This window comes from Saccharopolyspora sp. NPDC002578 (assembly GCF_053592695.1).
The window spans coordinates 56,292-99,332 of the sequence record NZ_JBSFWJ010000019.1 but is presented as its reverse complement, the minus strand read 5'-3'; the positions used below and the strand labels follow the sequence as shown (position 1 = coordinate 99,332).

Below are 43,041 nucleotides of genomic sequence, written 5' to 3'. Positions count from 1 at the left end.
CAACGACTTCCCCAAGCCATTACCCTGCGTGTCCGGGTCGACTCCGACGACGTAGACCTCGCCCTCGCCGCCGGGATGCACCTTCGTCCAGTGGACTCGGGAAAAAGATCCCGCAGCGAGAAGACGACTGAGGTTCCGCCACCCCGCCCCTGCTCAGGCCAAGAACAAGCAGGGCGTCACCCGATCAAAACAGAGCTGACTGCGGACTGGAGGCGGGCGTGGAGGCTGCGGGTCTGCGACCTGTCGGCCTGGATCTCCACGACGCGCAGCCCCGGTGGCCCGTGCAGGGCGGCCGGGAAGTCCGAGCGCTGCCGCACCCGCACGTGCTCCACGCCGTGCGCCGCGCACAGCTGGGCGAGGTCGGTGCCGTGCGGGGTGCCGAAGACCCGCTCGAACGAGCCGCGGTGTTCGGGGCCGCCCTGTTCCAGCAGCGAGAAGATGCCGCCGCCGTCGTCGTTGAGCACCACGATCGTCAGGTCCGGGCGCTGCTCCTGCGGCCCGAGCAGCAACCCGTTCCCGTCGTGCAGGAACGTGAGGTCTCCGAGCAGCGCGTACGTCGGCCCGTCGTGCGCCAGCGCGGCCCCGATCGCCGTCGAGACGGTCCCGTCGATCCCGGCCACGCCTCGGTTGCGGTGCACCGCGACGTCCGGGCGGTGCCGTGCCGCCAGCGCCACGTCCCGGCTCGGGTTCGACGAGCCCAGCACCAGCAGCGAGCGGGCCGGCAGCTCGTCGACCAGGTCCCTGGCGAGCACCGGCCCGTTCGGCCAGCGCTCCAGGTCGAGCGCGGCGTGCAGCGCGGCGGCGACCTTCTGGTCCGCCTGCTGCCAGGCGGTGAGCCATTCCGGGTCGGCCGAGCGGGTCGGCCCGGCCTCGAAGGTGTGCGCGACCTCCCGCACCGCGTGGCCGGGCGACGGCCAGTCCGCGTCGCCGCCGTGCGCCAGCAGCACCTCCACCCCGGCATCGGTGAGCAGCGACTGCACCTGGCGGAACACCGTCGGCCTGCCCACGCACAGCACCTGTTCCGGGCGGTGTTCGCGGACGAACTCGGGCTGGTTCAGCAGCCACATCCCGGTGCTGATCGCCGCGCCGCCGGGGAGCCCGACGCCGCCGGTCTCCGACAGCACCGGCCAGCCGTGCCGTTCGCCCCAGGCTCCGGCCGCGTCGGCGCTCCCGTCCGCGGCGAGCACCAGCCCGCGCCGCGCCGTCGGCCCGCGCAGGCTGCTGGGGCCGCCGCCGTCGACGGCGGCTTCGGTCCACGGCCCGCCGTCGGCGCGGCCGTCCAAGGGCTCGCACCACTCGAGATCGCCGGTCGGCACCAGCGGCTCCCGGAACGGCAGATTCAGGTGCACCGGGCCGGATCGCGCCGTGCCCAGCGCCGCCTGCCGGGCGCGGCAGACCTGGCTGCGCCAGTAGGCCTGCTGCCCGGGGCGGTTCTCGGCGACGCCCAGCTCGTCGAACATCCGGACCTGCGGACCGAACATGCGGTGCTGGTCGATCGTCTGGTTGGCCCCGGCCGCGCGCAGCTCCGGCGGGCGGTCCGCGGTGAGCACGATCAGCGGAATCCCCGCCTGGGTCGCTTCGCTGACCGCGGGGTGCAGGTTCGCCGCGGCGGTGCCCGACGTGCCCGCCACCACCACCGGCCATCCGCTGCGCGCCGCCAGCCCCAAGGCCAGGAACCCGGCGCTGCGCTCGTCGATGCGGACGTGCAGCCGGACCCGGCCCTCCTGCGACGCCCGGTGCAGGGCGAACGAGAGCGGCGCGTTGCGCGAACCCGGAGAGAGCACGACGTGCCGAACCCGGTTGCGGATCAGCTCATCGACGATGACCTCGGCCTGTGCCGTGGACGGATTCAACCCATCACCCCGGACTCCCTCGCACGCTGCCTGACCGCTCCCAGTGTCGCCGGGGCCGCCGGGCCGCTTCGACCCGGTGTCATCCCGGCCGAGCGACGTGCCACCGCTCACACTGGCCGGCGCCCTCCTGGTGTTCAGCACGCCGAGACGGGACCTATTGTCCCAGGCGTGCTGAACTCGCGTGTCTCTGAGCTGTTCGACCCGGCCGTGTGGGAACCCGTCAGCGGGTTCGACTTCACCGACATCACCTATCACCGCTGCGTCGAGGACGGTCCCGGCCGCGGCACCGTGCGCATCGCGTTCGACCGGCCCGAGGTCCGCAACGCCTTCCGGCCGCACACCGTGGACGAGCTGTTCCGCGCGCTCGACCACGCGCGGATGTGCAGCGACGTCGGGGCCGTGCTGCTGACCGGGAACGGGCCGTCGCCCAAGGACGCGGGCTGGGCGTTCTGCTCCGGCGGTGATCAGCGAATCCGCGGCCGGTCCGGTTACCAGTACGCCGCGGGCGAGACCGCCGACACCGTCGATCCGGCGCGGGCCGGGCGGCTGCACATCCTGGAGGTGCAGCGGCTGATCCGGTTCATGCCGAAGCTGGTCATCGCGGTGGTCCCCGGCTGGGCCGCGGGGGGCGGGCACAGCCTGCACGTCGTGTGCGATCTCACCCTCGCCAGCGCCGAGCACGCCCGCTTCAAGCAGACCGACGCCGACGTCGGGAGCTTCGACGGCGGTTTCGGCAGCGCCTACCTGGCCCGGCAGGTCGGGCAGAAGTTCGCCCGCGAGATCTTCGCCCTCGGCCGCCCCTACGACGCCGAGCAGGCGCACCGGATGGGGATGGTCAACGAGGTCGTGCCGCACGCCGAACTGGAGGCGACCGCCCTGCAGTGGGCACGGGAGATCAACGGCAAGTCGCCGACGGCGCAGCGCATGCTGAAGTACTCGTTCAACGCGATCGACGACGGCCTGGTCGGACAGCAGCTGTTCGCCGGGGAGACGACGCGGCTGGCGTACATGACCGACGAGGCGGTCGAGGGCCGGGACGCGTTCCTCCAGCGCCGGGAGCCCGACTGGACGCCGTTCCCCTGGTACTACTGACCGGTTCCGCACGGGAGTGCCCGGCAGGGCCGTCCGCCCGGTGATCGGGTGACCGCAGGAGTTCATCGTCCGCACCGCCTTCGCTCGCAGGTCGCTCTGACATGACCATCGACCGGCCGAGTCGAACAGTTGAGCGATATCATCCGAACTGGTGATCGAAGGCCGGTGATCGAGCGCACGGTGACCGCCCACCGCCGCACCGGCCGCACCGGCGGTGGGCGCAAGATGGCGGGCATGCCAGCCCGCGAACTCCGGCCGCTGCCCGTCCCGGCGGGCCCCCAGGCGACGACGGTGCTGCCCGCGCTGCGCCGCGCGCTCGACGGCGACGGCCCGGCGCTGCTCCCGGTCGCCCCGGACGGCGACGCCGCGATCGTCGAAGCGATGGGCGCGGACGTCCCGCTGCGACCCGGCGAGGACGATCCGTCGAACCCGACCGCCCTGGTCATCGCCACCTCCGGCTCGACGGGGACGCCCAAGGGCGTGCTGCTGCCCGCCGCCGCGCTGCGCGCCTCGGCCGAGGCCACCCACCGGCGCCTCGGCGGTCCGGGGCACTGGCTGCTGGCGATGCCCGCGCACCACGTCGCCGGGATCCAGGTGCTGGTGCGGGCGCTGCTCGCGGGCACGCCGCTGGAAGCGGTGGACGCCGCGGCGGGCTTCCGCCCGGACCGGTTCGCCACGGCCGCCCGCCGGAGCCTCGCCGCGCCGGGCAGGCACTACACGGCGCTGGTGCCGACCCAGCTGCGCAGGCTGCTGGACGACGCCGCGGGCGTGGCCGCGCTGCGGGAGTTCGACGCCGTCCTGCTCGGCGGCGCCGCCACCCCGCCCGTGCTGCGCGAGCAGGCCGCGGCGGCCGGGGTGCGGGTGGTGACGACCTACGGCATGAGCGAGACCGCGGGCGGCTGCGTCTACGACGGCGTCCCGCTGGACGGCGTGCGCCTGCACGTCGAGGCGGCCGAGGACGGTTCCGGGCCGGTGGCACTGGCCGGGCCCACCCTGGCCCGCGGGTACCGGGCTCAGGAGGCGGCGAGCGCGTTCCGCGACGGCTGGTTCCACACCGGCGACCTGGGCCGCGTCGACGGCGGCAGGTTGGAGATCCTCGGCCGGGCCGACGACGTGATCATCACGGGCGGCGTGAACGTCGCCCCCGTCCTGGTGGAGCGCGTCCTCACCGAGCACCCCGGCGTCCGCGAGGCGTGCGTGCTGGGCATCGACGATCCGGAGTGGGGCCAGGCCGTGGTCGCGGTCGTCGTGCCCGCCGACCCGTCGGCGCCACCGCCGGTGGCGGAACTGCGCACGTCGGTGCGGGACCGCGCGGGTGCGGCGAGCACGCCGAAGCGCATCGAGTTCGTGGCCGAGCTGCCGTTGCGCGGCCCCGGCAAGCCGGACCGGCGCTCGTTGCGCGCGACTCTCACCCGGTGACGAGGAGTGATGCGCGAAGATGATTCACATGGCGACCGTGAAGCAGTGGATTGAGGGCGCACGCCTGCGGACGTGGCCGAACGCGATCGCGCCGGTCCTGGTCGGCACCGGGGCGGCGACCGGGGTGGACCAGTGGAGCGTGCCGATCGCGCTGCTCGCGCTGGCGGTGTCGCTGCTGCTGATCACCGGGGTGAACTTCGCGAACGACTACTCGGACGGCATCCGGGGCACCGACGCCGATCGGGTCGGCCCGTTCCGGCTGGTCGGTTCGGGTGCGGCCGACCCGGTGGCGGTGCGCAACGCGGCGTTCGGCTGCTTCGGCCTGGGCGCGCTCGCGGGCATCGGCGTGGTCGTGCTGAGCGGGCAGTGGTGGATGCTGCTGCTCGGCGCGCTGTGCATCGCGGGAGCCTGGTACTACACCGGCGGCAAGCGGCCGTACGGCTACGCGGGGCTCGGCGAGATCGCCGTGTTCGTGTTCTTCGGCTTGATCGCGGTGCTCGGCACGATGTTCGTGCAGGCGGGCACGATCAGCGGTTTCGGCGTCGGTGGCGCGGTGGCCATCGGCTCGTTCTCCAGCGCCGTGCTGGTGGCGAACAACCTGCGCGACATCCCGACGGACCGGGTCACCGGCAAGCGCACCTTGGCGGTCCTGCTGGGCGACCGCGACACCCGCACCCTGTACGTGACGCTGGCGCTGATCCCGTTCCTGATCACCGTGCTGATCGGCCTGCGCAACTCCTGGGCGCTGCTGGGCTTCCTGGCCCTGCCCCTGCTGATCAATTCGGTGCTGGCCGTGACCAGGGGCGGCACCGGGCGCAAGCTCATCCCCGCCCTCCGCGACACGGGCTTGGCCATGCTCGTCTGGGCCCTCGCCACCGCCCTGGCCCTCGCATTCGGCTGACCGACGAGCACCCACCCCCACCCGGCGCAGCGAAGCGAACCCGCACCGCGCGGCGAAGCTCACCTGCCTCACTTCGCGGCGAAGCCGTGCCTTGGGCCGCGAAGCGAAGCCTGCTCTGCGGCCGAAAGGCCGTGCCTAGCGGCGAAGCCGTGCTCTGGGCTGCGAAGCAAGCCTGCTTAGCGGCCGAAAGGCCGTGCATGGCGGCGAAGCCGTGCCTTGGGCTGCGAAGCAAGCCTGCCTTGCGGCGAAGCCGTGCCTGTATTCGCGAAGCGAATAGCCCACGTCAAAAAGCCGACCACCCGCGGGTTCTCAGTGAGCCTCTCGCGAGGACAGCTTTTTCCCTCGTGGCGGAGCCACTTGGGAAAAAGATCCCGCAGCGAGAGGCTCACTGAGGTTCCGCCACCCGACCACCAAAGCAAAACGACCGGGAAAGCATCACCGCACGGCGGCGAGGACGTACTGGGTTATTCCCTGGGCTGCTTCGCACTCGTCGGAATCGGCTTCGGCGGCCTTCGCCGTGACCTGGAGGGTCGCGTCTCCCGCGGCGGCGAACACGGTGCAGTCGTTGGCGCGCAACGTTTCCGTGCCGGGCAGCTCGCCGAGGCGCACCTCGTCCTCCCCGAGATCCGAGTAGCCCTCGGGCTGGGAGGCGATCAGGATCGAGCGCACGCCGCTGTCGGCTTGGAACTGGCAGCCGCGCACCGGCGGTTCGAATCCGATCTCGCGCGGGACTCCGGGCCGCACGGTGTAGCCGAACTGCGCGAGTTCGTCCACGGTGATCAGCCCGCACAGCTGCGGCGCGGAGGCGCCCGCGAGGCTCCGGCGTTGCTGCGGCGGCACTTCGCGGGTGATCGACGGCGTCACCGATTCCGGTTCGGTCTGGTCGCTGCCGCTCGTGGCCGGTGCGCTGCTCGGCGCGGGCGGCGTCCCGCCCGAGGTGCAGGCGGCGAGCACGACGGCGAGCGCGGCCGTGGGTACCAGCACCGCGGCTGAGTTCGTCGGCCGGCGCATGCCCCTCCTCGGACTAGTGGCTTGATCGCAGACTACGTGCCGCTCGCCGCTCACCCGGAGAGCGGCCAGGTCCCGCTGCGGTGGAACTCGGCGAGAGTGCCGAGCGGGCCGCTGAGGTCGAAGCCGTGACCTGCCACCCACTGGTCGTCGTAGTAGGTCTCGGCGTAGCGCTCACCGCCGTCGCAGAGCAGCGTGACGATGCTGCCGGTCCTGCCGTCGCGCACCATCTCCGCGACGAGGCCGAACACTCCCCACAGGTTGGTGCCGGTGGAGCCGCCGACGCGGCGGCCCAGCACGTCCTCGGCCCAGCGGATGGTGGCGATGGAGGCGGCGTCCGGGACCTTGATCATGCGGTCGATGGCCTGGCCGATGAAGGACGGTTCGACCCGCGGCCTGCCGATGCCCTCGATGAGCGATCCGCGCTCGCCGGTCCGGCCGGGATCTCCGTGGCACCACGCGTCGTAGAACACGGAGTGCTCCGGGTCGACCACGGCGAGCCGGGTGTCGTGCCTGCGGTAGCGGATGTAGCGGCCGAGCGTCGCGCTGGTGCCGCCGGTGCCCGCTCCGGTGACGATCCACTCCGGGATCGGGTGCCGTTCCAGCGCCAGCTGGTCGAAGATCGATTCGGCGATGTTGTTGTTGCCGCGCCAGTCCGTGGCGCGTTCGGCGTGGGTGAACTGGTCCATGAAGTGCCCGCCGAGTTCGGCGGCGAGCCTGCGGGACTCGTCGTAGATCGCGCCGGGCTGGTCCACGTAGTGGCAGGTGCCGCCGTGGCGCTCGATCAACGCCACCTTCTCGGGGCTGGTGGAGCGCGGCATGACCGCGATGAACGGAAGTCCCAGCAGCTGCGCGAAATGCGCCTCGGAGACCGCGGTGGAGCCCGACGACGCCTCGATCACCGGAGTGTTCTCCGTCACCCACCCGTTGCAGAGGGCGTAGAGGAACAGCGATCGGGCCAGCCGGTGCTTGAGCGAACCGGTCGGATGAGTTGACTCGTCCTTGAGGTAGAGGTCGATGCCCCAGGCCGACGGCAGCGGGAACCGCAGCAGGTGCGTGTCGGCGCTGCGGTTCGCGTCGGCTTCGATCACGCGGACCGCTTCGCCCGCCCAGGAGCGGGTGCGGTCGCAGGAGCGGTCGGTCACCGCGCCGGAGCCGCGGGGATCAGTCCTGGTCATCGGACTGCCCTCGCTCGCCGCGGAGTTCGGCGCGCAGTTGTTCGCGACGCCGGGCGCGGTGCACCATGCCGGTGGCGACGCGGCGGCGCAGCCCGCCGAAGACCACCATGGACAGCGGCATGACGACCACCACGGACACCGCGGCGGCGACCAGCAGCGGCACCCCGCAGAGCGCCAGCACGGCCACGACCGCGAGCAGCATGGCCAGCCTGACCACGGTGTACAGCGCGATGTCCCGCGCCAAGTTGGTCGGCGGGGCCGACTCCGTTACCGATGCGGTTCGCTGTTCCTGCACGTCAGCCAGGGTAGAGCACGGGCAGATCGGGAAGTTCTCCCCCATCTCGCCCGAAGCGCCGCTTTCGTCCCTTACCTTCCCTTTACCTGGACTCGAATGTTCGAGTACCTGACCATCGAGGTGCCAGGATGCGACCGGAATGCCCGAAAAACCGTCCGCATTGTGGAGGTCCCCTGTGACCGCGACGACTCCCCAGTCTCGCCAGAACGGTCAGGAACAGCTGCTCACCCCCGGTGAGGTCGCCTCGTTGTTCCGGGTCGACCCGAAGACGGTGACGAGATGGGCGACGGCAGGCCGGATCGGTTCCATTCGCACTCCCGGCGGCCACCGCCGGTTCCGCGAATCGGAAGTGCGCACGCTGTTGGCCGAACTCACCAACGACGTCCGCTCCGCCTGAGTCGCTCGACGATCGGCACGCGCCCGGTCCGCCTCCGCGGCTAGCACCGCCCGAGGCGGGCCGGGCACGGCCCATCGCCGCGCCGCCGACGAATTCCGCCGCACCGTTGGATGTTCCCTGATCGGCGCACCCCACCACCCGCCGTTCTCCGGCTAACCTCGGGGGTGAGCAGTGGAGGTGTCCTGATGATCTACGTCCTGGCAGCGATCGGCGCGCTCACCGTGGCCGCTCTGATGTGGCGCGCGTTCGGCCCCGTGCGCGACACCGCGAACGAGGGTGCGAGCACGCCGCGTCGCGCAGCGCCGCTGGCGCCGGATGACGACCCGGAGTTCCTGCGTCGTCTCGACGAGCAACAGCGCAACAAGAACGACCGCGACCAGGACTGACTTCCCGCGCCCGCGAACGGGCGCGCCGGAGTTTCAAGTCGGCTTTGCACAGCGAACGGCCCGCCCCACCGGATTCGAGGTGGGGCGGGCCGTTGCTAAGCGGGGTCAGGCTTGGCGCTGGCGCCCGAAAGCCTGCGGGAAGTCGTCCGCGACGATCGCCGCGAGTTCCAGCAGGGCGAGCCGGGTCGGGGCGGCGAGCTGGTCCAGCTCGACCTCCGCGCCCTCTTCCAAGTGCGGGTCGAACGGGATCCGGGACACCGCGCGGCAGCGCGAACCGAAGTGCGCGCTGAGCTTGTCGACGTCGACCTTGCCGGACCCCGGCCGCACCGAGTTGATCACCGCGACCGAGCGGGACACGAGCTGGCCGTAGCCGTGCGCGTCGAGCCAGTCCAACGTCGCCGACGCGCTGCGCGCCCCGTCGATGGAGCTGGACGAGACGATCACCAGCGAGTCCGCGACGTCGAGCACGCCCTTCATCGCCGAGTGCATCAGTCCGGTGCCGCAGTCGGTCAGCACGATGTTGTAGAAGTGCTCCAGCAGCGTCACCGTGCGCTGGTAGTCGTCCTCGCTGAACGCCTCGGAGACCGCCGGGTCCTGCTCGCTGGCGAGGATCTCCAACCGGCTCGGGCCCTGCGAGGTGTAGGACCGCACGTCGCTGTACTTGCGGATGCGCTGCGCGTCCCGCAGCAGGTGGCGCACGGTGGCCGTGGTCTCCAGCGGGATCTTCTGGCTCAGCGTGCCGCGGTCGGGGTTGGCGTCCACCGCGATGACCCGGTCACCGCGCAGCGAGGAGAACGTGGAGCCCAGCGTCGCGGTCGTGGTCGTCTTGCCGACGCCGCCCTTCAGGCTCAGCATCGCGATCTTGTAGCAGCCCTGCAGCGGCTGGTTGATCCGGCCGATCAGCTCGCGGCGGCGCAGGTCGGACGCGCTCTCCCCGAGGTTGATCGAACGGCCGCTGGCCACGTACAGCGCCTTGCGCCAACCCGATTGCGGGGCGCGCTTGGTCTGGCGCAGCAGCTGCGAGGACGCGAGGTCCTTGCCGAACGGCACTCCTGCCTGCTGACCGGCCGGCTGCTGCCCGGCCGGCTGCTGGCCCTGCGGCTGCCCGCCCTGCGGCGCGGGGCCATGCGGCGGCTGCTGCGGATAGCCCTGCTGCTGCGGGAACGGTCCGGCGACCGGCGCGTAGGGGTTCGGCTGGCCGCCCACCTGGTAGGGGCCGGACTGCCCGCCGGGCACCTGGTACGGACCCGAGTTGCCCGCGACCTGGTACGGACCGGACTGCCCGCCCGGCGCCGGGTAGGGACCCGACTGGCCACCGGGGACCTGGTGCGGCCCGGACGGCCCGCCGGGCACCGGGTACGGACCGGACTGGTTCGGCTGGGGCTGGTTCGGCTGCTGCTGGTTCGGCTGCGGGCCGGACGGCGTCTGCTCGGTGTACTGCGGGTACTGCGGACCGGCGTCAGGGACGGACTGTCCACTCTGGACGTTCGGGTTGCCGCCCGGGTAGTACGGCTGCGGCCCGCCGGCGTTCCCCGCGCCCTGCAGGGGAGTGTTCGGCGTGGTCCCCGGTTCCGCGTACGGCTGCGGCGCCGCGGGCACCGCACCGTCGCCGTAATCCGGCGTCGCGTGATCCGTCGCGCCGTTCGCCTGCTGCGCCGAGTCCGCACCGGGCGAGGCCGAACCCGCATCGCGTTGCGTTTCGGGCTCTTCGTACCGTCCGGTCACCGTTCCCGTACCTCCCACACATCGGTTCGATCTTTACCGGGACGAGTGACGGCCACCCGATTCCGCGGAGGAACGGGTGGCCGGCGGTCGTGCTCCGGATCGGATCATGAACTCATAGCCCAGCGTACGAGTGCAGTCCGGAGACGACGATGTTGATGAAGAAAAGATTGAAGATCATGACAGCCAGGCCGACGATGTTGATCCACGCGGCCTTGACTCCCCGCCACCCCGCGGTCGCACGCGCATGCAGGTACGCAGCGTAGACGACCCACGCGATGAAGGAACAGGTCTCCTTGGGGTCCCAGCCCCAGAACCGGCCCCACGCCGCCTCGGCCCAGATCGCACCGGCGACGATCGCGAACGTCCACACCGGGAAGATGATCACGGTGGCGCGGTAGGCCATCCGGTCCAGCACCTGCGTGGTGGGCAACCGGGAACCGAACCGGGCCAGCTTGAGCGGGTTGTTCTCGTGCCGCGCGCGCAGCATGAACAGCACGCTGGCGACACCGGCGAACAGCAGCGCACCGCTGGACACGATCGCCGCGCTGACGTGGATCACGATCCAGTAGGACTGCAGCGCGGGCTGCAACGGCGCGGCGCGGGCGTAGAGCACCGTGCCCGACAGGAACAGCAGCAGCACCACCGGCAGCAGCAGGAACCCGCCGAGCCCGCGCAGCTGCGCGGGCGAGGACTCGCGGCGTTCCGCGCGCATCTGCCGGAACAGCACGATCGTCCACGCGATCACCGCGGCCAAGCAGATCGCCGAGCCGAACTCGTACATGTTGCCCCACGGCGCGCGGCCGGTGGCCACGCCGCGGAACACCAGCGACGCCGCGTGTACCAAGGCACCGAGCACCGTCATCGACACGGCCATGCCGCCGAACCGCTCCGACAGCGGGCGCTTGCTCGGAGTGTCGATCCGGCCGATCCGCTCACCGGTCGCCGAGTCGGACTCCGCGCCGCCCGCGGTGACCAGGTGCTCCTCGCGAGCGCGGGCGGGCTGCTTGCGCCCGCCGTAGGCGAACTCCGCGAAGTACAGCAGCATGGCGGCGATGTAGACGACGACCGAAGTCGCGAACGCCATGTCGCTGTAGTTGGACAACATCTGGTTGACCATCAGCTCTTCCTTCCGCGTGCGGATTCGGCCCCCGGAGGCTCCGCATCGGAGCCGTCCGTTCCGAGCAGGTCCTTGGCCAGCCGGGTGAACTCCTCGCCGTAGCCTGCCTGGTCGGTGCGGGCCAGTCCGCCGACCTCGACAACGGTACGCGCGGGATCGTCCGCACCGGTCCCGGGGGCGGGGGCCACCCGGACCCAGATCCGGCGGCGCTTGATGCTCAACGAGGCGCTGATCCCGAAGATCAGGGCCACCGCGAAGCCGAGGACGTACGGCTGGAACGGGTCGTGCGAGATCTGCAGGTTCGCCCAGCGCTCCACGCCGTCGAACCGGACGGTGGTGCCGTCGTCGAGCCGGATCTCCTCGCCGACCCGCACGTTCTCCCGCGCGACCTTCTTCAACCGCCCGGACTCCACCATCTTCTGGTCCACGCCGAAGATCGACTGCCCGCGCCCCGAATCCAGGCCGAGGTCGCCGCGCAGCACGTCCACCGCGGCCGTCGGGTCGAGCAGGTCCGGGAACTGCGAGCTCAGCACCTTGCCCTGGTAGGCGGCCGTCGGCGCGAACAAGCCGGTCACCGCGAGCTGCGTCTGCCGCCGCCGCACGTCGTCGGTGACACCGGGCTGGTCGAACTTCGTGGCGCCCTGCGACAACATGGTCGTCGGGTCCATCGGCTGCCACTGGGTCAGCTGGGTGCGCTTCGCGCCGTCCGGGAACGTGACGGTGAAGCGGGGCGCATAACCGTTGCCGGTCAAGTAGATCCGGTCACCCGCGATCCGCAGCGGGTGGTTCACCTGCAGGTCGTAGGGCTGCCAGTTCCCGGCGTCCAAGTCCGCGCCGGACTGGTACTCCATGCCCACCCGGTAGCTCGCGACCTGGCCGGTGTGCTGGTACTTCGCGTCGAAGTCGTTGACCCGCAGGCAGAACGGGCTCAACTGGGTGCCGTCCACGCTGAGGCCGGCGCGGAACGAGTCGTAGTTGTAGGTACCGGAGTTGCAGAACTCGGACCCGTCGGCGAGCACGATCACCTGGCCCTCGTAGCCGAGGATCTTGCCGCCAGCCACGGTCACCAGCATCCCGACGAGGGCGAAGTGGAACACCAGGTTCCCCGCCTCCCGCAGGTAGCCGCGTTCCGCGCTGATCGAGCGGGTGCCGTCGTCGTCCTCGCGCTCGTCCTTGCGCCAGCCGCGCAGCCTGCGCCGCGCCGCCGCCAACGCCTCCTCCGGAGTCCCGTCCACCGTGGCCGAAGCGTGGTGCGGCATCCGGGCCAGGTTCCGCGGCGTGCGCACCGGCCTGCCGCGCAGCTGCTTGTAGTACTCCAGGCAGCGCGGCAGCAGGCAGCCGATCAGCGAGATGAACAGCAGCACGTAGATCGAGGCGAACCACACCGAGCTGAACACCTCGAACACGCCCAGCTTGTCCAGCACCGGGGCGAGATCCGGGTACTCGGTGAAGTACTTGTCCACCTCGGACGGGTTCAGCGAGCGCTGCGGGATCAGCGCGCCCGGCAACGCGGCCATCGCCAGCAGGAACAACAGCACCAGCGCGGTGCGCATCGACGTCAGCCCGCGCCAGGTGTTGCGCAGGAACGCCAGCAGGGAGCGGAAGTGCGACATCAGATCGGCGTCTCGAATCCGGCGACGGGTTCGCGCAGCACAGCGATCAGTTCTCCCCACAGCCCGGTGACGAGCAGCACGCCCACCACGACCAGCAGCGCACCACCCGCGATCTGGATGGCACGGCCCCGGCGGCGCAGCCAGTCCGTGCTGCGCACCGCCCACCGCGCGCCCAACGCGAGCAGCACGAACGGCAACCCGAGCCCGACGCAGTACGCCGCCACGAGCAGGACACCGCGCATCGCGGTGCCGACGCCGGCCTCGGTCCCGATGGCCAGCGACATCACCCCGGTCAACGTCGGACCGAGGCACGGAGTCCAGCCGAGGCCGAACACGGCGCCCAGCAGCGGAGCGCCCCACAACCCGGCGCGCGGCACCCGGTGCAACCGGACGTCCCGCTGCAGCGCCGGGATCATGCCGAGGAACACCAAGCCCATCGCGACCGTCACGACACCACCGATGCGCTGCAGCAGCAGTTCGTTCGCGAGCAGCGCGTCCGACAGGCCCAGCAGCAACAACGTGCCCGCGCCGAACACGACGCTGAACCCGGCCACGAACAGCAGCGCCGCGCCCGCCACCCGCCACCGGCCGCGGCGGGCCTGCTGGGCTTCGGCGGAATCCACCGGTGGAGCCTCGGCGCCCACCACGCCCGCCAAGTACGCCAGGTAACCCGGCACCAGCGGCACGACGCACGGCGAAGCGAAGCTGACGGCCCCGGCGAGCACCGCGATCACGGCCGCGAACAGCAGCGGTCCGGAAGCGGCGAGCTCGGTCGGATTCACGCTCCCGAGGGTAAGGACTCCTCTAGCCTGCCTACGCACCGGGCCGCCCGGGGGCGACGGGGTGATCTGCGAGGTGGGGCGGGTGGCGGAACCTCAGCTTCCTTCTCGCTGCGGGATCTTTTTCCCAAGTGGCTCCGCCACGAGGGAAAAAGCCGTCCTCGCGAGAAGGAAGCTGAGAACCCGCCGGTGGTCAGCTTCTTGACGTGGGCTATTCGCTTCGCGAATCCAGGCACGGCTACGCCGCAAGGCAGGCGTGACTTCGTCCGCCCAAGGCACGGCTTCGCCGCAAAGGCACTCGGCCTTCGGCCGCGAGGTGCGGATTCGCCGCGGGGGCGAAGCCCTGCGGTGGCAGGTCAAAGGCACGTCGTGGTGTTCGTCACCGGTGGGGGGTCAGGGTACGGAGGAAGGTCGTCCAGAGTTCGGGGGTGAAGGCGAGGGTGGCGGAGCGGGGGGCTTTCGAGTCGCGGACCGCGACGATGCCGGGGGCTCTGGCGACCTCCACGCAGTTGCTCTCCTCGCCGCTGTGACTGGACTTACGCCAATGCACCGTCGCGCTCACATTCCCGTTCCATGCCGGCCGCGACATCCGTGATCAGCAGTGCCGACTCCGCTTGGTCGAGGGCGACCGAGGGCAATCGGGCGGCGGCTTCGAGGAACGGGGCGGTGTCCGCGGGCACTTCCAGGAACGCGCCGCGGCGACGCTGCTCCAGGTGGACCACGGGACGCTGCCGGGCGAACTCCAGGATCAGCTGGCTGCCGTTGAGCTCGGCGTACGCGCCGGCCGCGAACGGGATCACCCGCACCGACACGTTCTGCCGCCGCCCCATCCGCACCAGGTGCCGCAGCTGGTCCGCCATCACGCGGTGCCCGCCGACCGGCCGGTGCACCACCGATTCGTCGAGGTAGGCGTGCAGCTGCGCCGGTTCCTCCCGGGTGAGCACGCCCTGCCTGCCGAGGCGCAGCGCGACTCGCGACTCCAGGTCCGCGGCCCGGACGCCGCCGGCGCTGAGCACCGCGCGCGTGTAATCCGGGGTCTGCAGCAGTCCCGGCACCAGCGCCAGCGCCACATCGGTGATCCTGGTCGCCAGCCGCTCGAAGTCGATCAGCGCGGTGAGCGCGCTCGGCATCCCGGCGTACCCGGCCTCCCACCAGCGGGCTTCGGTGGCCGCGTTGACGAGCTCGAACAAGCGGGCGCGCTCCGAGCCGGACACGGCGAGCGTGTCCAGCAGTGCGGCGAGTTCGACCTCGCTCGGCACCCGCTCACCCGATTCGATCCGCCCGAGGGTCGCCCGCGACCACCCGCACCGATGCGCGAGATGTTCCAATCGCAATCCGGCGGACTTGCGGAGTTCTCGTATCTCAGCGCCCAGTCCCCGCGCTCGAACACTGGTCATAGCAGGAACCTATTTCCTCCGCCGAAGTCGTGCCATCGCTCGATTCGGTGAAGTGCATTGCCATTCGAGTGTTGAGGAGGTCTCATTCCCAGGCAGGACGAACGCCCTAGGGAATGGAGTCGACGCGATGCCCCCGCAGCAGGGCCTGACCTACGTGTGGCGGCCGATCCCCGCGGGACGCCACGCTTTCGCGGCCGGTGCGCTGGAAGCCGACCCGAACTGCCCCGTCACCTCGTACTGCGGGGTCGAAGCGAGCGCGACCGAACTGCACGGGCGCACCGAATACGAGTGGGTGCGCCGGGGCACGTGCATGGACTGCTGGCGGGAACTGACCGGCTCCCGGCCCGCCCGGTCGTCCTGATCCCGGTGGCGATCAGCCCGCGCGGCGGCATCCGCGCTCCGGCGAACGACCGCGGCGGAGCACCGTTCGGCCCAACCGGTGGGCCGAACGACGTACCCGCGCCCGGTCCGGCATCACGAACGGTCCGGCATCACGAACCCGGTGAGCGGCGGGATTCGGCGAACCCGCGGCCGAGAAGCCGCGGAACCCGCCGAATTCGACGCCCGGAACCCGTCATGCCGCGGGTTCCGCCGCGACCTTCTGCACTTCCGGAAGCAGTTCGCTCTCGAGCATTTCCGTGAGGAAAACAGCGGCCACCCGATGTTGCCGATCCAGAATGATGGTGGACGGCACCGCGCTTCGCGGATAGTTCTTCAGCGCCAGCAGCGAACGACCCGACGGGTCGAAAATCGACGGGTACGTCAAACCGCGATCCCGATGGAAATCCGTCGCCGCCGAGCGGCTGTCGCGCACATCGATGCCCAGCACTTGAACGCCCTGCGGGCCCGTCTTGTCCTGGACGGCCTGCAGATCGTCGGCTTCCGCGCGGCACGGACCGCACCAGGAGCCCCAGAGGTTCACGACCACGACCTGGCCCTGGAAGTCCTCCAGGCCGATCCGCTCGCCCTCCTTCAGCAGGCTGTCGCCGTGCAGCCCGGTCAGGCGCTGCCGCTCGCCCTCCGGGTAGAAGATGCGGGTCTGCCCGCCCGGTGAGACGAACGTGAACTCGCTGCCCTGCTCCACGGCGTCCGTGCCCGCGGTGGCGCAGCCACCGATCAGGCTCAGCGCGGCCACCGACAGCGCGGCCCTGGTCAGCAGCCGTCTCATGCCCCGGTCACCCGCGGATCGGTCTCACCGGCCGGTTCGACGTAGGCGACGCGCACCAGCTGCTCGTCCCGGAAGACCAGGCTGGTCAGCGAGGCCAGCGAGCACTGCCTGCTGCGCGGGTCGTGCCACATCCGCTTGCCCTCGACGAACCGGCGCAACGTCCAGATCGGCAGCTGGTGGGACACGCACACCGCTTCGTGGCCCTCCGCCGCCGCACGCGCGCGCTGCGCGGCGGCGAACATGCGGTGCGCGATCTCCACGTACGGCTCGCCCCAGGACGGCAGGAACGGGTTGCGCAGCTTCGACCAGTGCTGCGGCGAGCGCAGCGCCCCGTCGCCCACCGACACCCGCAGGCCCTCGAACTTGTTCGCCGACTCGATCAGCCGGTCGTCGGTGGCCACGTCCAGTCCGAAGGTGCCGCCGATCGGCGCGGCGGTCTCCTGGGCCCGCTGCAGCGGGGAGGCCACCACGTGGCGCACGTCCCGGCCCGCCAGGAACTCGGCGACCAGCTTCGCCTGCGCCGCGCCCTGGTCCGAGAGCCGGTAACCGGGCAGCCGCCCGTAGAGGATTCCGTCCGGGTTGAACACCTCGCCGTGGCGCAGGAAGTGCACGACCGTCTTCGTGCCGCTCATGCCGTGGGCTCCTCAGCCGCCGCGGCGGCCCGCGCCGCGTGCGGCGCCGCCTCCGCGATCCGTTCGAAGGCGGCGTCGTCCATCGCCGCGTTGACGAACCAGGACTCGAACGCGCTCGGCGGCGGGTAGACGCCGCGGTCCAGGAAGGCGTTGAAGAACGCCGGGAAGCGCCACGCCTGCTGGGCCTGGGCCTGGGCGAAGTTCGTCACCGGGGACTCGGTGAAGAAGACGCTGATCAGGTTGCCCGCGAACGCCACCTGGTGCGGCACGCCGGCCTCGGTCAGCGCGGCGCCGAGCAGGTCGCCGAGGCGGGCCGCGTTGCGGTCCAGCGCCGCGTACGCGTCCGCGTCCGCCGCGCGCAGGTTCGCGAGCCCGGCGGCGACCGCGACGGGGTTCCCGGCCAAGGTGCCCGCCTGGTACACCGGCCCGGAGGGCGCGAGCAGCTCCATCACGTCGGCGCGACCGCCGAACGCGGCGGCGGGCAGGCCGCCGGACATGACCTTGCCGAAGGTGTAGAGGTCCCCGGCGACGCCGTCGAGGCCGAACCAGCCCGCGGCGGAGACGCGGAACCCGGTCATCACCTCGTCCATGATCAGCAGCGATCCGGCGGAGCGGGTGATCTCGCGCAGCGCGGCGTTGAAACCGGGCTGCGGGGCGACCGCGCCCATGTTGCCCGCCGCCGCTTCGGTGATCACGCAGGCGATCTCGTCGCCGAACTCGGCGAAGGCCGCGCGGACCGCGTCGATGTCGTTGTAGGGCAGCACCACGGTGTCCGCGGCCTGCGCGCCGGTCACCCCGGGGCTCGTCGGCAGGCCCAGCGTGACCACGCCGGATCCGGCGCCGGCCAGCAGCGAATCGACGTGCCCGTGGTAGCAGCCGGCGAACTTGACGATCTTCGTGCGACCGGTGAAGGCGCGGGCGAGGCGCACCGCGCTCATCGTCGCCTCGGTGCCCGAGTTGACCAGCCGGACCTGCTGCACCGGCTCCACCCGGCGGATGATCTCCGCCGCGAGGTCGATCTCACCGATACCCGGCGTCCCGAAGGACAGGCCGTCGACGGCCGCCTCCCGCACGGCCCGCACCACGTCCGGGTGCGCGTGGCCGTTGACCATCGGGCCCCAGGACGAGACGAGGTCCACGTACTCGGTGCCGTCGGCGTCCCACAGGTAGGCGCCCTCGGCGCGCACCATGAACCGCGGCGTGCCGCCGACGGATTTGAATGCCCGCACCGGGGAGTTGACGCCGCCCGGCGTCACGGCGAGCGCTCGGTCGAACAGCTCCGCCGACCGAGCAGTGGCGTTCGGACTCGTGTTGCCAGGAGTTTCGGCTGTCACGCCACCAGTCTGACAGGCCGTCCGCAGTGACCGGTCCCACCCTCGCCGGGGCGGCGCGGTGCGTCGCGCACCCGTCAGGCTGCGGAATCCCGGCGCGGGGGGCGGCGGACCGCCCAGGCGAGCATCAGCTGGCGGACGGCGTCCACGAACAGCACGGCCGCCAAGGTCGGGGCCGCGATGCCGAGCGCGGCCCAGTCGCCGAAGATCCGCGTCGAGCGCACCGGGACGCCGGTCGCGCCGGACACCTCCACTGCGAGCTGCGCGCGGCCCCAGCACCACCAGGCCAGCACGACCAGGGCCGCGACGAGCACGAGTTCGGCCGCCGCCACCGCCGCCCGCCACGGCTGGGCGAGTCCGGCGCGGGGTTCGGCCGCGTCCGCGGTGTTCTCGCTGAGCATCGGCCCGTCAGCGGACCACGGTTCCGGGAACGTCACCGGAGCAGCGTCTCACGCATCCCGCCCGCACCGGTCGCACGGCCACCCGGAACGATCAGCTCTCCGGCAGCAGGGGGCGGAGCCGGTCGATCAGCGTCGCCGGGTCCTTCGCCCAGGCCAGCACGACCTTGTCGTCGGATAACCGCAGCGGGATCTCGCCGGTGCCCTTCGGCGTGGTGAAGCCGCCGCCGAGCACCCGCGCCCCCAGCGGCGCCCCGACGTCGGTGATCGACGCGATCCGGGCCAGCTCGACGTCCTCGCGGCCCACGGTCAGCACCGACGGCGTCAGCCGCACCGCCAGCGCCCGCCGCCGGGCGTGGACCCACAGCACCGCCGCCCCGGCGAGCACGCCCGCCAGCAGGACCCACACCGCCAGGTTCACGCCGCCCGCGGGCGTGACCAGCTCGACGATCAACCCGACCAGCGCGAAACCGGGCCCCCACAGCACCGGCCACCAGGTCGAGCCGGGCTCGGCGTAGAGCACCGGTCCGGTCTCGGCTTCATCCATGCTCGCCGGTCACCCATTTCGTACTGGACGTCGTCCAACTGAACCAGGCCGCGGCGCCGCCGAGGGCCAGCACGATCAGGTTGGCCGCGGAGAACGAGAATCCGCCGAGCACGATCACGAGCTGGACCGCGAACAACGCGCAGACCCCGATCCTGGCCCACGGCCTGCGCTTGCGGAGCAGCACCCCCGCCGCGACGTAACCGGCGGCGAAGACCACGGCCAGGGCGGTGTTGAGCAGCAGCCGGTCCAGCGTCACGGCCCCCGCCTGGTCGGGGGCGGCGACGTGGTGGGCGACGAGCTGGCGCTCCAGCTCCTCGCGGTCCGCCCAGGAGAACACCGTCTGCACGAGCAGGAACGCGGCCAGCGCGGCCCACAACCCGATCGCCGCCTGCAACGAGCGGGGCGGTTCGGTCGATTCGATCAACGCGGGAACCTCGACGCCTGGAAGTACCGGTTCGACGCGGGCAGGTGCACGAGCACCAGGAACGCCGCCATCGCCAGCAGGCCCACGGCGCTCTGCGCGTAGCCGAGAGCGACGATGCCCGCAGGGGTCGGGGTGTCCGCGGCGAGCGCGCCGGTCAGCCCCGGCTCACCGGTGATCAGCCCGCCCACCGAGTACAGCGCCCAGAACGCGGCGAACACGGTGAGCACCACCCGCGCCCAGGTGCGCCCGGCCCGCAGCTTGAACCCGAACGTGATCCACAGCGCGGTCAGCACGACCTCGAACACGACGACGAACAGGAAGACCGCGAAGGAGATGCCCGCCATCAGGCCGACGACCTCCTGGTTCAGCGCCGGATCTCCGCTGTCCGAGCCGACCGTGCCGGTCAGGAAGCTCTGCGTGAGCATCGAGTTCACCGCGTAGAGCACGGTGACCAGCAGCGGAACCACGATCGCGATCCAGAACGCGCATTCGACCGCGACCGGCCGCGCGGGCTCCGCGAAGTCGTATCCGGACTGCGGGAACCCGCCGGGCGCAGGCCCGTAGGGCGTCGCGCCGGGTGGCGGGGCCGACGGGTACGGCGGCGGAGGTCCGGCCTGCTGCCAGGGGTCGTGCGGTGACGTCACCCCAGAACAGTAGAAATCCGGCAAGTCCGCTGTCCACCGGCTCCGGGAAAACGAACCCCTCCGCGAGGCGCGGCACTCATCCGTGGCCGCTGAAGTGGTCCCGGGTGGAGGCCACGTGCATGCACACCATCGTCGCCACCAGGGCCACGGCCTGCACGACCTCCAGCGAGGTCAGCAGCTGGCCGGGCGATCGGGTGCCCACCAGCGACAGCAGCGTCGACACCGCCCACACGAACGCGACGGTCGTCAGCGCCACCCGCGCCCAGCTCCGGCCGCGCCCCATGAACAGCACCAGCAGGCCCCACACCGCCGCCAGCAGCGCGTAGAGCGCGATCAGCCCGGTGGTCACGCCGTAGTACACGCCGCTGATGTCGCCGTCGTTCGGCAGGAACGCGTCGGCCTCCCCCATCGCTTGCACGATCAGGTCGTCGGTGGTGGCCAGCCGGGCGCCGAGCATCACGAACGCGATCACCACGTCGGCGACGCCGAGCGCGCAGGCGATGGTCACCGCGCGGGGCCGCCCCGCCGGTGACGGCTCGACCCACACCTGCCCGGGAGAACCGGTGAACGCGACCGGCCCCGTCTCGGGCGGCGGGGCGGCGGCCCGCGGGGCGGCGCTCTCCGGAGCGCGCGGCGAGCGCGGAGCACCGGTGAGCCTGCCACCGGAGACCTGCGCGTCCGGAAGCCGGTACTCGCCGTCGCGGGAACCGTGCGGCTCCCCCGCGGCGGAACCGGGTTGCGGCGAGCGGATTTCCGGATCTTGCGAGGCTGTCACACCATCGAGGTTAGATCACGCGGTGCCACCGCCGCCGCCACGAACGGTCCGGACGCGGGGAAACAGCCGATTCAGCGGAGGAAGGATCCGCCCGGCGCCCCGGCGGACCGCGGCGGCCGGGGCCGCTTGGCTTCGCTGAAGAACCGGTTCGACTCCGGCAGGAACATCAGCACCAGGGCCGCCACTTCGACCGCCGTCACCAGCACGCCGAAGACCAGGTCCGAGGGCTCGACGCGCACCTGGGTCAGCCGCATCAGCTCCGCCTGCCCCAGCTGCGACATCAGCACGAGCGAGCCCAGCGTCCCGAACGCGCCGAAGCCACCGAACACGGTCAGCACGACCCGCGCCCAGTTCCGGCCCTGCGTCATCCGCGTGGACAGCGACACGTACAGCGCCAGCAACGCCAGCAGGTACAGCAGGTTGAACGTGATCAGCCCGTTGATCTCGTCGTCGAGCTGCGTCTGCGACAGGTCCGGCAGCGCCGCCCGCAGGTCGGTCGACAACTGCCGCCGGTCGCTGAGCTGCACGTAGGCCCGGACCAGGCCGAGCAGCGCGGCGGCGATCCACAGCCACCGCGCCACGTTGAGCAGGCGCGGCAACGGCGGCCGGTCCGCCGCCGGGTCGGAACCCGGACCGCCGACGCGGTCGGGGTGCTGCGGCGCCGTCACCTGATCCCCAAGCTCTCCCGGTACCACTGGGCGGCCTCGGTCGCCCAGTAGGTCAGCACGATGTCCGCGCCGGCCCGGCGGATCGACGTCAACGTCTCCTGCACGGTGCGGCGGCGGTCCAGCCAGCCGCGCGCCACGGCGGCCTCGATCATCGAGTACTCGCCGGACACCTGGTAGGCGGCGACGGGCACGTCGGACAGGCTCGCCACGTCCCGCAGCACGTCCAGGTAGGACATCGCGGGCTTCACCATCACCATGTCCGCGCCTTCGGCGAGGTCCAGGTCCGCTTCGCGCAGGCCTTCCCGGCCGTTGCCCGGATCCTGCTGGTAGGTGTTGCGGTCCCCGGTCAGCTGCGAGTCGACGGCCTCCCGGAACGGGCCGAAGAACGCGGAGGCGTACTTCGCGGAGTAGGCGAGGATCGAGGTGTCCTCGAACCCGGTCACGTCCAGCGATTCCCGGATCACGCCGACCTGGCCGTCCATCATCCCGCTCGGCGAGATCACGTGGGCGCCCGCGTCGGCCTGCGCCACCGCCATCTCGGCGTAGACCTGCAGGGTGCGGTCGTTGTCCACGGCGCCGTCCTCGTCGAGCACGCCGCAGTGGCCGTGGTCGGTGAACTCGTCGAGGCAGGTGTCGGCCATCAGCACCGTCGCGTCCCCGACCTCGGCTGCCACGTCGCGCAGGCCCGCGTTGAGGATGCCGTCGGGGTCCACGGCGCCCGATCCCGTCGCATCGTGCTCGGCGGGCACGCCGAACAGCATCAGCCCGCCGACGCCCGCGGCGACCGCTTCGGAGGCGGCGCGGCGCAGCGAGTCGCGGCTGTGGTGGAACACGCCCGGCATGGAGGTGATCTCGACCGGTTCGGTCAGGCCCTCCCGCACGAACATCGGCAGCACCAGGTGCCGCGGCTCCAGGCTCGTTTCGGAGACCAGCCTGCGCACGGCGGCGGTGCGGCGCAGCCTGCGCGGGCGGTGCGACGGGTACATCGGCGAGCTCCCTCGCGGCGATGAGCGGCGACCGCGGGCGGCCACCCGCTCGGATTGATCTTCGTTCGGGCACCCGCGCAGGGTGTCCGTTTCCTCCCCCTCGGTGAGCCTGCCAGGGCGGAGGACGACGGTGGCCCGGACCCCGTCGTGAACGAGATCCGGGCCACTCGGCTCAGCTGCGGCGCGCCCGCTTCGCCTTCTTCGGCGGCGGCAGCGCGCCCTCGGCGCGGAGCCGGGCCGCGTGCTCGGCCAGCGCGTCGACCAGCGCGGGGACCTGCGCCAGTTCCGGCTGCACGTCCACCCGCAGGCCGAACTCCTTGGCCGTCTCGGCCGTGTTCGGGCCGATGCAGGCGACCAGGGTCCGCGCGTGCGGCTTGCCCGCGATGCCGACCAGGTTCCGCACGGTCGACGAGGAGGTGAAGCACACCGCGTCGAACCCGCCGGTCTTGATCATCTCGCGGGTCTCGGCCGGCGGCGGCGCGGCCCGGACGGTCCGGTAGGCCGTGACGTCGTCGATCTCCCAGCCGCGTTCCCGCAGTCCGGCGGCCAGCGTCTCGGTGGCGATGTCCGCCCGCGGCAGCAGCACCCGGTCCACCGGGTCCAGGATGTCGTCGTGCGGCGGGAAGTCCTGCAGCAGGCCCTCGCTGGACTGGTCGCCCGAGGGCAGCAGCTCCGGCGTGATGCCGAACGAGCGCACCTTCTCCGCGGTGGACTCGCCGACGCAGGCGATCTTCACACCGGAGAACGCGCGGGCGTCCAGCCCGAACTCGCGGAACTTCTCCCACACGGCGCGCACCGCGTTGGTCGAGGTGAACACGACCCACTGGTAGCGGCCGTCGACCAGGCCCTTGACCGCGCGCTCCATCTGCGCGGGGCTGCGCGGCGGCTCCACCGAGATCGTCGGCACCTCGTGCGAGACGGCGCCGTGCGACCAGAGCCGCTCGCTCATCGAACCGGCCTGCTCCTTGGTGCGCGGCACCAGGATCTTCCAGCCGTACAGCGCGCGGGACTCCCACCAGGACAGCCCGGACCGCTCCGCGGTGACCGAACCGATCGTCACCACCAGCTGGCCCTGCAGCTCGCCCGCGTCGGCGGGCAGCGAGGCCAGCGTCGTGTCGATCGTGCGCTGCGAGACGGTGGTGCCCGAGGAGGTCACGGCGACCGGCGTCTGCGCGGTCAGCCCGTGCTCCATCAGCGCCGAAGCGGCCTCGGCGAGGTGGCTGCCGGTCGTGTGCAGCACCAGCGAACCCGGTGCGGTCGCCAGCGCCGCCCAGTTCACCTCGCCGCGCACGTCGACCTCGGTGTGACCGGCGCCGAGCGCGACGCCCGCGTAGGCGGGCACCGCGCTGCCCGGCGAGACACCGGGCACCACGTCGAACGCCGCACCGGTCTGGGCGACCTCGCGGACCTCCCGGACCACGGCGTCCACCGTCAGCGGGTCACCGGCGACGAGCCGGACCACCGAACGGCCGGTACCGGCCTCGTCGGCCAGGTTCTGCGCGACCTCCGCGGGTTCCCCCACGGCGGGCCGCACCTCGGCACCGTCGGCGGCCAGCGCGACGACGTCGGCGGGCACATCTGGATCGGTCACCACCAGCGAAGCTGCGGTGAGCAAGTATCTCGCCCGAACGGTGAGCAGTCCCGCATCACCGGGGCCGGAGCCCACGAATGCGATCCGTCCTGGGCTCTTGCGTGTCATCAGGGCACTCCCCATCAACTACTACCGGGACCGCTGAGCAAAGCGTCCCTGGCATCGAGCAGCTCGGCGGCCAAGGCCAGGCCCAACTGCTCTGCGGCGGTCGTCTCACCAGTGGCGGAGGCGCGCACCAAACGATTCTCGTCGGTCGCCATGACCCCGCGAACGGACAGCCGCTGTGCCACGCTGCCGTCCTCGTCGAGGTCCTCCACCACCTCGGCCAGCGCGCCGATCGGCGCACTGCAGCCTGCCTCCAGCGCTGCCAACATGGCGCGCTCGGCGGCCACCGCGACGCGGCTGGCCTGGTCATCCAGAACGGACTGGAGCAGGTGCTCGGTGTCCACGTCGTCGACGCGGCATTCCACAGCCAGCGCACCCTGAGCGGGCGCGGGCAGCATCTGGAGTGGATCGAGCGATTCCGTGATCACCGCGAGCCGGCCGACTCTGGCCAGCCCGGCGCGTGCGAGCACGACGGCGTCCAACTCACCGTCGGTCACCTTGCGCAGGCGGGTGTCCACGTTGCCGCGGATGCCGCGCACTTCCAGACCGAGGCCCAAGGCCTCCAGCTGGCTGGCGCGACGCGGCGAACCGGTTCCCACGAGGGATCCCGGAGGCAGTTCACCGAGCGTCAGACCGTCCCGCGCCACCAGCGCGTCCCGCGGGTCCTCCCGGACCGGGACGGCGGCCAGCGAGAGCCGGGGGTCTTGTTCGGTCGGCAGATCTTTGTAGGAGTGCACGGCGACGTCCACCTCGCCGTCGGCGAGGGCTTCGCGCAGCGCGGAGGTGAAGACGCCGACACCGATCTCGGCGATCGGCGCCATCGAGCGGTCGCCCGGCGTCGACACCTCGACGAGTTGGGTCGGGTAGCCCGCCGCCTCCAGCTGCTCGGCGACCATGCCGCTCTGGGCCATCGCGAGCGCGCTACCGCGGGTGCCGATGCGCAGCGTCTTGTTCACCGGTCCTCACCATCCTGTTCAGCAGGCTCTTGGCCGTGCGCGTCCCGCAGCAACGCCTGCGCGGACCGCGCGCCGGTCACCGGCACGTCCTCCGCGGAGCGGGGCGTGCGGATCGCGGTCGGCGCCTGCGGGTCCAATTCGAAGAGTTCCCGCAGCGCCTCGGCGTAACCGGAGCCGCCGGGAACGGCGGCCAGTTCCTTCACCCGCACCGTCGGGGAGTGCAGCAGCTTGTCCACCACGCGGCGCACCGTGCGGGAGAGCTCGTCGCGCACCGCGCCGTCGAGCTCGGGCAGCCGGGAGTCCAGCCGCAGGAGTTCGGAGTCGACGACCTCGGCGGCGCGCTTGCGCAGCGCCGTGACCGTCGGGGTGACCTCGGCGGAGCGCTGCGAAGCCAGGTATCCGCGCAGCTCGTCGGCGACGATCGCCGCGGCGCGCTCGGATTCGCTGCCACCGCGCTGCGCGGTCAGGCGGGCCTGCAACGTCTCCAGGTCGACCACGGCCACGCCGGGCAGCTCCGCCACCTCGGGCGCGGTGTCGCGCGGCAGGCCGAGGTCGCAGAACAGCAGCGGCTGCCCGGTGTCCGGCCGGTCCCGCAGGGCCTCGGCGACGACGTCCCGGGTGACGACGGCTCCGACCGCTCCGGTGCAGGTCACGACGAGGTCGGCGGCGGCGATCGCGGAGCTCAGCCCGGTCAGCTCGACGGTGCTCGACTCGATCCCCTCGGCGCGCAGCGACTCGGCGAGCCGGGCGCCGTTGGCGGCGGTGCGGTTCGCGATCGCGACGGAACCGATCCCGGCACGGCGCAGCTGGGCGGCCGCTAATCCGCCCATGGAGCCCGCCCCGACCAGCAGCGCGCGCCGACCGGCCACGCCGCCCAGCACCGCTTCGGCGTCGGACAGCGCCTCCGACACGACGGAGGCACCGGCGGCGTCGATCTCGGTCTCGGCGTGCACCCGCTTGCCGACGCGCAACGCCTGCTGCGCCAGCTCGTGCAGGGTGCGCCCCACGGTCCCGGCCTGGTCGGCGACGCCGTAGGCCTGCCGCAGCTGCCCGAGGATCTGCGCCTCGCCCACGACCATCGAGTCCAGCCCCGCCGCGACGGAGAACAGGTGCTCGACGGCCGCACCGGCGTAGTGCACGTAGAAGTGGTCGGCGAGCTCCGCCACCTCGGCACCGGCCTGCCTGGCCAGCACCTCGGTCACGTCGCCCAGCCCGCCGTGGAAGGTCTCGGCGACCGCGTACACCTCGACGCGGTTGCAGGTGGAGACCAGGAAGACCTCGCTGATGTGCGGGCGGTCGAGCAGCTCGCCGAGGATCTTGTCGACGTCGTCCGCGCCGATCGCGACCCTCTCCAGCACCCGTACCGGGGCACTCCGGTGGGAGAGCCCGACGGTGAGCAGGTTCACGGCCGAACCACCATCCCGTCCACATCACCGCGCTCCAGCGCGGACTTCGAGTTCCCGTTGCCGTTCACCCGGTCGCCCGGCGGGCCGGCGTCGGTGCCCCCGGCGATGCCGGGCACCACCGCCGCCTCCTGATTGCGGCGGGCGACGTGGAACGACAAGATCTGCATCTCGACCGCCAGGTCGACCTTGCGGACCTCGACGTGCTCGGGGACCCGCAGGACGACCGGGGCGAAGTTCAGGATGCACACGACGCCGCCTTCGACGAGGCGGTCGCAGACCTCCTGCGCCCCTTCGGCCGGGGTCGCGATGACGCCGATGGTCACTTCCCGATCGCGGCAGACGTCGACGATGTCGTCGACGGCGCTGACCGGGATGCCGCCGACCGGCACGTCCAGCAGGTCCGGGTCGAGGTCGAACAGCGCGGCCACCGGGAAGCCGCGGTTGAGGAAGCCGCCGTAGTTGGCGAGCGCGTGCCCCAGGTTGCCGATGCCGACGACGGCGACGCGGTGCTTCTTGGTCAGCCCCAGCGTCCGCTCGATCTGCCCGATCAGCACCGAGACCTCGTAGCCCACGCCGCGCGTGCCGTAGGAGCCGATGTAGGACAGGTCCTTGCGCAGCTTCGCGGAGTTCACCCCGGCGAAGGCGGCGAGTTCCTCGCTGGACACGGTGGTGGTGCCGCGCTCGTCGAGGCCGGACAGCACCCGCAGGTACACCGCCAGGCGGGCGACGGCCGCCTCTGGAATGGCCCGCGCCCGCTCGCGTGCGGCGGGGACCGCGATCGATTCGGGTGACCCGGACGGGACGTTCGCCGGCTGCCCGGCCGCGTCCCGCTCGCCCTCTCCGTGGGCCGTCACTGGCTCTCCCTTGACCTGCCTTGGTGATGCTCGTCCGCCGCGCTCGCTGATCGAGCGGCGCACCGGCGTGAACCAGGGTGCGAACCGCTGACCTCGATGACACGGCTCAGAGACCACCGTAGCCATTTGTGAAGACAGGCACAAAGTCCGTGCGCGACCGCCTCAGCGACCGCACGACCACCCTGCACCATGATGTCGGATGCGCCCCTCGCGAACCAAAACGACTGGTCAGAGGGACGCCTTGGCAGGCATCCGGCTCCGGTTGACGATCAGCGCGAGGCTGGCGGTGATCGTGCGGCCGACGGCTCGGTGCGAAACGACACACCCGGCGCGACGCCCCGCGCTCCAGGCGTTTCGCGGCCGAGCACCCCGGCCGGGCCGCGAAACGCGCGCCGCCAGGGCCGAACGGGCGAAACGGGCTCGGCGGTCTTCGGCCGTCCTGCCGCCGCCTGACGCGGTCAGCGGGTCAGCGCCGCGCGGAGGCGGTCGGGCTCGACCTTCCAGTACCCGTGCTCGACACCGTCGACGAGGATCACCGGCACCCGGTCGCCGTACTCCGCGCGCTGCTCGGGGTCGGCGTCCACGTCCTCGGTCGACCAGGGCACGCCCAGCTCGCCGCACACCTCGCGCACCTCTGCGAGCGCCACGTCGCACAGGTGGCACCGCTCGCGCACCAGCAACGTGACCGCGCGCCCCGTTCCCGCGGACTCCGGCACTTCCGACCTCCTCGACCAGACCTCACCTCAAGGTACCGACCTCCCGGGGCCGGGATTCCCGGCCGGGAACCAGGCTGACCCCGGAGCCTGTCTTTGATCTTGTCGTTCCGGGTGCGCGGGGTTGCTGGTCGTGTCCTGCCAGCGAGGAAGCCGCTGAGGTTCCGCCGAGCGACCCACAGCTCAAGCCGAGATCAAAGACAGGAGCTCACGGCGCGGGCGAGCGGAGGGTCCGGCGGGCGATCTTCCCGGTGGGCGAGTGCGGCAGCGCGCTCGCGAACACGACCTCGCCGGGGACCTTGAACTTCGCCAGCCGGGCGGCGCAGTGCGCGCGCACCTGCTCCGGAGTCGGCTCGGCACCGGGTTCGGCGACCACGACGGCCTTGATCGCCTCGCCCTGCGCCTCGTCCGGCACGCCGACCACCGCCGACTCGCGCACCCCGGCGAGCTCGGCCAGCACCACCTCGACCTCCCTCGGGTACACGTTGAACCCGTTCACGATGATCAGGTCGGTGGCCCGGTCCACCAGGTGCAGATCGCCGTCGGCGTCGAAGTAGCCGACGTCGCCGGTGCGGAACCAGCCCTCGTCGTCCGGCCCGTGCGCGGCGTCCGGCCAGTAGCCGCGGAACAGGTTCTCGCCGCGCACCGCGACCCGGCCGGTGTCCCCGTCGGCCTCGTCCATCGGCGAACCGTCGGCGTCGACCAGCCGCACCTGCACGCCCGGCAGCGCGCGACCCACCGATCCGGGCTTGGCCCGCTCACCGGCGAGCGTCGTGGTCACCACCGGCCCGGTCTCGGTGAGCCCGTAGCCCTCGAACACGTCCAGCCCCGTCGCCGAGCGCACCGCCGCGGCCACGTCGGCGCCCAGCGGGGCGGCGCCGGAGGTCAGCAGCCGAACCGTGGACATGCCCTCGCGCAGCCGGTCCGGCGGCGTGCGCAACCACGCCCGGTACATCGGCGGCACCCCCACGACGCAGGTCACCCGGTGCCGCGCGATCGTCGCCAGCGACTCGTCGGCATCGAAGTGCGGCAGCAGCACGGCGGTGGCTCCCACGGCCGCGACCTGCAACATGCCGGGCCCGAGGCCGAACGCGTGGTACATCGGCAGCGCCAGCAGCACCCGGTCGGCGGCGTTGACCGGCATCGGGCGCAGCCGCGCGCACTGGCGCACGTTCGCCAGCAGCGCGGAGTGCGGCAGCATCGCGCCGCGCGCGGGTCCCGAGGTGCCGGAGGTGTAGCAGAGCACGGCGAGGTCGGCGGTGACCTGCGGCAGCGCGAGATCGGTCCGCTCGGTTCCCGTCGGCGGATCCAGCCTGGCGACGCCGAAGTCCTCCTCCGGGGCCGAGTCGTCACCGCGCACGGTGATCAGCAGCCGGGCTCCGCTGTCGTCGATCACCCGGCGCAGTTCCGGGCCGGGAGCGGTCGGCGGCAGCGGGACGGCGGTCGCACCGATCCGGAACACCGCGAACAGCGCGACGCAGAACTCGAACCCCGTCGACAGCGCCAGCGCCACCCGGTCACCGGGCCGCACGCCCTCGTCCAGCAACCGCCGGCCGAAACCGGTGACGGCGGCGTCGAGTTCGGACCAGTTCATCTCGTGACCGGCGATGTCGATGAGCGCGGGGTGGTCGGGCCCGCGCTCGGCGGCGGCCCGCACGAGATCCGCCAGGTTCACATCGGGGTTCGCGGCACCGGACCCGCCGGTGACCTGGGGTGGGCACGCATCGGTCGACATGGGCGTACCTCCATCGCCGTGCCTGCGGAGCCGTTCGCGGCGCCCCCGCAGTGTCGCAAAGGGTGTTCGACATCACCCAACCGTGCGGTGGGGCGCTGAGGCAACCGCGATGAATCCGAGACCCCGAAGCACTACCTACTTATGAGTAACAACACGTATGCTCCGGCGACGCAGACCGAATCATCACGTTGCACCAGACCAGCACGCCCCCGGTGACCCGCAGGCCACAGCGCCACCACAGCCGGGTCACCACCACGGCAGGAGGTCGGTCGAGACAATGCTCACCAGCACGTTGCCCGCCCCGGTCCACTCGGCCCACCACCGGCACGCGCACCTCCCGGACCGCCCGCCCGGCCGGGCCGCCCAGCAGCACCAGCAGGCACCGCGGCGGCACCCCGAACCCGCCGAGCGGCGGCCGGAGGCCGAACCCGCGACGCCGCAGCCCGCGGCCGAACCCGCGCCGGGCGAGAACTGGCGGCACGTCAGCGCCGCCCAGAACGGCGACGCCGACGCCTTCGGCAAGCTCTACGACGAGTACGCGCACGTGGTCTACCGCTACGTGCTGTTCCGCGTCAGCGACCACTGCCTCGCCGAGGACATCACCAGCGAGACCTTCCTGCGCGCGCTGCGCCGGATCGCGACCGTCAGCTACCAGGGCCGCGACGTCGCCGCCTGGTTCATCACCATCGCCAAGAACCTCGTCCTGGACCACGTGAAGTCCAGCCGCGCCCGCCTCGAAGTGCCCATCCCCGAGCTCACCGACGCCCAGCACCGGCCGCAGGCCCAGTGCGGCCCGGAACAGCACGTGCTCGACGCCGCCACCCAGCAGGAACTGCTGCGCTGCGTCCGGCAGCTCAACCCCGACCAGCGCGAATGCATCAAGCTGCGGTTCATGCAGGGCCTGTCGGTGACCGAGACGGCGCAGCGCATGCACCGCGGCGAAGGCGCCATCAAAGCCCTGCAGCACCGCGCCGTGCGGCGGCTGGCCCAGCTGCTGCCCGACGATGTGCGCTGAGCCCCGCGATCACGATCATGTTCCGTCCCGGCCCGTCGGCGTGGACCGCGCCAACGCGCCGAGAGGGAGCCTCTAAGCTGGAAGCCTGCTGAACCGGGTCGGCACCACTGGAAACGGCCCGCTCAGCGCCCTGGGGATCCAGGACCGACCCGAGCAAGGACTCATCCAGCCGGAGCAAGACCGGGAGGCGCGGCGGTGCCGACAAGCAGGGACCCAGGCCACGACGGCCCAGAGCACCACGTCCCTGAACACGACGTGCCCGGCACCCCGGCCGAACCGGACCCGGCGGACGCGTCGTTCGACAGCGCGAAGGTGGCCGGCCGGGCCTCCGCCGAGGCGGCCGTGGCCGGCGCCGAACCCGGCGGCTCGCTCACCGCACCGCCCGACCTGACAGCGGCGGCCTTCTTCGACGTGGACAACACGATGATGATGGGCGCCTCGCTGTTCCACTTCGCCCGCGGCATGGCGGCGCGCAAGTTCTTCACCGCCTCCGACCTGGCCGGATTCGCCTGGCAGCAGCTAAAGTTCCGCGTCGGCGGCCGGGAGAACGCCGACGACGTGCAGGCCAGCCGCGAGCAGGCGCTGTCGTTCGTGGCCGGGCGCAAGGTCGCCGAACTCGTCGAGCTCAGCGAGGAGATCTACGACGAGCTGATGTCCGACCGGATCTGGGCGGGCACCCGCGCGCTCGCGCAGATGCACCTCGACGCCGGGCAGCGGGTGTGGCTGGTGACCGCCACCCCCGTGGAACTGGCGCAGATCATCGCCCGCAGGCTCGGCCTGACCGGGGCGCTGGGCACCGTCGCCGGGCACGCCGACGGCCTCTACACCGGCAGGCTCGTCGGCGAGATGCTGCACGGCCGGGCGAAGGCGCACGCCGTGCGCGCGCTCGCCGCCAGCGAAGGCCTCGACCTGCGCCGCTGCACGGCCTACTCGGACTCGGCCAACGACGTGCCGATGCTCTCGGCCGTGGGCACGGCGGTGGCGGTGAACCCGGACCAGCGGCTGCGCGACATCGCGCGCTCCCGGGGCTGGGAGATCCGCGACTTCCGCACCGGCCGCAAAGCCGCCCGCATCGGCGCCCAGTCCATGCTCGGCGCGAGCGCCGTCGCGGGTGCGATCGCCGCGGGCCTCGCCTACCGCCGCCGCGACCGCTCCTGAGCTCCTAGCCGAGGAAGACGTTCTGCCGCTGGGACAGCAGCCGGTAGAGGGTCTGCTGGATGATCTCGCGGACCTGGTCGCTGAGGCTGAACACGACCATGGGGTCGTCCGCGGCGCCCTCGTCGAAGTGCGCCGTCTCGACCGGCTCGCCGAACTCGATGTACCACTTCGACGGCAGCGGAACCATGCCCAGCGGCCCGAAGTGCGGGAACAGCGGGGTCACCGGGAAGTACGGCACGCCCAGCAGCCTGGCCAGCGGACGGATGTCGGCGAGCTTCGGGTAGATCTCCTCCGCGCCGACGATCGAGCAGGGAACGATCGGCGCGCTGGTGCGCATCGCGGCCGAGACGAACCCGCCGCGGCCGAACCGCTGCAGCTTGTACCGGTCCCGGTAGGGCTTGCCGATGCCCTTGAAGCCCTCCGGCCACACGCCCACCAGTTCACCGGCCCGCAGCAGCCGTTCCGCGTCGGGATTGCAGGCGAGGGTGTGCCCGGCCTTGCGCGCGATGGAGCTGACCATCGGCAGCCGGAACACGAGGTCCGCGCCGAGCATCCGCAGGTGCCTGCCCGGATCGTGGTGGTCGCGCAGCGCCACCGTCGTCATCAGCGCGTCCAGCGGCAACGTCCCGGAGTGGTTCGCGACCACCAGCGCCCCCGACTCGGGGACGTTCTCCAAGCCGGTGGCCTCCACCCGGAACCACTTCTCGTACAGCGGTCGCAGCGGCGGCACCACGAGGTGGTCGGTGAGGTCCTCGTCGAAGCCGAACTCGTCGACCTTGTAGTCGCCGAGCAGCCTGCGGCGGGCGAAGGCCAGCGCGTCGGCCACCGCGTCCTCCCAGCCCCCGGCACCGTCCTCCGGCGCGGGGACGGACTCCGGCATCGGTGCCGCGCCGCGCCGCGCGCCACCTCCGGTCCGCTGATCCGCCGGGTGCAGCGGGATCACTCGGGCGTCCGCCATCTGGCCTCCCATCACCGCAGTCGGGCGAGCAGGTCACCGACGCCGCGTTCCCACGCCGTGACGCGGTCGGGGTCGATCACCGGGTGCAGGTCGCGTCCGCGCACGAAGTCGTCGAACGCTTGCTGCGTGGTCCAGCGCGGGGTGAACCCGAAGCGCTCGCGCAGCTTCGTGGTGTCCACGACCCGGCCGAAGTTCAGGAACCGCATCTGCTCCGGGGAGAAGTCGACGAGCCGCGCGCCCCGGAAGAACCGGCTCATCGCGGGCACGCCGAGCCGCGGCACGGGGACGGCCACCCGCCCGGCGCGCCGGATCGCCTGGGACAGCATCAGCACGCCGTCGCCGCCCGCGTTGAACACGCCGGGCAGGGCGTGGGTCGTCGCCTTCTCCAGCACGGCCAGCGCGTCCTCGGAGTGCAGCAGCTGCATCCGGGCGTCGTAGCCGAGCACCGTCGGCACCAGCGGCAGCGCGAAGTAGCGGGTGAGGTCCGCGTCGATGCGCGGCCCGATGAGGTGGGTGAAGCGCAGCGTCGTGATGTCCACGTCCGGGCGCCGCCTGCCGAACCCGCGCACGTAGCCCTCGATCTCCCCGGCGTCCTTGGCGTAGCCGGACGACGGCAGGTCCTTGGGCTCCATGTCCTCCGAGAACACGGCGGGGTCGCGGGGGCTGGCGCCGTAGACGGCCGTCGTCGACTTGATCACCATCCGGCGCAGCTCCGGCGCCTTCTGGCAGGCCGCCAGCAGCTGCATGGTGCCGATGACGTTGATCTCCTTCATCGCCGCGCGCCCCTCGGGCCCGGACTGGGAGTTGACGGCGGCGTGCACCACGGTGTCCACGTTCGCGCCGGCGATCACCTTGGAGATCAGCGGGTTGCGGATGTCGGCGCGCACGAACTCGGTGCGGCCCATCCGGCGGCGCAGGTCGGGCCGCGGGGGCGCGGTGTCCACGCCCAGCACGCGCTCGATGTCGGGGTTCGCGGCGAGCCGCGCGGCGAGGTGCCCGCCCAGGAAGCTGCTGACACCCGTCACGAGGACGACGTTCGGCACCATGGTTCTCCCCGAGAGTCCGGCCGGAGGGTGATCGCTTGCATTCGCGCGCCGACGACGGGCGGCGGCCGCGAAGCACGAGCTCCGTTCACGATGCTACCCAGCCCGGGCGGTGGCCCCGGTTACGTGCGAGGAAACGCGGCGGGATCCTCGTGCACCCCACCAGCGGCCCCCGGCCCGGGCAACCGGAACCGGCCCGGACCACCTGGACAGGGGTGCCAAAGCAACCGCCGCCGACCCGAGTGGCCGGCGGCGGCGAAGGCGCGAGACCCGAGACTCTGGTCTCGCACCGCGCGGGCGGAGCCGGAGTCCGGCAGTTCCCTTACTTGCCCAACTTACGACGCTGGACGCGGGTCCTGCGCAGAAGCTTGCGGTGCTTCTTCTTGGACATGCGCTTGCGGCGCTTCTTGATGACCGAGCCCATGCGGAATCCTTCGCTGTCGGCGTTGGTACGAATGTCATTTCGTGCCGGTGCTGCCCCGTGGCGCACCGCCGGTGAGCGCACCGGCATCAAGCACGACCGATGCCGCAGCCTACCCGCCCACCGGTGCACCCCTGACGACGTGGTCCTCCCCAGCGGCCCGGCGGCCTCCGGACGGGCGGTGCCGCGTCCGGAGGCGGACGGCGATTTTCCCGCTATGACGCCGGAACGCGGCCCTCAGCCCGCGTTGTAGTAGGCGTTCTCCAGATAGGCGTGCACGTCGTTCTCCGCAACGCGAAACGATCGTCCCACCCGCGCGGCTGGGAGATCACCGGCGTGCACGAGCCGGTAGACGGTCATCTTCGACACCCGCATCAACCTGGCCACTTCGGCCACGGTGAGGAACTGCACCTGCCCGACGTGCGGGGGTGCTTGCTGGGTGGGTTCCGAGTTCGCAGACATGCTTCACCGAGTCCTTCGACACGTGACGCGCCGTCGGCTTCCCCTCCGACGGACTCCACACGCACGTGCTCTGTCGAGAGTAGCGGGACGCCTGGGAATCCTGCGATGCACGAACGTCCCGGTTTCAGGAGTTTCCGCCTGTCAGGACGCCTGCACCACATCTCGAAACCCCCCGAAGAAGCCAACCCGGCCTGCGGGGTCCGCCGTCAGTCGTGGGCGCTGCCCAGCTCGACGGAGCGGTCCCTGGCGGCTTCGATCGCGTCGATGAGGGCCGCCCGCACGCCGTGCTTCTCCAGCTCCCGGATGCCGGCGATGGTGGTGCCCGCGGGCGAGGTCACGGCCTCGCGCAGGATCACCGGGTGCCCCTCCGAGCCGTCGCGGAGCATGGTCGCCGCCCCCACGGCGGACTGCACGATCAGGTCGGCCGCGGTGGCGCGCGGGATGCCCAGCAGGATGCCCGCGTCGATCATGGCCTCGACCAGGTAGAAGAAGTAGGCGGGACCGGAACCGGACAGCGCGGTCACCGCGTCCTGCTGCGACTCGGGGACCCGCACGACCTGGCCGACGCTGCTGAGCAGGTCCTCCACCAGCGCCAAGTGCTTCTCGTCTGCGTGCGAACCGGCCGAGATGGCGCTCATCGCCTCGCCGACCACCATCGGCGTGTTCGGCATCACCCGGACCACCGGGGTGCCCGCGGCGAGGCGGCGCTCGTAGAGCTTCGTCGGCAGCCCCGCGCACAGCGACACGACCAGCGTGCTCGGCTCCAGCAGCGGCGCCACCCCGTCCAGCAGCGGCTCGATGTCCTGCGGCTTGACCGCGACGATCAGCACGTCGGCGCGCCGCACCGCGGCGTCGATCTCCACGTGCTCGATGCCGTACTTGTCGGTGAGTTCGGCGGCCCGCTCCGGGTGGCGTTCGGTGAACAGCAGGTCGGCCGGGTTCCGACCGGCGTGCAGCAGCCCCGACAGCAGGGATTCACCGATCTTGCCCGCGCCCAGTACGGCAATGGAGTTCATGCGAATCAGGGTGCCAGAACGTCCCGTTCGGACCCTCCCCAGGCGTCACCTGCGCGGTTAGTGTGTCCGCAGCCACGACACCGCCGTTGATGGAGCGCCCGAGCGCGCGGACTTGGAGGTCCGATCCCGATGCTGAGCACGATGCACGACGGCCCGCTGTCGATCGCCAGGATTCTGGAACACGGCAGCACCACCCACGGAGCCTCGGAGGTGGTCACCTGGACCGGGGAACAGGCCCGCCGCCGCAGCTACGCCGAGGTCGGCCGCCGCGCGGCTCAGCTCGCCCACGGGCTCCGCGAGCTGGGCGTCACCGGGGACCAGCGGGTCGCCACGTTCATGTGGAACAACGCCGAGCACCTGGAGATCTACCTGGCCGCCCCGTCGATGGGCGCGGTGCTGCACACCCTCAACATCCGCTTGTTCCCCGAGCAGATCAGCTACATCGCCGATCACGCCGAGGACCACGTGGTCGTCGTCGACGAGAGCCTGCTCCCGCTGTTCCAGAAGATCCTCCCGTCGCTGAGCACCGTGCGGCACGTGATCGTCAACGGCGACCCGTCGTCGCTGCAGGCCCCCGAGGGCGTGCAGGTGCACGACTACGAGCAGCTGCTGCGCGGGCGCCAGGAGACCTTCGACTGGCCCGAGCTGGACGAACGCAGCGCGGCGGCGATGTGCTACACCTCCGGCACCACCGGCAACCCGAAGGGCGTCGTCTACTCGCACCGCTCCATCTGGCTGCACTCGATGCAGGTGTGCATGTCGGACGGGATGGCGCTGGCGCAGGCGGACCGCGGGCTGGCCGTCGTGCCGATGTTCCACGCGATGTCCTGGGGCATGCCGTACGCGGCGATGATGGCGGGCGCGTCGCTGATCATGCCGGACCGGTTCCTGCAGCCGGAGCCGCTGGTCCGGATGATCACCTCGCTGCACCCCACGATGGCCGCGGCCGTGCCGACGATCTGGCAGGGCGTGCTGGGCCACCTCGACCAGGACCCGCAGGACATCTCCTCGCTGCGCGAGGTCGTGGTGGGCGGCTCGGCGTGCCCGCCGTCGCTGATGCGGACCTTCCAGGAGCGCTACGGCATCCCCGTGCTGCACGCGTGGGGCATGACCGAGACCTCGCCGCTGGGCAGCGTCGCCCGGCCACCGGGCTCGGCGACCGGCGAGCAGCAGTGGCCGTACCGGGAGTCGCAGGGCCGGTTGTCCTCGGCCGTGCAGGCGCGGCTCATCGACGACGACGGCAACGAACTGCCGTGGGACGGCAAGAGCGTCGGCGAGCTGGAGGTGCGCGGCCCGTGGGTCGCGTCGTCCTACTACAACAACGACGACCCCGAGAAGTTCCGCGACGGCTGGCTGCGCACCGAGGACGTGGGCACCCTGTCGGCCGACGGGTTCCTGCGGCTCACCGACCGCGCCAAGGACGTGATCAAGTCCGGCGGGGAGTGGATCTCGTCGGTGGAGCTGGAGAACCACCTCGTGGCGCACCCCGCCGTCGCCGAGGCGATGGTCGTGGGCGTGCCGGACGCGAAGTGGGACGAGCGACCGCTGGCCGCAGTGGTGCTGCACGAAGGCGCGCAGGCGGACGCGGCGGAACTGCGCGAATTCCTGCTCGGCAGGGTCGCGAAGTGGCAGCTGCCGGAGCACTGGACCTTCATCGACGAAGCGCCGAAGACCAGCGTCGGCAAGTACGACAAGAAACGACTCCGCAAACAACACGCCGACGGGGATCTTGACGTCGAGCAGGCGTAGTGATGGCGGGTCGTTCTGCTCGGGTGGCCGGGTAGCGGAACCTCAGCCGGTCTCTCGCTGCGGGATCTTTTTCCCAAGTGGCTCCGCCACGAGGGAAAAGCCGTCCTCGCGAGAGACCGACTGAGAACCCGCCGATGAGCGGCTTTTGGACGTGGGCTATTCGCTTCGCGAATCCAGGCACGGCTACGCCGCGGGGCACGGCCTTCGGCCGCGAGGCAGGCGTGGCTTCGCCCGCCCACTGCACGGCTACGCCGCAAAGGCACGGCCTTCGGCCGCGAGGCAAGCGTCGCTTCGCCCGCCGGAGGCACGGCTTCGCCGCTGGCGCGGGCTTCGGTCTTGGAGCGGGCCGGTTTCGCCGGGCTAGGCGTGGCCTTCGGCTAGGTGGTGGGTGTGGGTTCGCGGCGTCGGCACGATCATTGAGCGGCCGCGTGTGCGGAGGGGATCACTCCGCGGGGGTCTCGTCGGGTTCGTCGGTGGGGGCGTTGTCGGTGATGGACTTCTCCTTGCCGCGTTCGGCGTTGGAGAAGGTGCCCTGCACGTCGGCGAGGTGCTCGGTCACCAGGTGCGCCAGGTGCAGCGAGCGGTCGTAGGCGGCGCCCTGCACCGTCGGCTGGGCCGCCGAGGCCCACTTCTCCTGCGCCCCGCACAGGTTGCACACCTGTCCGCCGCCCGAGTGCTTGAAGTCGAGCTGGATGGGGTGGATGCGCACGGTCGGCACGGCTGGTCTCCCTACGGTCGGCGGTCGTTCGGCCGGAGTCGCCACCCTAACCCCGGCCGCCGCCCGGAACGGGCAGGCCGCGCACGGCCCGCCCGCGTCCTCACTTCGCGCTCAGCGCCAGCTGCCGCGCCTGGCAGACCAGGCGGCCGGTGGAGTCGATGACGAGGGTGTCCTCGTCGAACCACGGGCCGTGCACAGCCTTGGACTCCACCACGAGCCGGAACCAGCCGTTCGCCGGCCGAGCCCGCAGCAGCGCCGTGAGCTGCACCGTCGGCGACCACCCGAAGCGGCCCAGGTTGAACGTGACGGGCATCGTCAGGTCCCCGGCGATCAGCCCGAACAGCAGGTCCGGCTGCCCCTGGTGCGGGCGCGCCCACATCCGCAGCCGCAGCGGTTCGCTGGTGCTGCCGCGCAGGAAACCGGCTCCGCGCGGATCGAGCCGCATGTCGCAGGCCCGCGCGAGCCCGTTCGGCCCGCCCGCATCGGAGCTGCCGAGGTCGACCGCGTCCGGCGGTGGGTTCACCGGCATGTCCGGCAGGTCCGACCAGGTGGGCGGCTCGTCCGGAATCTCGCCGAGGGTGATGGTGGCGTCCACGCACACCTGCCCGGCCTGCTCCAGCACCGCGCGCACGACGGTGACGGTCCGGCCCGCCTTGAGGCGTTCGGTGCGCAGCAGCACCGGCCCCACCTTCGGTGAGCGCAGGTACTGGGCGCTGACCGACAGCGGGTCCAGCGAGGTCTCGCCGACGGCGGCGCGGCTGAGCAGCGCGAGCAGGTAGCCGCCGTGCGGGCGGTCGCCGACCGCCCAGTCCTGGTGCAGATCGGCGACGAAGGTGCCGTCGCCCAGCGGGCGCACGGCGAGGGTGTCGAGGAAGGGGGTGTCGTTCACGCGCGACCCGCGCAGTGCCGGCGTCGCTCATGAGCGAGCGAGGCGCGCATCGTACTCATGCCATGATCCTACGTACCCGTTTCGAAGTTGATCACGGGCCGGTACCGGGTTCGCCCTCCTGCGGCCTGCCGGGCGCTTGCAGGTGCAACCGGGCGAACACCAGCGACTCCGCCAGCAGCGCCGCGCGTTCCTGCTGGTTGCGGGCCTTCCGGCTGTTCACCTCCAGCACGACCGAGCCGGCGAAGCCGTCCGCGGCGAGCAGCTCGCAGACCTGCGCGCACGGCTGGGTGCCGCGCCCCGGCACGAGATGTTCGTCACGGGGCGCTCCGGTGCCGTCCGCCAGGTGGACGTGCGCGAGCCGGTCCTGCATCCGCTTGTACAGCTCCACCGCGTCCACGTGCGCGGCGGCGGCGTGCGACAGGTCGAGCGTGTAGTTGCGGTAGCCGACCTCCGTCGGGTCGGGCGAGGGCGTGAACGCCGACAGCCCGCTCGCCCGGCCGCCGCGCAGCCGGTTGAGCCGGTTCGGCGGGCGGATCGGGAACATGTTCTCCACCGCGACCCGGATGCCGCTGGTCTCCTCCAGCTCGCCGACCAGGTCGCCGAAGCCCTCGGCGTACCGGCGCTGCCAGCGGAACGGCGGGTGCACCACCACCGTCGAGGCGCCCAGATCGCTCGCGGCCACCACCGCGCGGCGCAGCCGCTCCTCCGGCTCGGGCGACCACACCCGCTGCGTGATCAGCAGGCAGGGCGCGTGCACCGCCAGGATCGGCACCCCGTGCTCCTGCGCGAGCCGGTGCAGCGCGCCCACGTCCTGGCTCACCGCGTCCGCCCAGACCATCACCTCGACCCCGTCGAAGCCCAGATCGGCCGCCATCTCGAACGCCGCCCGCGCGGGTTGCGGCCACACCGATGCGCTGGAGAGCCCGACCGGGATGTCGGGGCGGCTCGGCTCGGTCGTCGTATGCGGTTGCGGTGTCATGTCCTGCCCCAGCGTGTCGCGGCCCCACCACCTGGTGTCACCCCGGCGGGTCCGGGTGCGGACCCGCGCGACGAATCCGGCCTCAATGCCCGATCAGCAGCAGCGCGGCCGGTGACACGGTGCAGATCAGCCCGACCAGCACCGCGAGCAGGATCGTCTGCAGATCGTCGGTGCGCAAGAACTTCCGCGCCACGAACACCAGCGCACCCGTGATCGCCAGCGCGGCGACCAGCGCCGCGATCGGGATCGCGGTCCACAACCAGCGGAACGCGAACCACACCGCGCCACCGCAGATCAGCCCGGCACCGCCCTGCAGCGCCAGCACCAGCCACTCCTTGCCGGTGGTCTGCTCCGGTTCCTCGTCGGCGTCGTCGGCCCGGTAGTCGTCGGCGTCCAACCCGGCGGGCGCGGCGTCGTAGTCGTCGTAGTCGTCGTCGGCGTCGTAGCCGTCCCGGTGGTACCGGGTGGCCTCGCCGTCGGCGTAGTCCTCGAAGACCGCTTCATCCGGGTAGGCGCCGCCGGTGCGGTCGTAGTCCTCGTAGTCGTCGAAGTCGTACGGGTCGTCGGAGCGCTGCGGCGCTTCGGGAGCTCCGGGGTAGGCCATCATCGCGGTGCCCTCGGCCCCGGCGCTCTTGGCCTCGGCCTCCACCCTCGGCAGCTGCTCGGTCGCGCCCTCGATGGGCACCGACCGGGTCGGCTGCTCGGGCGGCGGGCCCGCGGGGGCGCGTCCGGGCAGCGCGGGCTGCTGGACGGTCATCTCCGCGTCCGACGGCGCGGCCTCGGGTTCGTGCGGAGCGGTCGCGCGCGGCGGCGCCCCGGCGGCGGCGAAGCGGCGAGCCCAGAACCCGGACCCCTGGTCCGGATCGGCGACGTCGTCCTCGGGCGGCGCGGATTCCGCCGCGGGAGCCGCGGGCGGTCCCGGCGCGACGGGCGGAACCGGACCGGCGGGAGCGGGCGGCGGACCCGCGGCAGGTGGCGCCGCGGTCGGCTGCGGCCCGGTGCGCGGGGGTCCGGGCGGTGGCCCGGCGGGCTGCGGCCCGGACGGCGGGCCGCCGTACTGGGGTGCTGCCGGGGGGGAGGCGGGCGGAACCGGGGCTTGCGGCCCCGTGCCGCCGTGCGGTGCCTGCGGGCGTCCCGGAGCGGGCGGGGCGGCGCCCCCGGCCTGGCCGGAACGGGTGTCCTCGGCCTCGTCCGGCTTGATCGCGCGCATGGTGCCGCTGTCCGAGAGCACCCGTTCGATGATCGCCTGCGGGGCAGTTTCGCTCGGGTCCTCGGCGCGCCTGCGTCGCCGGTGCGCGTTCTTCTGGGAGCCGCCGCCGTACTCGGCGAGCAGCTCCGCGACGGTGCGCTGGCTCGGGTGCTCGGACCCGCTGTCCCGACTCATCGATTCCACCGTGCCCCGTAGTGGGCTTGCCGTCCAGTTCCCCGGTCCGCATCCGACCCGTTCGCGAAGGGCTCCGCGTCGAACGACCCGAGCTCTAGGCGGGTCCGCATGGCAGTGTGGTCCTCTCCGTTGGCGTGGTCCAGCCGCCTGAGGATGACGCCTTCCCGCAGCGCCCACGGGCAGATGTCCAGTTCGGTGACGCCCAGCGCGCGCATCACCGCCTCCGCGACCAGCGCTCCGCTGACGAGCTGGTGGGAGCGCGCGCTGCTGACCCCGTCCAGCCCGGCCAGGTCGGCCGCGGACATCCGGGTGATGAACGCCAGCAGCTGGCGCAGGCCGGTCTCGGTGAGGGTGCGCGGCACGCGCGGGCCCGCCGAGGCGGGCGCCGAACCGGTGAGCCGCGCCAGCGAGCGGAACGTCTTGGAGGTGGCGACGGCACGATCGGGGCCGCCGATCTTGCGGAAGCGCTTCGCCGTCGGAGCCAGCTGCTCGTCCAGCCACTCCCGCACTTCGCCCACCTGCCGCCGGCTCGGCGGGTCCTGCGGCAGCCGGGTGCGGGCCAGCCGACCGGCGCCCAGCGGCAGCGAGGCCGCCAGGTCGGGCTGCTCGTCGATGCCGATGGCCATCTCCAGCGAGCCGCCGCCGATGTCGAGCAGCAGCAACCTGCCCGCGGACCAGCCGTACCAGCGCCGCGCGGCCAGGAACGTCAGCCGCGCCTCCTGCTCGCCGGAGAGCACGCGCAATTCCACGCCCGTCTCGTCCCGGACGCGCGCGAGCACCTCGGTGGCGTTGTCGGCTTCGCGGATCGCGGACGTGGCGAAGGCCATCAGGTCTTCGCAGCCCGCCTGCTCGGCGGCCTGCTTCACCTCGGCGACGGTGCCGACGAGCTCATCGGCGTCGTCGTCGCCGAGGCGCCTGTCGGCGCCGATCCGCTCGGCCAGCCGCAGCACGGTCTTCTCCGATGTCATCGGGGTCGGATGGGCACCACGGTGCGCGTCCACCACGAGCAGGTGGACGGTGTTGGATCCGACGTCGAGCACCCCTAGGCGCATGTCCGACAACGTTACCGGCCGCAACCACACCCCCGAGCCGGGTGGGGGCCACGAACCGGTGCGAACCGGGCCACACCGCCGTCGCCCCCGCGCCCCGCCTCGAC

General features: G+C 72.1%; 45 protein-coding genes and 1 pseudogene. 9 read left to right on the top strand and 37 right to left on the bottom strand.

Annotated elements, in window-relative coordinates; genetic code table 11:
* Together ACWD38_RS12455 and menD are read right to left on the bottom strand one after the other, a co-directional pair.
* A pseudogene (locus ACWD38_RS12455) lies at positions 1–93 on the bottom strand (mycothiol synthase); the annotation flags it as partial.
* 83 nt (positions 94–176) lie between these two features.
* Positions 177–1,853 (bottom strand): 2-succinyl-5-enolpyruvyl-6-hydroxy-3-cyclohexene-1-carboxylic-acid synthase, encoded by a 1,677-nt coding sequence (gene menD / locus ACWD38_RS12450; protein WP_184476059.1) that lies wholly within the window; start codon positions 1,851–1,853, stop codon positions 177–179.
* A gap of 168 nt (positions 1,854–2,021) precedes the next feature.
* Between menD and ACWD38_RS12445 the strand changes: the two genes are divergently transcribed.
* From ACWD38_RS12445 to ACWD38_RS12435, 3 genes are all read left to right on the top strand, one after another.
* Positions 2,022–2,945, top strand: coding sequence for a 1,4-dihydroxy-2-naphthoyl-CoA synthase (locus ACWD38_RS12445; RefSeq protein WP_184476057.1), 924 nt, complete (start codon positions 2,022–2,024; stop codon positions 2,943–2,945).
* Positions 2,946–3,179: 234 nt separating this feature from the next.
* Positions 3,180–4,364 (top strand): o-succinylbenzoate--CoA ligase, encoded by a 1,185-nt coding sequence (gene menE / locus ACWD38_RS12440; RefSeq protein WP_184484556.1) that lies wholly within the window; start codon positions 3,180–3,182, stop codon positions 4,362–4,364.
* 28 nt (positions 4,365–4,392) lie between these two features.
* Positions 4,393–5,265, top strand: coding sequence for a 1,4-dihydroxy-2-naphthoate polyprenyltransferase (locus tag ACWD38_RS12435; RefSeq protein ID WP_184476054.1), 873 nt, complete (start codon positions 4,393–4,395; stop codon positions 5,263–5,265).
* A gap of 435 nt (positions 5,266–5,700) precedes the next feature.
* On the opposite strand, the gene ACWD38_RS12430 is transcribed toward ACWD38_RS12435, so the two are convergent.
* Genes ACWD38_RS12430 through ACWD38_RS12420 form a run of 3 tightly spaced genes read right to left on the bottom strand, consistent with a single transcriptional unit; the run spans position 5,701 to position 7,746 of the window.
* Positions 5,701–6,276 carry a DUF3558 family protein gene (locus tag ACWD38_RS12430; RefSeq protein WP_450124087.1) on the bottom strand — a complete coding sequence of 192 codons (576 nt, stop codon included), beginning with the start codon at positions 6,274–6,276 and terminating at the stop codon, positions 5,701–5,703.
* Between the two features lie 50 nt (positions 6,277–6,326).
* The gene (locus ACWD38_RS12425) at positions 6,327–7,451 is read right to left on the bottom strand and encodes an L-cysteine desulfhydrase Cds1 (protein ID WP_184476048.1); all 1,125 of its coding nucleotides are present in this window, start codon (positions 7,449–7,451) and stop codon (positions 6,327–6,329) included.
* On the bottom strand, positions 7,438–7,746 hold the full coding sequence (locus ACWD38_RS12420) for a DUF4229 domain-containing protein (protein ID WP_343071154.1): 309 nt from the start codon (positions 7,744–7,746) through the stop codon (positions 7,438–7,440). The genes ACWD38_RS12425 and ACWD38_RS12420 overlap by 14 nt, the downstream gene beginning before the upstream one ends.
* A gap of 175 nt (positions 7,747–7,921) precedes the next feature.
* On the opposite strand from ACWD38_RS12420, the gene ACWD38_RS12415 reads away from it, so the two are divergent.
* Both ACWD38_RS12415 and ACWD38_RS12410 read left to right on the top strand, forming a co-directional pair.
* Complete coding sequence (locus ACWD38_RS12415) at positions 7,922–8,143, top strand: BldC family transcriptional regulator (RefSeq protein ID WP_184476042.1); 222 nt, start codon at positions 7,922–7,924, stop codon at positions 8,141–8,143.
* A gap of 185 nt (positions 8,144–8,328) precedes the next feature.
* Entirely contained in the window at positions 8,329–8,529 is a 201-nt protein-coding gene (locus tag ACWD38_RS12410; RefSeq protein ID WP_184476039.1) for a hypothetical protein, read from the top strand.
* Positions 8,530–8,634: 105 nt separating this feature from the next.
* On the opposite strand, the gene ACWD38_RS12405 is transcribed toward ACWD38_RS12410, so the two are convergent.
* The 6 genes from ACWD38_RS12405 to ACWD38_RS12380 form a co-directional block, all read right to left on the bottom strand.
* Positions 8,635–10,254: an AAA family ATPase gene (locus tag ACWD38_RS12405; RefSeq protein ID WP_450124086.1), complete on the bottom strand. Its 1,620-nt coding sequence runs from the start codon at positions 10,252–10,254 to the stop codon at positions 8,635–8,637.
* 112 nt (positions 10,255–10,366) lie between these two features.
* Positions 10,367–11,374: a c-type cytochrome biogenesis protein CcsB gene (ccsB, locus tag ACWD38_RS12400; RefSeq protein ID WP_184484554.1), complete on the bottom strand. Its 1,008-nt coding sequence runs from the start codon at positions 11,372–11,374 to the stop codon at positions 10,367–10,369.
* On the bottom strand, positions 11,371–12,984 hold the full coding sequence (gene resB / locus ACWD38_RS12395; protein WP_184476034.1) for a cytochrome c biogenesis protein ResB: 1,614 nt from the start codon (positions 12,982–12,984) through the stop codon (positions 11,371–11,373). The genes ccsB and resB overlap by 4 nt, the downstream gene beginning before the upstream one ends.
* The gene (locus ACWD38_RS12390) at positions 12,984–13,766 is read right to left on the bottom strand and encodes a cytochrome c biogenesis protein CcdA (protein WP_184476033.1); all 783 of its coding nucleotides are present in this window, start codon (positions 13,764–13,766) and stop codon (positions 12,984–12,986) included. Before ACWD38_RS12390 ends, resB begins: the two co-directional genes overlap by 1 nt.
* 376 nt (positions 13,767–14,142) lie before the next feature.
* Entirely contained in the window at positions 14,143–14,352 is a 210-nt protein-coding gene (locus ACWD38_RS12385) for a DUF397 domain-containing protein (RefSeq protein WP_184476031.1), read from the bottom strand.
* The gene (locus tag ACWD38_RS12380; RefSeq protein WP_184476029.1) at positions 14,300–15,160 is read right to left on the bottom strand and encodes a helix-turn-helix domain-containing protein; all 861 of its coding nucleotides are present in this window, start codon (positions 15,158–15,160) and stop codon (positions 14,300–14,302) included. Before ACWD38_RS12380 ends, ACWD38_RS12385 begins: the two co-directional genes overlap by 53 nt.
* A 127-nt stretch (positions 15,161–15,287) precedes the next feature.
* Here ACWD38_RS12380 and ACWD38_RS12375 point away from each other — a divergent pair, with 127 nt between their 5' ends.
* Positions 15,288–15,521 carry a hypothetical protein gene (locus ACWD38_RS12375; protein WP_450124085.1) on the top strand — a complete coding sequence of 78 codons (234 nt, stop codon included), beginning with the start codon at positions 15,288–15,290 and terminating at the stop codon, positions 15,519–15,521.
* A 213-nt stretch (positions 15,522–15,734) separates the two neighbouring features.
* Here the strand turns inward: ACWD38_RS12375 and ACWD38_RS12370 are convergent, their stop codons facing one another.
* From ACWD38_RS12370 to ACWD38_RS12295, 16 genes are all read right to left on the bottom strand, one after another.
* Positions 15,735–16,328 (bottom strand): TlpA family protein disulfide reductase, encoded by a 594-nt coding sequence (locus tag ACWD38_RS12370; RefSeq protein WP_184476025.1) that lies wholly within the window; start codon positions 16,326–16,328, stop codon positions 15,735–15,737.
* A complete protein-coding gene (locus ACWD38_RS12365) occupies positions 16,325–16,960 on the bottom strand; it encodes a histidine phosphatase family protein (protein WP_184476023.1) in 636 nt (211 codons plus the stop codon). Before ACWD38_RS12365 ends, ACWD38_RS12370 begins: the two co-directional genes overlap by 4 nt.
* Positions 16,957–18,294, bottom strand: coding sequence for a glutamate-1-semialdehyde 2,1-aminomutase (hemL, locus tag ACWD38_RS12360; RefSeq protein ID WP_184476021.1), 1,338 nt, complete (start codon positions 18,292–18,294; stop codon positions 16,957–16,959). Before hemL ends, ACWD38_RS12365 begins: the two co-directional genes overlap by 4 nt.
* 74 nt (positions 18,295–18,368) lie before the next feature.
* Entirely contained in the window at positions 18,369–18,728 is a 360-nt protein-coding gene (locus ACWD38_RS12355; RefSeq protein ID WP_450124084.1) for a hypothetical protein, read from the bottom strand.
* 55 nt (positions 18,729–18,783) lie between these two features.
* Positions 18,784–19,236, bottom strand: coding sequence for a hypothetical protein (locus tag ACWD38_RS12350; RefSeq protein WP_184476017.1), 453 nt, complete (start codon positions 19,234–19,236; stop codon positions 18,784–18,786).
* Positions 19,229–19,660: a hypothetical protein gene (locus tag ACWD38_RS12345; RefSeq protein ID WP_450124083.1), complete on the bottom strand. Its 432-nt coding sequence runs from the start codon at positions 19,658–19,660 to the stop codon at positions 19,229–19,231. Before ACWD38_RS12345 ends, ACWD38_RS12350 begins: the two co-directional genes overlap by 8 nt.
* Entirely contained in the window at positions 19,657–20,304 is a 648-nt protein-coding gene (locus tag ACWD38_RS12340) for a hypothetical protein (protein WP_450124082.1), read from the bottom strand. Before ACWD38_RS12340 ends, ACWD38_RS12345 begins: the two co-directional genes overlap by 4 nt.
* Before the next feature lie 76 nt (positions 20,305–20,380).
* The gene (locus ACWD38_RS12335) at positions 20,381–21,079 is read right to left on the bottom strand and encodes a hypothetical protein (RefSeq protein WP_450124081.1); all 699 of its coding nucleotides are present in this window, start codon (positions 21,077–21,079) and stop codon (positions 20,381–20,383) included.
* 71 nt (positions 21,080–21,150) lie between these two features.
* The gene (locus tag ACWD38_RS12330; protein ID WP_184476009.1) at positions 21,151–21,747 is read right to left on the bottom strand and encodes a hypothetical protein; all 597 of its coding nucleotides are present in this window, start codon (positions 21,745–21,747) and stop codon (positions 21,151–21,153) included.
* The gene (gene hemB, locus ACWD38_RS12325; RefSeq protein ID WP_184476007.1) at positions 21,744–22,733 is read right to left on the bottom strand and encodes a porphobilinogen synthase; all 990 of its coding nucleotides are present in this window, start codon (positions 22,731–22,733) and stop codon (positions 21,744–21,746) included. Before hemB ends, ACWD38_RS12330 begins: the two co-directional genes overlap by 4 nt.
* Before the next feature lie 172 nt (positions 22,734–22,905).
* On the bottom strand, positions 22,906–24,447 hold the full coding sequence (locus tag ACWD38_RS12320; RefSeq protein WP_425503507.1) for a bifunctional uroporphyrinogen-III C-methyltransferase/uroporphyrinogen-III synthase: 1,542 nt from the start codon (positions 24,445–24,447) through the stop codon (positions 22,906–22,908).
* On the bottom strand, positions 24,447–25,385 hold the full coding sequence (gene hemC, locus ACWD38_RS12315; RefSeq protein ID WP_184476003.1) for a hydroxymethylbilane synthase: 939 nt from the start codon (positions 25,383–25,385) through the stop codon (positions 24,447–24,449). The genes ACWD38_RS12320 and hemC overlap by 1 nt, the downstream gene beginning before the upstream one ends.
* The gene (locus ACWD38_RS12310; protein WP_450124080.1) at positions 25,382–26,791 is read right to left on the bottom strand and encodes a glutamyl-tRNA reductase; all 1,410 of its coding nucleotides are present in this window, start codon (positions 26,789–26,791) and stop codon (positions 25,382–25,384) included. The genes hemC and ACWD38_RS12310 overlap by 4 nt, the downstream gene beginning before the upstream one ends.
* Positions 26,788–27,645, bottom strand: coding sequence for a redox-sensing transcriptional repressor Rex (locus ACWD38_RS12305; RefSeq protein WP_184475999.1), 858 nt, complete (start codon positions 27,643–27,645; stop codon positions 26,788–26,790). The genes ACWD38_RS12310 and ACWD38_RS12305 overlap by 4 nt, the downstream gene beginning before the upstream one ends.
* Before the next feature lie 458 nt (positions 27,646–28,103).
* Positions 28,104–28,361, bottom strand: a complete 258-nt coding sequence (locus tag ACWD38_RS12300) for a glutaredoxin family protein (RefSeq protein ID WP_184475997.1) — start codon at positions 28,359–28,361, stop codon at positions 28,104–28,106.
* A 205-nt stretch (positions 28,362–28,566) separates the two neighbouring features.
* The gene (locus tag ACWD38_RS12295) at positions 28,567–30,093 is read right to left on the bottom strand and encodes a class I adenylate-forming enzyme family protein (protein ID WP_450124079.1); all 1,527 of its coding nucleotides are present in this window, start codon (positions 30,091–30,093) and stop codon (positions 28,567–28,569) included.
* A gap of 277 nt (positions 30,094–30,370) precedes the next feature.
* On the opposite strand from ACWD38_RS12295, the gene ACWD38_RS12290 reads away from it, so the two are divergent.
* Together ACWD38_RS12290 and ACWD38_RS12285 are read left to right on the top strand one after the other, a co-directional pair.
* A complete protein-coding gene (locus tag ACWD38_RS12290; protein ID WP_450124078.1) occupies positions 30,371–31,108 on the top strand; it encodes a sigma-70 family RNA polymerase sigma factor in 738 nt (245 codons plus the stop codon).
* Between the two features lie 255 nt (positions 31,109–31,363).
* Positions 31,364–32,266, top strand: coding sequence for an HAD-IB family hydrolase (locus tag ACWD38_RS12285; RefSeq protein WP_184484552.1), 903 nt, complete (start codon positions 31,364–31,366; stop codon positions 32,264–32,266).
* Positions 32,267–32,270: 4 nt separating this feature from the next.
* Here the strand turns inward: ACWD38_RS12285 and ACWD38_RS12280 are convergent, their stop codons facing one another.
* The 5 genes from ACWD38_RS12280 to proC form a co-directional block, all read right to left on the bottom strand.
* Entirely contained in the window at positions 32,271–33,224 is a 954-nt protein-coding gene (locus ACWD38_RS12280; protein ID WP_450124077.1) for a lysophospholipid acyltransferase family protein, read from the bottom strand.
* Positions 33,225–33,235: 11 nt separating this feature from the next.
* The gene (locus tag ACWD38_RS12275; protein ID WP_184475989.1) at positions 33,236–34,270 is read right to left on the bottom strand and encodes an NAD-dependent epimerase/dehydratase family protein; all 1,035 of its coding nucleotides are present in this window, start codon (positions 34,268–34,270) and stop codon (positions 33,236–33,238) included.
* Between the two features lie 319 nt (positions 34,271–34,589).
* Positions 34,590–34,691 carry a 30S ribosomal protein bS22 gene (locus tag ACWD38_RS12270; RefSeq protein ID WP_003402602.1) on the bottom strand — a complete coding sequence of 34 codons (102 nt, stop codon included), beginning with the start codon at positions 34,689–34,691 and terminating at the stop codon, positions 34,590–34,592.
* 234 nt (positions 34,692–34,925) lie between these two features.
* Positions 34,926–35,150 (bottom strand): helix-turn-helix domain-containing protein, encoded by a 225-nt coding sequence (locus ACWD38_RS12265; protein ID WP_184475987.1) that lies wholly within the window; start codon positions 35,148–35,150, stop codon positions 34,926–34,928.
* Positions 35,151–35,356: 206 nt separating this feature from the next.
* Positions 35,357–36,166: a pyrroline-5-carboxylate reductase gene (gene proC / locus ACWD38_RS12260; protein WP_184475985.1), complete on the bottom strand. Its 810-nt coding sequence runs from the start codon at positions 36,164–36,166 to the stop codon at positions 35,357–35,359.
* A gap of 129 nt (positions 36,167–36,295) precedes the next feature.
* On the opposite strand from proC, the gene ACWD38_RS12255 reads away from it, so the two are divergent.
* The gene (locus tag ACWD38_RS12255) at positions 36,296–37,915 is read left to right on the top strand and encodes a long-chain fatty acid--CoA ligase (protein ID WP_184475983.1); all 1,620 of its coding nucleotides are present in this window, start codon (positions 36,296–36,298) and stop codon (positions 37,913–37,915) included.
* A gap of 442 nt (positions 37,916–38,357) precedes the next feature.
* Here the strand turns inward: ACWD38_RS12255 and ACWD38_RS12250 are convergent, their stop codons facing one another.
* From ACWD38_RS12250 to ACWD38_RS12230, 5 genes are all read right to left on the bottom strand, one after another.
* Positions 38,358–38,633: a hypothetical protein gene (locus ACWD38_RS12250; protein WP_184475981.1), complete on the bottom strand. Its 276-nt coding sequence runs from the start codon at positions 38,631–38,633 to the stop codon at positions 38,358–38,360.
* Positions 38,634–38,733: 100 nt separating this feature from the next.
* On the bottom strand, positions 38,734–39,522 hold the full coding sequence (locus tag ACWD38_RS12245) for a thioesterase family protein (RefSeq protein WP_343071152.1): 789 nt from the start codon (positions 39,520–39,522) through the stop codon (positions 38,734–38,736).
* 91 nt (positions 39,523–39,613) lie between these two features.
* Positions 39,614–40,501 (bottom strand): sugar phosphate isomerase/epimerase family protein, encoded by an 888-nt coding sequence (locus tag ACWD38_RS12240; RefSeq protein WP_184475979.1) that lies wholly within the window; start codon positions 40,499–40,501, stop codon positions 39,614–39,616.
* Between the two features lie 82 nt (positions 40,502–40,583).
* Positions 40,584–41,885, bottom strand: coding sequence for a hypothetical protein (locus tag ACWD38_RS12235; RefSeq protein WP_184475977.1), 1,302 nt, complete (start codon positions 41,883–41,885; stop codon positions 40,584–40,586).
* A complete protein-coding gene (locus tag ACWD38_RS12230; RefSeq protein ID WP_184475975.1) occupies positions 41,882–42,937 on the bottom strand; it encodes a Ppx/GppA phosphatase family protein in 1,056 nt (351 codons plus the stop codon). Before ACWD38_RS12230 ends, ACWD38_RS12235 begins: the two co-directional genes overlap by 4 nt.
* Positions 42,938–43,041: the final 104 nt, after the last annotated feature.

What these genes read in the sequence shown, in the direction of transcription:
- menE (WP_184484556.1), top strand. Translation starts at nt 3,180, where the DNA reads ATGCCAGCCCGCGAACTCCGGCCGCTGCCCGTCCCGGCGGGCCCCCAG.
- ACWD38_RS12435 (WP_184476054.1), top strand. Translation starts at nt 4,393, where the DNA reads ATGGCGACCGTGAAGCAGTGGATTGAGGGCGCACGCCTGCGGACGTGG.
- ACWD38_RS12430 (WP_450124087.1), bottom strand. Translation starts at nt 6,276, where the DNA reads ATGCGCCGGCCGACGAACTCAGCCGCGGTGCTGGTACCCACGGCCGCG.
- ACWD38_RS12425 (WP_184476048.1), bottom strand. Translation starts at nt 7,451, where the DNA reads ATGACCAGGACTGATCCCCGCGGCTCCGGCGCGGTGACCGACCGCTCC.
- ACWD38_RS12410 (WP_184476039.1), top strand. Translation starts at nt 8,329, where the DNA reads ATGATCTACGTCCTGGCAGCGATCGGCGCGCTCACCGTGGCCGCTCTG.
- resB (WP_184476034.1), bottom strand. Translation starts at nt 12,984, where the DNA reads ATGTCGCACTTCCGCTCCCTGCTGGCGTTCCTGCGCAACACCTGGCGC.
- ACWD38_RS12385 (WP_184476031.1), bottom strand. Translation starts at nt 14,352, where the DNA reads ATGTCGCGGCCGGCATGGAACGGGAATGTGAGCGCGACGGTGCATTGG.
- ACWD38_RS12380 (WP_184476029.1), bottom strand. Translation starts at nt 15,160, where the DNA reads ATGACCAGTGTTCGAGCGCGGGGACTGGGCGCTGAGATACGAGAACTC.
- ACWD38_RS12375 (WP_450124085.1), top strand. Translation starts at nt 15,288, where the DNA reads ATGCCCCCGCAGCAGGGCCTGACCTACGTGTGGCGGCCGATCCCCGCG.
- ACWD38_RS12370 (WP_184476025.1), bottom strand. Translation starts at nt 16,328, where the DNA reads ATGAGACGGCTGCTGACCAGGGCCGCGCTGTCGGTGGCCGCGCTGAGC.
- ACWD38_RS12365 (WP_184476023.1), bottom strand. Translation starts at nt 16,960, where the DNA reads ATGAGCGGCACGAAGACGGTCGTGCACTTCCTGCGCCACGGCGAGGTG.
- ACWD38_RS12350 (WP_184476017.1), bottom strand. Translation starts at nt 19,236, where the DNA reads ATGGATGAAGCCGAGACCGGACCGGTGCTCTACGCCGAGCCCGGCTCG.
- hemB (WP_184476007.1), bottom strand. Translation starts at nt 22,733, where the DNA reads ATGTACCCGTCGCACCGCCCGCGCAGGCTGCGCCGCACCGCCGCCGTG.
- ACWD38_RS12320 (WP_425503507.1), bottom strand. Translation starts at nt 24,447, where the DNA reads ATGGGGAGTGCCCTGATGACACGCAAGAGCCCAGGACGGATCGCATTC.
- ACWD38_RS12295 (WP_450124079.1), bottom strand. Translation starts at nt 30,093, where the DNA reads ATGTCGACCGATGCGTGCCCACCCCAGGTCACCGGCGGGTCCGGTGCC.
- ACWD38_RS12290 (WP_450124078.1), top strand. Translation starts at nt 30,371, where the DNA reads ATGCTCACCAGCACGTTGCCCGCCCCGGTCCACTCGGCCCACCACCGG.
- ACWD38_RS12280 (WP_450124077.1), bottom strand. Translation starts at nt 33,224, where the DNA reads ATGGCGGACGCCCGAGTGATCCCGCTGCACCCGGCGGATCAGCGGACC.
- ACWD38_RS12275 (WP_184475989.1), bottom strand. Translation starts at nt 34,270, where the DNA reads ATGGTGCCGAACGTCGTCCTCGTGACGGGTGTCAGCAGCTTCCTGGGC.
- ACWD38_RS12270 (WP_003402602.1), bottom strand. Translation starts at nt 34,691, where the DNA reads ATGGGCTCGGTCATCAAGAAGCGCCGCAAGCGCATGTCCAAGAAGAAG.
- ACWD38_RS12265 (WP_184475987.1), bottom strand. Translation starts at nt 35,150, where the DNA reads ATGTCTGCGAACTCGGAACCCACCCAGCAAGCACCCCCGCACGTCGGG.
- proC (WP_184475985.1), bottom strand. Translation starts at nt 36,166, where the DNA reads ATGAACTCCATTGCCGTACTGGGCGCGGGCAAGATCGGTGAATCCCTG.
- ACWD38_RS12255 (WP_184475983.1), top strand. Translation starts at nt 36,296, where the DNA reads ATGCTGAGCACGATGCACGACGGCCCGCTGTCGATCGCCAGGATTCTG.
- ACWD38_RS12240 (WP_184475979.1), bottom strand. Translation starts at nt 40,501, where the DNA reads ATGACACCGCAACCGCATACGACGACCGAGCCGAGCCGCCCCGACATC.
- ACWD38_RS12235 (WP_184475977.1), bottom strand. Translation starts at nt 41,885, where the DNA reads ATGAGTCGGGACAGCGGGTCCGAGCACCCGAGCCAGCGCACCGTCGCG.
- ACWD38_RS12230 (WP_184475975.1), bottom strand. Translation starts at nt 42,937, where the DNA reads ATGCGCCTAGGGGTGCTCGACGTCGGATCCAACACCGTCCACCTGCTC.